The organism is Stieleria mannarensis (assembly GCF_014154935.1).
GTDB lineage: Bacteria > Planctomycetota > Planctomycetia > Pirellulales > Pirellulaceae > Stieleria > Stieleria mannarensis.
The window spans coordinates 115,343-155,998 of record NZ_JACEHH010000023.1 but is presented as its reverse complement, the minus strand read 5'-3'; the positions used below and the strand labels follow the sequence as shown (position 1 = coordinate 155,998).

The window sequence follows — 40,656 nt, the reverse complement described above, 5'->3', positions numbered from 1 at the left end:
GGCGGTGACTGAGATTACACCCGAGTCACTGGCGGCCTATCGACGTTGGCTCTATCACTATCGCAATGAACGCACCGGCAAGCCACTCAAGTTCTGCACGCAAGCATCGTATCTTTCTGCGGTCGCGCACTGGCTCGGTTGGCTCGCCGAACAAGGCTGGATTGACGCCGATCCATCAACGGACCTCGAACGCCCCAAAGGGTGTCGAAAGGGGACGGGGGTTGATTCCCGCAGATGCAGCGGCGGACGGCCGGACGGACGACAGGACCTTGCCACCTTGCGCCGCAATCCGATGACCACGCGGTAAACGAGCTGGACAGCGCCACTTTGGCGTCGCTTCGCTCGATGCGAGCGCGGAAAACCCCGGGGATCCGTATTCTGGCGAAGGTAGCTACGTTCGACCGGCAATTCACGGTGTTTCTTGAGCAAAGTGGCGTTGTCCAGCTAAGCGACCAAGCCGGGAGCGGGACGCTCGGTAATCCACCAACCGACAGTTTGTCTGCTCGGGCTAGGCCCGGCGTGAATCGACGGCGGTTCTCCGGCAGGCAGTCACAGGGATGGCGTCCAAACCGTTGGTACGCAGCCTTCAGGGACCTTCCAGCTTAGGACAGAGGCGAAACGCGACAGAGGCGAAACGCGACCAATCCAAATGTTCTGGCCGATTGGGTAAGAGGTGGTCGGTGGAGGGGTGTACGACGTCCTTTCGAGGTCCTCACGCTGAGCCCCACGAGCGACGGCCCCACGAACGACGGCCCGGTAGGACCATCGTCCTGAGCGGTGTGTTTACCCGACGACTTCCAGCTTGGCGAATGCGAGTCGGAAATTGTGCTCTCCGTCGGCGAATCGGACCCTTGCCATGCGTTTGGGGCCGAGGCCGCTGACGGCCAGGATCGTGCCTTCGCCGTAGTCGAAGTGCCGCACCGTCGTGCCTTCGCGAAACGCGGACAGCGGGGGCCGATTGCCGGACATCATGTCGGCCGCCGTTTTTAATTTCCCGATGTCCGGGATCGAGCCGGAAGTGGACTTCACGGCCGCGGGTTCATCGGCGACGGCATGAAATGTGGCCGTCGATTCCTTGGTTTGCCGTGACGGTCCATCGGCCGCTTCAAAACCATCGTCTTGGTTGATGTCTTGATTGATGTCTTGATTGACATCTTGGTTAGCACCGAAATCGAACGACACGTCGGCATGGGCGTCGTCACCGATTTGAATCGCGGGCAAATCCCAATCGCCGCTGCCGCTTTGATCGATGTGGGAATCGAAAAAGTTTCGTTCCACGGCCGACTCGATACGTTTCATCTCCTCCAACGGCAACTCGTTCAAGAACGGGCTGGGGATCACCGGCCGGGTGTCGCCGCGAATCATCCGCCGCTTACAACAACTCAGTTGCAACCATTCTTTGGCGCGCGTGATGCCGACGAACAACAACCGCCGTTCCTCTTCGAACTGCGCGTCGTCTTCCTTGGATCGTTTGTGTGGCAGCAGATCGTCTTCGACACCGACGATGAACACCCGCGGAAACTCCAACCCCTTGGACGCGTGCAGCGTCATCAACGTGACCCGTTGGTCGTTTTCTTCAAAGGCGTCGGTGTCGCTGACCAAGGCAACTTGTTCCAAGAACGCTTCCAGCGAACCGTCGTCGGGGTGCCGGCGGTCAAAGTCGACGGCGGCACTGATCAATTCGTCGACGTTTCCCAGCGGGCTGGAATCGTCGGATTCGTCGGCTGTTTTTTCCAGGTACTTGTCGTACTGCGACTCCTGAACCACAAACCGCATCAACTCCTCCAGCGGCGCGGTCGCGCGGGCGGCGATTCGATCATAGATCGCGACAAACTTCTTGACCATCGTCACGCTGCGTTTGGCCAGCGACTCGATTTCATCGGCACGGCGAGCGGCTTCCAACATCGGGAGGTTGTGCCGGTCGGCAAATTCTTGCAGCCGCTGGACCGTCTTGGCGCCGATCCCGCGCGTCGGCGTGTTGATCACGCGCGCAAGCGCGACGTCGTGTCCGGGGTTGTTGACCAGATGCAGATAGGCCAAGACGTCCTTGATCTCCTTGCGTTGATAAAACTCGACCCCGTTGACGATTTGGTAGGGAACGCCGCGTCCGCGGAGGGCGTGTTCAAGCGAGCGGGTGAGCGAATTCATCCGGCAGAAGATTGCGAAATCGTTCGGCCGTGCGACGTCCGACGCGATCGCGGCGACGATTTCGTCGGCGATCGAATCGGCTTCCTCATACCCGTTTTCGTACCACCGCAAGATCACCGGTTCACCTTCGTCGTTGTCGGTGAAAAGGTCCTTTTGTTTGCGGCGGCGGTTGTGACGGATCAATTGGTCGGCGACGCGTAACACGTTGGGTGTGCTGCGATAGTTTTGTTCCAGCCGGACCGTTTTGACCGCGGGGTAGTCCTTTTCGAAATCCAGGATGTTGTTCAGGTCCGCGCCCCGCCAACCGTAGATCGATTGGTCCGGATCGCCGGTGACGGACAAATTGGGATGATCGATCGAAAGCGCCCGCACGATCGCGTATTGCGCCAGGTTGGTGTCCTGGTATTCGTCGACCAGGATGTAGCGGAACCGCTGGTCCAGCTCCCCACGCAGTTCGGGATTGTGCCGCAGCAGGTTCGCCACGTGCAGCAACAGGTCATCAAAGTCGACCGCGTTGGCGGTCAGCAGTTGACGCTGGTAGACCGGATAGACTTTCGCGGCGACGGTCTCTTTCGGCGAGAGCATCTGCCCCTGCATGACCTCCGGTGTGACCAATTTGTTCTTGGCCTTGCTGATCAAGCCGGCGATTTGATCCGGCGATGCATGCGTCGTCGAAACGCCGGCTGCTTCGATCGCACGCTTCATCGCCTGCTTGGAATCCGAGGTGTCGTAGATCGAATAATTCTCTTGCAGCCCCACCATCGACGCGTAACGGCGCAGCAATTGTGCACAGAAGCGGTGGAAGGTGCCCATCCAGACGTTTTGCCCGGGCGCGAGCTTTTCCAGCCGCAACCGCATTTCATCGGCCGCCTTGTTGGTGAACGTCAGCGCGGCGATCTGCCAATCCGGGATGTCCTGGGACAACAGGTACGCGATGCGGTGGGTGACGACCCGCGTTTTTCCACTGCCCGGGCCCGCCAGAATCAACATCGGGCCATCGACATGCTGGACGGCATCGCATTGCGGGGCTGTTAAATCGCGGAGCAAGGCGTCACGGTTGCCAGCAGCGCTGTCGGGATCATCCATGGCGGGGTCAATGTCGTGAACAGAAATCGGGAAAAACGCAATCATCATAGCGAAGTACGACGCCCAGGCCATGACGCTGAAATCGCCCGCCACCGACCACGGGACGGCCGACGAAGCGTTACAATCAGGGGCATCCGCGATGCACGACCCTCTGCCCCGACTCTCCTTGAACCCTCTCCCCCCCAATGGCAAAAAACGTTCTCGGAACCGACTTGGAAACCTGCAGCACGGATCCCTTGACCGGGTTTTACCGTGACGGGTGCTGCAACACCGGCGCCTCGGACGCCGGGCTGCACGTGATCTGTGCCGTGATGACCGCCGAGTTCCTGGAGTTCAGCAAATCGCGTGGCAATGACCTGAGCACGCCCAACCCGTTGTACCGGTTCGATGGGCTGCAACCGGGCGACCGCTGGTGTTTGTGTGCGGCACGCTGGAAAGAAGCCTACGACGCCGGCCAGGCGCCCCAGGTCGTGCTCCGCGCCACCCATGTCTCGGCGCTGGAATTCGCCTCGCTGGAAGAGCTGCAGGAGCACGCCGCGGACGAATCGGAGCGGTAGCTTCGGCGAGCTGGGGGACTTGCGGCAGCCTGGGCCTTCTATTGACGATAACTTTTTGTCGCTCCTATACTCCGCGATTGACACTTGTGCGACATTGTTGCTGGCCCAGCCAATTCGCTTTCCACTCGTTTTCTCCAACGCTATCGGCTCGTCTCGCTTAGACAACGCGGACAAGACCACTCATGAAAGATCGCCAGGCCCAACTGGAACAGAATATCGTCGCCGAGAATTTGGCCGGCTTTTACAAGAAGATCGAGCCGTATTCCAAACTGATCCTGACCGTGTTGGTGGTCATCGTGGTGGGGCTGATCGGTGCCGGGCTGTACTCCAGCGGCGAAGTCGCGAAACGCAGCGACGCGACGTTGCAATTGCTGATGGAAAACCCCGAAGTCGCGTCGCAGTACCCCGACACCGTCGCGGCGGCATGGTCGCTGTTGTTCCAGGGCAACGACAGCTTGGCCCAGGGCATCAATTCGCTGTACCAAGACCGCGACGAAGCCGAAACGCTGCTGTCCCAGGCGAAAGATCAATTCAGCGACGCCCGCGCGGCATCGGACGACAAATTGTTGCTCTCGCGAGCCAACTTCGGTTTGGGCATGGCCGCCGAATCGCTGGGCGAAATCGATGCGGCGATCGAGGCCTACAAGCGGGCCGTGGATGCCAACGAATCGGAGCAAATGGTCGCCGTCGCTCAAGAACGCATTGATCGATTGTCCAACCCGGACACGGTCGAGTTCTTGGCCTGGTTCTCCGATCAAGACTTCTCACCGGCCGACCCCTCGCTGCCGCCGGAGCTGCCCGGTGCGTCGACTCTGCCCGATCTGCCCGACTTGGATCTGCCCGATCTGAACCTGGGCGACGACATGAAGGCGAGCGAAGAACCCGCCGCCCCGATCGAAGGCGGCCTGGAACTGCCCGAGACATCGGAACCGGAAACCACCGAACCGGAAACCACCGAACCGGAAACCACCGAACCGGAAACCACCGAACCGGAGACTGCGGCAGCGGAAACGCCGGAATCCGCGGAGCCGGAAACGGCCAGCGAAGAGACGGCTGAGGAAGCAAGCGAAGACGCTGCCGAGTAGTCCAGCCCCGGTCGCGGCGTCACGCGCTCACGCTTTTCACCCTCACGGCGGCGTTTGAAGGCTTCGCCTTGGAACGCACTGCAAGTGTGACACCCGCCACACGTACCAGGCACAACCAGCGGCGAAGCATGAGCTGCGCAAAATCGTGGGGCGTGCCATCACAATATCTTTGCCGAATCGTTTCTTAGCCGCCTGCAGAAGTCGGGTAAGAAGATTTTTGGGGTAAGAAAGTGGTGAGCTGCACCATCCATTCGATTGAGCCAATTTTCTTACCTCCAAAATCTTCCTACCCCTCTACTTGCTACGTCGAAAAACTCGTACGAATTGAAAGGTTTTGTGCGGCCCGGCGGAGCGTCTACGCCCCCGTTCCCAGACTGTGCCCCTTAACGAGGCGTGAAATCCTACGCTCACTGCTGAGTGCCTAACGAAGCTGTCCAGTCACCAACCGTGAACACCGTGTCCCCTTCCGACATGTCCCCTTCCGACAACGACGTTGCCATCTCTGACTCCACGCCGCAAGACGACGCAGCCGAACCGGTGTACCGCGACTTCGTTGTCTCGGACGCCGCGGCTGGCCAGCGCATTGATCTGTTTCTCACCAGCGCCTGCGACGGTTACAGCCGCAGCCAGATTCGCCAAGCGGTCCAGGAAGACGGTGCGGAGGTCGATGGACGAACGGTGCGTCCGAGTTTTCGGATCAAGGCCGGCCAATCGATTCGATTCCGTCTGCCCGAAGCGTTTTCCGATGAAGTCATCCCGGAGAACATTCCGCTGGACCTGCTGTATGAAGACGACGGCTTTGTCGTCGTCAACAAGCCGCCGGGGATGGTGGTTCACCCCGCCCGCGGCAACTGGCAAGGAACGCTGACGAGCGCGCTGGCACACCGTTTTCAAAGTCTGTCGGATGTCGGCGGCCCGACGCGACCGGGCATCGTCCACCGACTCGATCGCGACACCAGCGGCGTGATCGTCGTTGCGAAAACCAATGCGGTTCATATGGCACTGGCCCAGCAATGGCACGATCGTGAAGTCGAAAAGGAGTACTTTGCGATCACCGTCGGCCGACTCGATCGCGACCGAGACGTCGTTGATGCTCCGATCGGTCGCCACCCGTACCAGCGCGACAAGATGGCGATTCGCGAGAACCATCCGACCACGAAACCGGCCAGCACGTTTTACGAGGTGATCGAGCGGATCGGGCGTTACAGTCTGGTCCGTGTTCGCCCCAAGACGGGACGGACCCACCAGATCCGGGTTCACTTGGCCCATCTGGGCTGCCCCATCTTGTGCGACCGACTGTACGCCGGACACGCCGTGGCCACCGAATCATGGTTGCGGGGCCAGGGCTCGATCGATGGCAGCCGGCAAGTGTTGGACCGCCAGGCGCTTCATGCGCGACGGTTGACGCTGTGCCATCCCCAAAGCGGCGAATCGATGACCTTTGAAGCCCCCCTGCCGGATGACATCGAGCGAACGATCCAGGTGATCCGCCAACGAGACCACCGATGACTCCGGGGGTGACGACCGGTTACAATAAACGCCGTTCACTTCATCCCACGCTCTCGCCCAAGCCAGCCCATGTCGTCCGCCGCAAGCGATTCGAAAACCGAAGTCGGCAGCTATTTTATTTCGAACTACCCGCCGTACAGCCAATGGAACAAAGATGCCTTGGACGCGGTGGTTTCGGCACTGCATAGCCCGCCCAAAGAGACCACGCCGCTGGGGCTGTACCTGCACATCCCGTTTTGCCGAAAACGCTGCAAATTCTGTTACTTCAAGGTCTTTACCGATGTCACCGCGCCGGAAGTCCAGCGGTATGTCGACGCCCTGTGCAACGAGATCTCGATGGTCAGCGAAACGGCGATCATGAAGGATCGGCCGTTCCGTTTCGTCTACTTCGGCGGCGGAACCCCCAGCTTTTTGTCCCCCAAACAGCTGACCAAACTGGCCGAACGTCTGCGCAAACACATCACCTGGGACGGTGCCGAAGAGGTCACGTTTGAATGCGAACCGGGGACGCTGAGCGAAACCAAGGTCAAAACGCTGCGTGAAGAACTGGGCGTGACGCGGTTGAGCTTGGGGGTGGAGAATTTTTCGGACACGCTGCTGGAAGAAAACGGCCGCGCCCACCTGTCCAAACAAGTCTTTCGGGCTTGGGAATGGATCGCCGAAGCGGACTTCCCCAACGTCAACATCGACCTGATCTCGGGGATGGTCGGCGAAACCTGGGACAACTGGAAAGACAACATTCGCCAGGCGATCGACATGTCACCCGAAAGCGTGACGATCTATCAAATGGAGTTGCCGTTCAACACGGTGATCAGCAAGGGGATCCTGGAAAACCACACCGAAAGCCCCGTCGCCGATTGGGCCACCAAGCGGGCCTGGGTGGATTACGCCTTTAACGAATTCCTTGACGCCGGCTACAGCATCAGCAGCGCCTACACGGTGGTCAAAGATCCCTCGAAAGTGAACTTCTCCTATCGCGACAACCTGTTCAAAGGCGCTGATCTGCTGGCCACCGGAATCGCCAGTTTCGGACATGCCAGCGGCGTGCATTACCAGAACGTCGCCGAGCTGGAAAAATACCTGTCGACGATCGAATCGGGATCACTGCCGCTGGGACGTGGCTACGTGCCGACCGACCATCAACGGCTGATCCGTGAAATGGTGTTGATGCTGAAGCTGGGCTATTTGGAACTCGATTACTTCAAGAACAAGTTCGACGTGAATATCCTGGAACGCTGGCAATCGGAGTGGGACAAGTATGTCGAAGACGGCTGGGCGACGGTCAACGGAGACCGAATCGAATTGACCCGCTACGGATTGCTGCGGGTCGATGCCATGTTGCCAGTCTTCTTTGAACCGGAACACCAGAATGTCCGATACACGTAGCACCGATTCCTTCACCTTTGCGATGGGGGAATTTGACGCCACGTTTCCGCTGGACCGCCGCTACGCCAAAAACCACATGTGGGCCAAATGTGTCTCGGCCGCCGAACCCGCGGCGCCGGCGACTTGGCGCTTCGGGCTGACCGCCTACGCCGTCCGTTTGCTGCAAGACGTCTACTTCCTGGACTGGGAAATCGACGTGCCCGAGTCGGTCCAGCAGCGACAGATGATCGGTGCGATCGAGAGCAAGAAGGCGGAAAGTGATCTGTATGCGCCGGTCACGGGAACGCTTTCAGCGATTAACGAACACGTCCTGGCGGACCCGTCGTTGATCAACGCGGATCCCTATGGTGCCGGCTGGATGATCGAACTGGCCGTGGCGGACGACGACACCTCGCTGTTGTCGCCCGACCAATACGCCGAGCACCTGACCGAAGCCTGGGAGATCGCCCAGCGCACGATCAAGGGGCAGGCAAATTTCTAGGGTTCTTTCCGGAAGAATCCGAAATTCAAATTTGCCGAGACTCGTCACTCAAATCATTTCGCAATTTGCACTGTTCATTTTGCAATTTGCAATCGTTGCCAGCCCACCCGTTTCAGACGCCAGGTACTTTTCATCAGACCAAATGGTTGATCCTACGACGAACACCAGGCACAGAGCGTCGGATCAGAAACCGCCGGGCGCCGTGAATTCGGCGTAGTCGCTGAATTCATCGTGGTGTTCGGGGGCGCGGTTGCTGAACCGGGTGAAGTCGGATTCCCAGGTCAATTGCACGTCGCCGACCGGACCGTTCCGCTGTTTGGCGATGATGATTTCGGCTTGGCCGGCGTATTGGGCGCGTTCTTCACCGCGGTGGTAATACTCTTCGCGGTGGACAAACATCACGACGTCAGCATCCTGCTCGATGGCCCCGGATTCACGGAGGTGGCTCAGCTTGGGGCGGTGATCCTTGCTGTCTTCGGCCTGGCGATTCAACTGGGACAAACACAACATCGGCGTTTCGAGTTCACGCGCCATCCCTTTCAACCGCCGCGCGATCTTGGCGACCTGCTCCTGTCGCGGGTCGCGCGAGTTGTCCGGTTCGATCAGCTGCAGGTAGTCGATCACGATCAACCCTAGGTTGCCGTGGCGTCGCTTGATGCGTCGGGCCGCCGCGGCGATTTCGCTGACCGTCCGGCTGGGTGAATCATCGACGAAGAACGGCGCGGTGCTGATCTCATTGGCCTTGTTGATCAAACGGGTTTGATCGTCGGCGCTGATCGTTCCGTTTCGCAGTCGGTGTCCGTTGACGCGGGCCAGCGAACACAGCATCCGGTCGGCCAATTCGATGCCCGACATTTCCAAGCTGATGAACAGCACGGGTTGCTGCATTTCGATCGCCGCGTGTTCGGCGATGTTCATCGCCAGCGCGGTTTTGCCCATCGAAGGCCGGGCGGCCAGGATGATCAATTCGCCGTTGTGCAGCCCGCCGGTCATGGTGTCGTAGTCGGCAAGCCCCGTCTCTACCGTCCCGTCGGTGACTTCGCCGCGCAAGCGGGCTTCCATCCGGTCCATCGCCGCATGCAAGACATCGTTCATCGAGTGCAACGAGTTGGACGATCGACCGTCCATGATCGAGAACACTTTCTGTTCCGCCTGGGCACACAACTCCCGCGCGTCACTGGACTGGTCGTAGGCGTCGCGCAGAATCTCGGTGCTGGCGTTGATCAAGTTGCGATAGACCGCTTTCTCGGAAACGATGCCCGCGTAATAGACTGCGTGGGCGGCGTTGGGAACCGCGTTGGAAAGCTTGGCCAGGTAGGCTGCGCCGCCGATCTTTTCGAATTCGTCGGAGGTTTTAAGCCGCGAGACGAGCAACATGACGTCGATCTTTTCGCCGTTGTCGTACATCTCGCGCAAGTGCGTGTACAGGATCCGATTGGCGTCGTCGTAGAAGTCATCGGCCTTCAGCGACGCGGTGTCGTCACAGACTTCGGGCAACAACAGAATGCTGCCCAGCACCCCCATCTCCGCTTCCAAATCGTACGGGGGCTGGCGCTGCAGGATTTCGGCGGCGGACAGCGGTTTCTTCTTTTTTTTGTCCCACGGACGTTCGTTTTGGTCAGCCATGAAGATTCCGATCCCTGGAAGGTTTTGAAGAAGCGTCCGTTAGCATACGCCGAGTGATCGTCACGACAAGGGTCCGGCGAAACGACAGAAACTGTGTTTCAAGTTGGGAGTTGGGAGTTGGGAGTTGGGAGTGGGGAGTGGGGAGTGGGGAGTGGGGAGTGGGGAGTGGGGAGTAGGGAGTGGGGAGTGGGGAGTAGGGAGTAGGGAGTAGGGGAGTTGTCCAACGAAAGATGGAGGAACCTTGGGAATGAGAAAATTCCGGGCCGGCGTGTGCAAACCCCAAACCCGAAACCCGAAACCCGAAACCCAAAACCTGAATCCTAACCCGACTTCAGCATCGATTCGATGCGTCGGATCGCTTCGTCGGCCGACAGGGCGGCATGGCCTCTGCCGACGCTGCGTCCGGCGTCGAGCCATTGGCGGACGCGTTGACTGGCCAGGATCGCGGTGCTGTGACTGCGTCCCCCGAAGTGCCCGCCGATCTCCGAAAACGCGCTGCTGGTCATCTCGCGGGCCAAGTACATCGCCAGCATTCGCGGCTCGGTGATCGACTTGGTTTGTGAACCGGACTGCAGCGATTTGGTGTCCAGCTGGAACACCTTTTCGACGGCGCGTTCGATGGAGGAGAGCGTGATCGGGACACCGGAGGAACGGAGCAGATGGGCACCGTGCTGGCGGATCTGGTCCATCGTCGGCATCTGGCCGTACATCCGTTGCAGCAGGGCGACCAGATTGACGATCCCGCTGAGCAGTCGCCCGTCGCCGCCGGCGACCGAGGCGATCTCCTGTAGGGTCTGCTGCGGCCAGGGGATCAGACAGCGGTCTTCGGCATAGCGGGCCAGCAGTTGCTGCCGTGTCTGGGCGTCCAACGCTTCGACTTGGCAGACCAATCCGGAAGCCAAACGTCCGGACAGCTCGCCGCCCAATCCGTTGATCTCGTTGGGGGCTTTGGTCCCGGCGAACACCAGCGGCTTGCCGACTTCGGCCAGCATTTCGATCGTGTGATGCAGCTCGCGGATCGTCGCCTTTTTCTCCACGAAGAACTGGATGTCGTCGATCAGCAGGGCGTCGGCGTCGCGAAAGCGTGATCGGAACGCGGGCAAGCAATTTCCGTTGAGTGCTTTGATGAAATCGTTCGTGAAATCTTCGGCCGACAGGGAAACGACCCGTCGCATCCGATGCAGGCTGCGGAGCTTTCCCGCCACGGCGTTTAACAAGTGCGTTTTGCCGGATCCCGGCGGCCCCCACAGCACCAAGGGTGACGCGGTGCCGGGGTTCTCGATCGCCATCTTGCACGCCGTACGTGCCAGCTCGTTGCACTGGCCGCCGACGAAGTTTTCCCAGTTGCATTCGCTTCGCTGGGGCGGGCCATTGCCGGCCGAATCGGGCGTCGAAGGCTTGCCCGCGCGGTGTTCCGCCGCGGGCTGGCGGGCGGGTTGGTTGTGGGCGACGTCGATCGCCAGCGCCGATGTGCTCTGAGACGATGTGCTCTGAGACGATGTGCTCTGAGACGATGTGCCCTGGGACGAGGTGGCGGAACCGGGTTTCGGTCGGGCGGGTTTTCGCGAGTCGGTTCCGTCACGCAGAATCGACTGCAACGACTGGGCCCCGCGGTGATCGCGACGACCGGATCGCTTGGCCGCCGAAGGACGGGGACGCTCAGCAGCCCGCGGGGCAATTCGCCGGGCAGGTTCGCCGGAGCCCGTTTGATTGACGGCGGGGCTCGGGCCGACGCCGACCGCGGTGTCTTCGGTGGCAGTGCCTTCCTCGGTGAAGGGCAACTCGGCCTGACGCGTCGGACGGTCCTCCACATGGATTCGGATGGCGGTCGACGTGCCACAGGCTGACGCGGCGGCGCCACGCATCGCGGACAGGTAATGGTTGCTCAAACGGTCGGCCGCGAACTGGCCGGCGGCGATCGCCACGATCGAACGCGGCACCGTCGGCGATTCCGGGGAACCGGCAGCCGATTCGGCCGCTTCGAGTGCGAAGCGGACGCCCGAGAACCAAATCTGGAAACGCTCCTGTCCCACACGTTGCTTCAAAGCCTCCTTGAATGTCGCGATGACGTCCGAGTCATCGGTGCAGCCGTGCGGTGTGGACATACCGGGAGCGCAGTCCTCCATCATGGATGTTCGCGGGATCGGTCGGGATCCGATCAGATGACACTGACATGCGGCCACGCATCAAAGTGCGGTGTCGGTCTGATCGGTGGGGATTGTCGGGTGCCGATCGATCCGGAAAAGCAGCCAAAGCGTTGGCAAGAAAAGCAGCCAACCTAGCTCCGCTGGGTGGCATTTCAGCCTCCCGGATCGACAGGGTCTCGATGTTCGCGGGTGAAGCGTTCGGTCCCCCCGGTGGTGCGGCCTACGGTTCGTACCGAGGTCGCGGTGCTCTGGGGCGCGATTTCTTCACGTCGCGTTCATCAAGTGGGCGAGATTCTATGTTTGCTAGCACGCAAGTCAAACCGATTGCTAGCAACTTGCGAAGGCTTTTTTTTTCGACGCGGAGGATCATTCAGCTGGGGCAATAATTCCCGGTCGCATGCCCCTGGCGGTGAACGCCGGCCGTCAAACCTGGCCACCTTGTCAGGGTTTTCCGGTGCGTGGAAAAAGTGTCGAACGCTTCCGGGGCGGCTGTTTTCGACGTCCTGGCAACCGACGCAACCCCTTTCCTGAACGTTGTTTACGAAACCCTCGTGACAATCGGAGGCGAAAATGGGCCATCTGTCGGGGAGCGTTTACAATTGGCAGTGGGCCAGGAAATTCCTGCGCCGGTGTGATCCGAGCGTCGGGCAATCCGAGACGCTGACGATTAGCATTACAGTATTGGACAGATGTGCTCCTAATCATTTAGGCAGTCGTCCGATTTTCCTTTCAAGTTTCCGTCCAGATCCACTGGGGCAGCATCGAGCGGCGAGTGCGGTTCGATAGACTCGATCGGGTGGACCGGATATACTCACCATGTCGTCACGCCGACGGCATCACACCGTAAATTGAGAAGACTAATGGGGACCAAGCAACTCACCGACCGCCAACGGCGGGTATACGAGTTGATTCGAGAGTTAATTCTCAACCGGGGCTACGGACCGACCGTTCGCGAGATTGGCGAGGCATTTGGCATCAAGAGCCCCAACGGGGTGATGTGCCACTTGCGTGCGTTGGAGCGCAAGGGTCTGATTCACCGCAGTCCCAACAAGTCACGTGCGATCGAGCTGACTGAAAAGATCGACCGTCAGCAGCACAGTTTGCCGATGGCCGGGATGGTCGCGGCGGGGACGACGGCATTGGCGTTCGAGCAGAGCGACACGATGGATTTCAGCGGCATGTTCTGCCAGAACGACCGCTTCATCCTGCAAGTGTCCGGGGACTCGATGATCGAAGCCCACATCCAGGACGGGGACTTTGTCGTCATCCAAAAACAGGAAACGGCCGAACCCGGCCAGATGGTGGTCGCAGAACTCCCCAGCGGTGACTCGACGCTGAAGTTCTGGTTCCCCGAGAACGGCCGCATTCGGCTGCAACCGGCCAACGCCGAAATGTCTCCGCTGTATGTCGAGGACGCCAAAGTCGTCGGTGTCGCCGTCGGCGTCGTCCGAAACGGGCTGTAACGCCGGCGCGGATCGACGATGTCACGCCGCAGGCTTCAGAACCACGAAACCCCTCCCGAGCGAGGGGCACACGCATCAAGTTAAGAAGAAACCCTCCCTGGAAGGGAGGGTCGAGCGTAGCGAGGGGAGGGTCGATTGGTGGTGGCTGAGTGCTTCCGAGCCGCAACGAACCCTCCCCGCGTCGTCGCGTACTCCTCCGCGACCCTCCCAGAGGGAGGGTGACTTCACTTGTTCGCTGACTTGAAGTCTTACCGCGATGTCCAAGACCTCCCTTCAGCGACTCTTTCCTATTCGTCGGCGGCCCGCATGAACGGGGTCAGAACCGGCTCGTAGCGGCAGAATTCGCTGTCATCGAAGTAGATCTTCAATTCTCGCTTGGCCGCTTCGGCACCGTCGCTGGCGTGAACCAGGTTCATCTGGCGGCTGCTGCTGAAATCGCCGCGAATGGTCCCGGCGGCGGCATTCAGGCCGCTGGTGGCGCCCAGCATGTCACGGACGACTTTGATCACGTCCAACCCGTCGATCGCCATCGCGACGATCGGGGCCGACGTGATGAACGACTCCAGGCTGGGATAGAAGGGCTTGTCGACGTGTTCGGCGTAGTGCTTTTTCGCCATTTCCGGGGTCACGTTCAGCATCTTCATTGCAACGATGTTCAAGCCTTTCGCTTCGAACCGCGCGATCAGTTGTCCCATCAAACGCCGTTGGACCGCGTCGGGTTTCAGTAGAACCAGGGTGCGCTGCATCAGATCACTCATCAAAAATTAACTCCACTCGTGCCTGTCAAATGATAGCGGCACCGGCGTAGGACTTCCTGCGGAGCCGTTTCGAAACGATTTCAGGACGAATTATCAGCTTCTGTCGCGGTTGCGCGAAGCGGGTATTAAGCGAAGGCTGGGGACGTGCTAGATTCAGCCCCGCAACGGGATCGCAGAAGTGTTTGCCGGCGTGTCGCGCGCCCCAAGGCGGCGCTGTTGGTGCCCGGGGCCCGTATGGGCTGTTGATGCAATCCCGCATGCGTGATCCCTGGATCAGGCTTTCGGGGCTGGCACGATCGGAATGAGTTTGAAACAGCGGTTTAATTGACAGGCCGAAGAGGCCCGGACCTGTGGGTTGAATCGACACAGCAACGAGAATTGAACAAAGGCGACACGATGACCGAAGAAGAGCAGCATGACGACGACGCATCCCAAGGTGACCCGTCGCACTCCCACGCCCACGCGCATTCCCACGGGTCAAGCGGCAAGAAACGCATCTTGCTGGTGCCGTATCCCAAGTTCATTTTCATGTACCCGACGTTGATCGTCGCGATCATCGCGACGTTGGTGTTGTGGCTGGGCGGACATTCGATCGCCGATCCGAACAACACGACACCGGTGGTGATGACGGGGCTGTTCCTGTGCGTGATGATGGCCAACCTGTTTGTGATCGTGTTTGACTTTCCCCGCGCCACGTCGTTGACGCTGGTGTTCGTCGTGACGACGGTCGCGATGGGATTGTGGCTGTTGTTCCTTTCGCGGCCCGATCTGTTGCCCGCCGTCGGTCACTGGATCAAGGGGATCCGGCCGGTCGCCAACACGACCTTTTTTATGTGCACGACGATCGGGATGGTGTTGATGTACGCCGCGGTGTTTGTCAGCACCAAGTTCAATTACTGGGAACTGTCCAACAACGAATTGTTGCACCACCACGGACTGCTCAGCGATTTGAAACGCTACCCCGCCCCGAATCTGCGGGTCGACAAGGAGATCAACGACGTCTTTGAATACATGTTGCTCGGCGCCGGGCGATTGATCCTGCACCCGACCACCGAAAAGCGCGCGATCGTGCTCGACAACATCCTGTTCGTGAGCAAGAAGGAAAAGCAGATGACGAAGATGCTGGGGTCGATCAAGGTCAAGATCGGCGACGACAGCGGTAGCAACTAGTATTCCGCGACCGTTTGGTTTTCGGGTAGCGGAACTCGCCAAGAGTTTCGCGCTGGCGTCGCGACGTCGCACAGGGTAGCCCGAAAGCCTTGGCGGCTTCCGCTACGGCTCGCACCCGAAAACTGAGCTGCGACGAAGCGCTAGCGGACGGATCGGTTGTCGCTTGCGTCATCCTCATCACGCATGCCTGCCGTCTCCGGCCGCTTGCGAAGCGGGGCGAGCATGCGGTCGAGGGCTTTGAGCGCGACCGGCATCGCCGCTCCGGCGTCTTTCCATTGGTCCCACCAGTTGGCGACGACCGCGCCGACCGATTCGTCGCCGAGCCGCCAGAGGGCCACGGCGGTTTCGATGGGCAGCGGATCGGCGCGAAACAGTTCCAAATTCGCGCCGGCGGTCAACACGACCGGGACGCATCCGAGATCCCACGGCAGGGAGGTTCGCCGGTGCGTCCCGGAGCCGAAATCTTCGGGATGGCTGGTCGCTTCGACGTGCCCGAGCGTGGCGGCCAGGTGACGTCCGACGGCGACTTGCGTGACCCAGAACGCCAGCCGAAAGATTTCGCCGACGGACGGATCGGCGTCGGTCAACATGGCTTCGATCCAGACCCGGCATTGACCGGAATCGAATCCGCCGTCGCCGCCACGCACCGGTTGGACCAACAAGCAATCGACATCGTCGGGCCACCACTTTTCCGGTGGCGTCGATCCCCAGATCAGCCGCGCCGTTTCGATCAACAACCCGGGTCCGTAGGTTTGCCAACGGTCTTTCAACGGTCCGGCGCGGAGACCGAGCTGTTCTTTCAGTTTGGGAAACCGCTGCTGATACACGATGCGGCATTGATCCAGTTGGCTGCCCAGTGCGGCGGCGGTCTGGTCGATTTGCAGTTCACTGCAACCGGCCGACGCGAGGGCGGCGGGGCACGCCTGGCGGGCACTGCGTCCGGCGGCCACTGACGCAAACAGCGCCGACCAGAACGCCCGGACATCGGTCAGTGCCGAAACCAGCCGCGTGTTGATTTCGCTGGTCGGCCCCAGCAATGCAGACTCGGTCCGCTGGTCGCTGCAGACCCCGCCGGTTGCGACGACAAACGACGCGTGAATCACGCTCAAGTCGACCGCGGGCTGAAATCGGAGGTTTGATTTCTTGGCCAAGGCTCTCAGACTCGTGGGACAATCAGGGGGCGGAAGACAGCTGGGACTGAATCCATTGTTCCAGCTCGTCAAAATCAACGGGCGGAAGCTCTGACAAATCCGGTCGCAATTTCACCGCGTCGTGCAAATAAAAGTGCTGGATTTCCTTCTGTGATTTCTCCGTATTCCAGTGCAACAAGACACGGATGCAGCGGGGCAACGATTTTTCGACGGTGATTTCGTAGCCGCACAACAGCGGGACCTCCAGCCAGCCGAGCTGTCGCGCGGCCAGTGCCGGAAATTCGGCCGTCAAATCCTTGGTCACCGTGAAGTAGGCGCTGGCCAGGTCCGCCGTGTCGATCCCGTTCTGGCGGATCATCAGCGCCAACAACTGTCGCGTTGCCAGCAGGATTTCGTCACGATCATCCGACGGCACCGTTGTCGCACCGCGGACACCTCGACAAGCCAACATACTTTTTGATTCCTTTGGGCATTGGACCATTCACTGGGCGGGCGACGCCTGTCGCTCGCCAGCCCCCCCGGTTGACCGCCCGCCCGATTGGGACGGTGAACCGATTGGACGGGTTTTTCGACGCCGATTTAGCCGTAGAAAGCTTCCTCGGAGACGCCTACTATAGGGGCCAATTGGCCGCGCCGATAACCGTCTTACCGCACCGACGACAATCGACCACACATTTCTGAGACCGGAAACCGAATATGAGTGCTCACCGTTCGCCCTATCAAGAACGAATTATCAAGAATTACTACCAAAACCGGGATTCGATCGGGATTCAAAAAGCCCAAGAAGCGGTCACCGAACTGTACCTGAGCCAAGGCAAGAAGCGCGAAACCGTCTGGAAACGCCTGTGCAGTCACCTCGAAAAGGCCGGGCTGTCGGCCGAGCAGATCGAGCATCTGCGGGAAAAAGATGATCCCGCACTGGTCGCCGAAGCCATCGGGAAACTCGCCTAGGGGCGACAGCGCGTCCGCTTCGGCCGGACGGCATGCGATGAAGCGGTTGATTCATTGCTGCAGCGAATCAACCCTCCCGCTGGCAGGGTGCCGAAGATTGAGCGACGACGCGGGGAGAGTTCGCTGTGGCTCGAGTGTACTCAAACACCACGGTTCGCCCCTCCCCTCGCTACGCTCGACCCTCCCTGTCAGGCAGAGTTAATTTGAAATACCGCACGACCTCGCTAGGGAGGGTTTTGGGCGGCGAAGCTGGCCGACTGCGGAACTCGCCAAGGGTTTCGGGCGGGGCAGCAGGGGCGCGAAACGCTGGGCGAATTCCGCAGACGCGATTTTACACCGGCAGTGGGCGTCCACCGGCTAGTTGCGGTCGCTTTTCTCTTGAGCGCGAGCGGCTTTCAGTGCGGCGGCTTCACGAGACAGTTTGAACTCGGGACCACTGGGGAAGTACTGCACGTCGTCTTGCAGATACCAGGGGCTCGGCAACGTCTGCCCGTTGATGCCCACCTGGCAACCGGTCGTACCGGCCAGGCAGGTGCCTGCGAGCAGAGCGATCGCGGTAACTCGTGTGATGTGTCCAGATGTCGATTTGCGGCTCATGGCTTCCATGCCTTGTGTGAATCGTCACGTACCAGGGCGATCGAGTCAACTCGATTCCCGTCACAACCGGTATCGGATGAATAACCGGCAGAGATTAACCGGGCATCGAAAGATTGTCGAAAAGAGTGCCGCTGCGGCGCGATTCCGCCATCGAGATCTGAGGGAATCCCATCGGGCTACTCGGCCGTTGACGTCGTCCTCAGCAGGGTTTGAGACGCATCGGGCCATTGCACAAACGCGTGCAGATCCAATTTAACGCTCTCGTGGACTCGGATCGCCAACTCACCGAGCATGCTCATGCGGTCCAGCATTGCATCCAGGCGGTCAAGGTCGGCATCGATCCGCTCTCCCCGCCCCCGCATCATCTTGCGTTCCATGGCGCTGGCCGAGTCGTAGCTTTGCTTGAACAGATCCCGTTGCAGCAGCAGGCTGCTGCGATTGCGGCTCAACCGCGTCTTCTCTATCACAAACCTCGTTTGGCTGAGGGGTGACCAGGGCAGCGCGGAGTCCAATCGAGCGCCGTACTGCAGGCGGCAGGTGAGTTTTCGCGAGCAATCCACGTCCACCTTGACAGCAAATGCAACCGTTTCCCCATCGGTGGGCGTCAGGATCGCGATCGCGGTCCCGTGACGAGCCCGATCAAGATCCAGCGGCGTGTGCCAAGCCAAGTCGATCGAGTCGGGAACTTGCAGGTCGATTTCCAGCCGCGCGACGTCGGGTAACAGCGGGCCGCCGAGTTTCCAGCTGGGCCGCAACTGGCGGGGGTCCATCGAGATTGGATAGGCGTCGGTTTCGATTGAGGGTCGCAGATAGACGACTTCACCGCCGGCAAGGACCAGGCGACCGTGCAATAATTTTTGGGCCAAGCGGTCCTTGGACGCCGACTCGGACCACCGAAGCACGGTTGTTGGACCGGACCGGGTCAGGTGTGCGATCCGATTTCCGCTCTCCTGATTGATCAACTCGACCGTCCCGTCATCGCCGGGGGTGGACAACACGATCGGGATCGGGCGGGGAAATTCCAGTCGTTCGATCGCGGCTCCCGTCTGATCGATCACGGTTTCCGCGGCGGTGTCGTTGGCCGATGACAATTCGACAAATCGGTCCTGCGACGGACGCGTTTGCTGGGGGGATTCGGCAACGTCTTGATCCGACGCCTCTCCACTGAGTACGGCTTCCAGCGATTGATCATCATTCGCATCCCCTGCGGTCAAGCCATTCCCAGCGGCCAAGCCGGGCGGACTTGAGCGTGGAGTGGGGGCTGCCGGGGAACTGCCGGAAGATCGCAGCGGGCTGGCGATCTGCATCGTTTTCGCAAGATCGATTTCATCGGGCGACGCAGTCGCCGGCTGGGTGGATTCCGACGGCGAATTGTTCGCCAGCAGTGCGTCCAGATCGTCCATGACGTCAAATCCACCGCGCCGGGTGCGGTCGTCGACGATCCCATCGGCGGCAGACTCGAGCGAGGGCGCGTCGTCGCGATCGCCGCCGGCAAGTTGTCGTTCGCGAAGTTGGGGTGTCGTGTCTGGCTCACCGCGATCCGCTTCGTCTGGGGCAACGTCTGGCGGCGGCGAAAAGCCATCGGACTGCATTTCGGTCACGGGCCTTGGGGCCGTGTTTAGAGTTCGAGCGGATGCATTGGCGCTTGACGAACTCCCCGCACCAGCGATCGATTTCGTTTCGCCGATGGAGGCTTCACGGCGTCCCAGTTCCGCCTGGTGTTTCCGCGACTTCGCGATTTGAATTCCGCCCACAATCATTGCCACGGCGGTGACGGCGGTTGCCAGCCCCAGCGTCAGGTTCCAATTGAACCTCCGATCCCGCGTGATCGGCTGCGGTTTGCTGGGACGGATCTTTTGTTCGGGCGGATCGGCAGGCAGGATCGCGTCTTTGCCGAAACGGCGCACCAGCGACTCGGTGAATTGTTCGATCAGTTTTTCGCGCCGGTCCCGTTGGTCACCGGAGAGCGTCGGCGTGTATTGATCATCGTCAGCGTGCCGCCGGAAACGCAGTGCGAATCGAGCCTCTGCCTGGTCGACGCGGAGCTGGCGGCTGTGGTGGGTGATCGCTGGACGCGGGACGCCGAGCCGATGCTGGAATTGGACGGCCAGTTCGTCGACGCTGACGATTCCTTGACCGTCCGGCAGAATTTCTCCCAAGTACACAAGATCGCCCTGTCGATCGATCGCCCAGGATTCCAGATCGATTGCGGCGATCGAGCCACCGTCGGCCAGCAATCGGCGGCATGTTGCGTTGAAACGTTCGCCCAGTCGCGAGGCGAGATCGGGCGGGGGCGTGCCGAGTCGTCGCACCAGTGATGCGACCGTTTCGATGGCGGTCGAATCCGATGGCCGGGCGAGATCGGTTTGTGGCCTGTCGGTTTGTGGCCTGTCGGTTTGTGGCCTGTCGGGGACATTGCTTGGTTGGCCGCTCGCCGGTCCGTCCGTCTGGTCACCGCGGCGTTTGGCCTTTCGATTTCGCTTTCGCCGCGACGACGACGAACCGCCAGCGGGTCCGTTGCGTTTCGGTGCGTCGGGCGAAGGTGGTGACATGACCGTGCTTGGGATCCGAGCGATGGCGGGCGTGGAGGGGCGCTGGCTTGCGTCGCAGTTTCCTGCGTGGTGCTCGCATGGAACGGTTGGGGCAAACCGTCAGGGGGACAAACACCGCGCCATTGTCAACCGAAGCGGGCCGGCGATCAAACCCCGAAGCGCCGTGTACCCCCGACGGAAGTCAAAAAAAGCGTGACTTTGCGATTATCCGTCTTGACTGCTACAGATTTCCTTAGTGGTTCTACCGGAATTAACCAAACCATCGGGGTGGTTTGTGCCGATAAGTCCGCCTGAAGCGATTTTTTGGAGGCATCCGCTGTGCCGATCGCTGTCGGAAACCTGCCGACAGAACGCACCATGGCGAGCCGACGATGATTCGTTTCGACATTGAATTACCAGGGGGGAAACTGGTTGATCGCCGCAAACCGATGCGGCAACGCGTCAATGCGATGCATGAGCGCGCGGTCATTTCCTCTCTCCATATTGCGGCTCGGGATCCCAGCGTGACACAGGTGTGCACGCATGGCTCGGGCGAACGAGCCCCAACAGCGAGGCGGCTGCGACCGCGGAGACGTTTGCGATGCACCGAATGATTCGAAACATGGTCAACCGTTTGACAAACACGAACAGCGAAGCGGGAGATTCCCGTCTGCCCGCTGCCAAACCTCTCCTCGGTCTTCGCCGTGCCGGTTCGGCGCTGGTGGGGACCAGCTTGGCGGTTGCCGCGGCGATCTTCGCCGGCGGCCTGCTCTCGGGCGAGGCTTCAGCACAGGGCTATCCCTCGGCGGGCGTCTCGCTTGCCAACTATGACTTGGCCGCCAGCGGCTTTGTCACGCCGGCCGGCATGCCGCCGATCGGCGCGCCCGGCATGATGGGCATGAGTGGCTCTCCGGTGATGCCGGTCGGCTACAACGGGTATGGATGCGACACGGGCAGTTGCGACACGATGCCGATGCAAGCCTGCATGGACCGGATGGTCTGTGGGACCTGTGGCGGCGGAGGCGGTTGTTCGTGCAACAGCTTCTTGGGCGGCGGCGGCGTTCTGGGCAAGCTCCGCAACGGCGGTTCGGCGTGCCTGTTCTGTCGCGGTGCCGGTTGCACGGCGTGCAAAGAGTTGCCGTTCGGCTATGCGGGCTCGGTGCTCGCCGCTGCGGTTGATTTCTTGCGGCCTTATGAAGAGGCGAGCATCTGCAATCAACGCTGGTACGACCTGAGCGTCGAAGCCTTGATCTTGGACCGCAACATTGGCGGTTCGGTGCCCGGCGTGATCACCACCTTGGGCGTCGACGGAACGCCAGTGTTGACGCTCGATGATGTCGGTGCCGACGATCTGGAAGCGGGTGTCCGGGTTTCAGCCGCGATGATTTTCGGTGTCGGCGGCAACTTGGAACTGAGCTACCTGGGCGGCAACGAATGGAGCGGAACGGGATCGGCGACCTCATCCACGCCGAACCTGTACTCCTTCATCAGCGACTTCGGCACCAACCCGCCGGACGACAACGCGACGCCGGGAATCAACGAAGCCGGCTTCGACGACACCGACCGCTCGCTGTCGCAAAGCCTGGTCGCACGTAGCGAGTTCCACTCGGCCGAATTCAATTACCGCCGACGAACGATGTTCCCCTACTGCCGCTTCCAAAGCTCGTGGTTGGTCGGACTTCGCTACATCCGCTACGACGACTCGTTGCAATATTCCACCCTGGGCGACAACACCAACACCGGCAGCAACAACGGCCTGCGGTTCTATGATTCGACCTCCAGCGTCAAGAACAACCTGTTCGGTCCCCAAGCCGGTTTCGACTTCTGGTGGAACACCTGCCCGGGACTGTCGATCGGCTTCGCCTCCAAGGCGGCTTGGTTGCAAAACGACATCGACCGCAAGACCGCCATCACGGCCAACTCGCTCGGCTTCGGAGCAACTCCCGGTGGAGCGACGCTGGATGACGGCGACCAGGACTCGACGTACATGTTGGATTTCGAACTGCAAGCCGTCTACCGATTCAGCCACTCGCTGTCCCTGCGAGCATCCTATTACGTGATGACCGTCGACGACATCATCTTCGGAGGCCTGGATGCGGAAACCTCTCGCAACATTCTCAACACCAGCACACTGGATCGACCGTTCATCTACGACGGACTGGACCTGCAAGGTTTCACCGTCGGTGCCGAGTACATGTGGTAGGCACAGCAAACGATCGACAATCATCCCACCCCGCTCGGATCCCCGAGCGGGGTTTTTTCGTGCATCGGGGGTATGGTGTTCGGCCGGGTTGTCTGTCATGCGTCTGGCACCGTCCTTTGCAGTCGCGACGGCGCAATGGGACCAATAACGTCTGGGTCCCATCTGTCCTCTTGGTCCTATCGAGTACCGGCTCCCGCGTGAAACCTGATCCCCTTCCATTGCTGGCCCGCCGGTGATTGCGCGTGCAATTCTCCGGTCATCCGATATAATCGACCGTCCCACCTCACCGCCGTGCCCCACCACAGTGCCGGCCCCCGCCTTTGATTAGTCCGCCCCCATTGGCGGATCGTGACGTGCCATGACTTGTATTCTGCTGCGATTCCACTCGGCCGCATGGCTCTCCATTCTCCTGCTGGCCACGCTGACACTCTCGGGTCAGGCAGCAGATTCGCTCGAAACCGCCACCGAGGCCCCCCGGTCGTTCCAACAAGCCCGCGCGATCGGGCTGCAGCGTTCGAAGCTGCTCGGCCGACACCCCACACCGGTGGCCACCGACGCCAAGCCGAATCTGGACGAATTCGCCCGAACCATCGGGCCGATCCTGGCCCAAGCGTGTGCCGATTGTCACGGCGCCGACACCCAAGAAGGGAATGTTCGGATCGACACGCTCAACCCTGACCTGATCAACGGCAACGACATGGACTGGTGGTTGGAAGTCCAGGCGGTGGTCAGTAACAACGAGATGCCGCCGCCTGGGGAAGGCGAATTGTCCGACGCCGATCGAGCCAAGGTTGTCCAGTGGCTGTCCAACGAGATTCAAGTCGCATCGATCGTGCGTCGGGCCTCGGGAGAACACCATTCCTTTCGGCGGATGACCCGTTACGAATTCAATCACGCGCTGCAAGACCTGCTTGGTCTGCCCTATGACTTTGCCAAGGACCTGCCGCCGGAAGCGCACTCCGAAGAAGGGTTTCAAAACAGTTCCGAGCTGCTGCACATGTCGGTCTCTCAGTTTGAATCGTACCGACGGTTGGCGCGTCAGGCATTGCTGCGAGCGACCGTTCGTGGCGAGCGGCCCCCAATGCTGCATTGGGGCGTGACCATGAACGAAGCCGGACGAATCGATTGGGCGAAACAGCAGCAACAGATTGACAAGGCCAAGGCGGAGAACGCGGACGATCCGGAAGCTCAACAACAACAGTTGCAAAAGCTGGAACAGGGATTCCGCCAGCGGCACAACGTTCCGTACTTCAAAGACCTCTCCAACGGCCGGACTGTTCGCGTCAGCTGGCAGTACCGCAAGGCGACCTACGCGCACAAGCCGGCTGCGTCACCCCCACCGATCCCCGAGTCGGCGGATCAGATCGCCATCCTGCCGCGTGGGCGAAACAACCGCTTCCGGATCGAACTTGGAAACCGGGTGCCGGACGAAGGCACGTTGCGTGTCCGCGTCCGGGCGGCTTGCGAAAATGCAGACGAGGCCAGCCCGCCGAGCTTGAAATTGCTGTTCGGCTGGCAGGCGAGCAACGAAGGCCGCGCGCTGCTGCCGGTCGGTCGGGCGGACACCCCGATCACGGCGCCGCCCGACGCGCCAAAATTCTATCAGTGGGACGTGCCGCTGGGTGAGATCTATCCGCGCAACTCGGTGCGAAAGACTTCCCCGTTGGGGGCGATGCCCAATCCGTCAGAATACATCGCCTTTGTCAACAGTTCGGTTTCACAAGGCCCCATCCGGATCGACTATGTCGAAGTGACGGCTCCCGTTTACCCGCAATGGCCTCCGAAATCGCACACGCGGATCTTCTTTGACAGCCCCCATCGCGATGATGAAACCGTCTATGCCCGCGAGGTGCTGACCGGGTTCATCGAACGCGTCTGGGGGCCGGCGATCGCGCAAAACGAGATCGATCGCAAGCTCGAATTGTTCGCGACGATGCGGCCACAGTGCGACAGTTTCGAAGAGGCCATGGTCGAAGTGCTGGCAACGGTTTTGGCGTCCCCGCGTTTCCTGTACATCGTCCAAGACGGCGACGATGACGTCGAAGGACGCGCCCCGCTAACCGGCCCGGAACTGGCGACACGATTGTCGATGTTCCTGTGGTGCAGCATTCCCGACGAACGGCTGCATCGGCTCGCCGCCGACGACACGCTGCTGGAATCGGAGGTACTGCAACACGAGATCACGAGGATGCTGGCCGACGACCGCGCGAAGCGACTGTCCCAGCACTTTGTGCACGGGTGGCTGGACATGCAGTTGCTCGATTTCCTGAACGTCCCGCGTGCGGTGGAACCCTTGAAGGAATCGATGCAGCGGGAACCGATCGAGTTGTTCCATGAAATGGTTCGGAACGACGCCAGCGTGATTGACTTTCTGCACGCCGACTACACGATGGCCGATGAGCGACTGGCGGTTCACTACGGGCTGAGCGATGTCAAAGGAAACCACTTCCGCCGCGTTGATTTGAATCCCGCCGGTCGGCGTGGTGGTCTGTTGACGCAAGCGGGATTGCTGGCGATGAATTCCGCAGGTGAAGATTCGCATCCGCTCAAACGAGGCGTTTGGTTGCTGGAATGTTTGCTGAACGATCCGCCGCCGCCACCTCCGCCCGCCGTTCCGGAGATCGATCTGGCCGATCCGGAGATCGCCAAGATGACGCTGAAGGAACAAATCGAAGACCATCGCAATCACGCCGCATGCATGTCCTGCCACGCAAAGATCGATCCGTGGGGCATCGCGTTTGAGAACTACGACGCCCTGGGCCGGTGGCGCGACAGCATCGGCGGCAAACCGGTCGATGCAACGAGCACGTTGTTCAATGAGCAGGAGCTTGACGGCATGGACGGTTTAAAGCGATTCCTTTTGGAGCAGCGTCAGGATCAATTCGTGCGATCACTGGTTCATAAGCTGACCACCTACGGTCTCGGCCGGTCGCTGACGTTCGCCGATCGAGCTGGTGTGGATGAAATCACCGCCCAGGTGCGTCGCCAAGGAGACGGGTTGGCGACGATGATTCGGTTGATCGCCACCAGTGAATTGTTTCGAACCAAATAGCCCCCCACCCAATCATTGCCCACGCGGCACGTCGTCTGCCGCGCCCACTCAGGAGAGAACCGCCATGTCGCTGAATCTAAACTCGCTTGACCGTCGTCGATTCCTGCGCGGCGCGGGCTTGGCGCTGGCATTGCCCCTGTTTGAAACCTTTCGATCCTCGGCGGCGGGCGGAGCGGAGATTGCCACGCCCCCGAAACGACTCGGTTGTTTTTACTTTCCCGACGGCGTTCCGATGCCGCTGCCCGAGGACCCTGCCTATAGCGATTGGTCCTGGTTTCCCCACGGAGCCGGCTCCGAGTTTCAATTCACCAAGTGCATGACGCCGCTGGAACCGTTGCGCCAGGACCTGACCGTCCTGTCCGGGTTTTCGCACCCCGCCGGCCGCGTCGTCCACGGGCACAACAATGCCGATCAATTCCTGACCGGTGCCCCGACCGGCGGCGGCGACATGGACTATCACAACACCATCTCGTTGGATCAACAGTACGCCAACCACGTCGGGCACGAAACACGGTTCGCTTCGTTGGTCATGTCGACCGATGGTGGGACCGGAACCGCGCGGGGCACGCACACGATGTCCTTTGACCATAACGGCAAACCGATCCCCGCCGAGCATCGTCCCAAACGCGTCTTCGACATGCTGTTCGTCAAAAGCAACGAAGACGCCGCCAAACGATTGGCGCTCAGCCAAAGCGCGCTCGACGATTTGCTTGCCGATGCCAGACGATTGAGAAAGTCGCTCTCCAAACTCGATCAAAAGAGTTTGGACGAGTACCTGGAATCGGTTCGCGAAGCCGAACGCCGAGTGGAGAAAGCCAAGAAGTGGTTGAAGGCCCCGTTGCCCCAGGTCGACGCCGACCATTTGAACCTGGAACTGACGACGGAGGAACCGCGTCAGTATCTGCAGACGATGTTCGAGTTGATTTATCTGGCATTCAAAACGGATTCGACACGCGTGGCAACCTACCAGATCGGGCGCGAGAACGGCGTCGGCCGCAGCGATCATCTGGCCCGGGCGATCGGATTCAATCTTTCGCACCAACTGTCGCACGAAACCAAAAAGCCCGACGGCTGGAAAAACTTTGGGCTGTACTGTCAGTTCCTCAACGAAGAGTACGCCCGATTCCTGACCAAGTTGAAGCAAACGCCCGAACCGGCCGGCAAAGGCACGATGCTGGACAACACACTGTTGCTGTTCGGTTCGGCCTCCAGCGCGTTTCACCTGTCACGCAATTACCCGTTGATCTTGGCCGGCGGGGCGAACTTGGGACTGCAGCACGGCCGCTACATCAACAAAGCCGGGGCGAATCCCCAGGGCGGTGCCTGGGACGGCGGCACCGAACCCTGGCAGAAGAAAGCCACCAACAACGATCTTCCGCTATCGAACCTGTTCGTGTCGATGCTGCACCACTTAGGAGTTCAAACGGAATCGTTCAGCGACAGCACGGGCAGCATCGACTTGAGTTGACCGCTGCCGCACGGAAAAGCATCGCGCAACGGCTCGGAAGGGCGATCGCACTGCCTACCTCGTTCCAAGGCTCGGGACGTGAAAATTATTGCGGGTGAATCTCACGTTGCGTTGCGTAAAGCAATTCCAACGCAACCGCGTCGCGGTTGCACGCCAGCGGCGTGTCACAACAAAGCTTGGGGTCGCGATAGCGCCCCCCCCAAGATCAGACTACATCACTTTACTGAAAAACAAGTCGCTCAGTAAGAAGTTTCACGGTCCCCGCCTTGGAACGCACTGCCGGTGTGGCTCCCGCCACACTAGCGACTCAGATCGACCGCGACGATTTCTTTGTCGTTGCGGACGAAGGCGGTCTTGCCGGCATAGGCGGGATGGGTCCACACCACGGGCCGGCCGAACGCTTCGTTGGTCGGCTCGACGACGTGCATTCGACCTTTTTCCTCGTATCCCTTGGCGGTCAACTCGGCGATGATCAAGTCGCCCGTTTCGCTCATCACCAGGTACCGATCGGTTTCTCCCAATCGGGTCAGAAACGCGGTCCCGTGTTTGGCGAATCGTTTTTCGCCGGGGACGGTCGGTTGGAAGGTTTCCCAAAGCCGGTCGCCGTTACTGGCATCGACCGCGATCAAGTTGCCTTTGACACAGTCGGTTCCATAGACCACGCCGTCGACGAACATCGGCGGCGCGTTGCTGCTGTGGACCGCGTTCTTCGGTCCGCCACGCCAGAATTCTTTGCCGCTCGGCGAGTCGGTTCCCAGCCGAATCATGACGGCTTCGGCATGGATCCCGCTGGCGTACATCAAATCGCCGTCGACCATCGGCACCGCGATCGACATGTCGTAGGAGGGCGTGATCGGCACATTCCAGAACGGTTTGCCACTGGCCGGATCCAGACCTTGGACCGCTTCGGGGTGGAACACGATCAACTGGCGCACTCCGCCGGCTTCGATGATCCGCGGGGCACAGTAGCCTGCTCTGGCGTCGAGCGACTTCCAACGTACCTCTCCGGTCGCTTTGTCAAACGCGACCACGCCTTGACCATCGCCGCCGACCATCGTGTACAGCAGATCGCCGTCGACCAAGGGATGCCCCGAAAAGCCCCAGATCGGCACTTCGGCGCCAAAATCTTGGGGCAGATTCCGCGTCCAGACGAGCGAGCCATCGTCCACCGACAGGCACGTCAAATCGCCTTCGGCCCCGAGCAGGTAGACCTTGTCTTGATCGACCGTCGGGGTCGCCCGCGGACCGGCGGGGTAGCTGATTTCATAGGGACGATCATAAGAATATTCCCAAATCTTCACACCGGTGTTGGCATCCAGGGCCAACAGTCGCTCTTTACCGGTCAACTTGGCGCGGCTGCCGGGATCATTCACCACGTCGCCGCCGCTGCGTTGGTAATCAAACACAAACACCTTGCCGTCGGCGACCGCGGGGCCGGCGTACCCACCGGCAATCGGCGTCCGCCATTTGATCGGCAAACCCGAGGCGGGGATCTCATCAACGACGCCGGTTTCGCGGTACACGCCGTCTCGGTTTACACCGAGCCAACCCGACCAGTCGTCCGCAAACACACCGCCCGGACCGGTCAAGATCGATCCGGAAACGGCAAGGCTGGCTAAGAAAAGAACGTGTTTTGCCATGAATTTGATACCTGAGTGTGGAAGTCACGGGACGTTTCCGCCCGTCCATGAACCATTTATCGCGATATACCCCGCGACCGTGGAATTCTTACGCTAGCAGTTTTTTCCACCAGTGACACAGGGACACTCCGCGGGTGTTTCGCAGAGCAATGTTGATTTGGCAGACAAACGTTGTGATTGGCCGTTGAAACGTAGCTACCTTCGCCAGAAGGTGGTCCCCAACGTTTTCCACGCTCTGGCGAGCGTAGCTACGTCGAAACTGGATGCGGTCAGCGTTTTTGATCGGCCAGATACTCCGCCAACGTGGTCAAGTGCTCCACGGCGACGCTCATCTGCACCGTTGGACCGGGAAGCTTGTTGAACCGCAGCCTCTCGTCGCTCAACCAAGCACCGCGTTCGTCTTGTCGGTCGATGATCGTCTTCACCACACGCGGGCTGGGGCGACGCTGCTTTTCGGATTCGGCAAGTTGCCGCGGCGTCAATCGTTCATGGCGCTGGTACTGCTTGCGCAACTGCGGCACCTTGCTTTGCAGCTGAAATCCGTAATGTGTCGGCATGTCGCCGTCGTCGTAGGTCAATTGATAGTCGCGTGTGAAGTACAGCGGCCGATTCGTTTTCAGTTCGTAGAACCGGGCGACGCGGCCATCGGGCAATTGGCAGCGTTCCAGGTAATCGAGTGCTTTGGGGATCGGATCGAGGTACTTCGGATCACCGATGTGTCGATACACCATCATCAGTGTTTCGATCACGCTAAACGATTCACTGGACGTGATCGCGGGCGGTTCGAACTTGCGCGCCCAAATTGGTTGCATCTTCGCGTTGTATTGTTGGGCCCAGGCGGGCTGTGGATCGGGCATCTGGGCGGCCAGCAACGAGTCGGCCAATTTCACCGCCGCATCGCAATAACGTGCGTCGCCGTAAACCTCGTCGGCCAGGAACAGCACCTTCATGACGTCGCGGGCCAGGTGATCGTTCAACGTGTAGCGATGCCAGTACTCGTTGTGCCCGGGATAGGTTCGCGGCCACGACTCGGGGTAGCTCGCGTTGTCGTCCGGTGTGTCGGCCGCTGGGCCACGTCGGTCGGTCCAGACCTGGGGGAATCCGCCGCCGGAAAACTGACCGCGCTGGATCAGTCCGTCCAATGCATAGAGCGTCATCTCATGAATCGAATCGTCCTTGAAATCCAATACACGGTCCAGCTGGATCAGGAACCGCAGCGCCGATTGCGTCTTGTCGTCGTCCAGGCTGGATTGGTCTTTCGCCTTCGATCGGGCGGGATCAACTCGGTACGCCCAGCGGCGACGCCGTTCCGGTTCAAACTCCACCATCGCCTGCCAGCCGCCGGAACGCATTTGACCGCGACGCAGTGATTCCGCGGCCGCCCTGGCGGCGTCAAGGAATTGCTCGTCGCCGGTCGCTTCATAAAGTTTGACGAACGCTTCACCGACCGACGGCGTTCCGGGCGGCTGGACCCAGATGGTTTTTGTCTTGACGACCCCCTCGCCTTCCCGCGCCTGCAAGTCCGCCGAATAACTCCACAAATAGCCGCCTTCGGTGCTGACCTGATCGACCAAAAATGAAGTTGCCTTCTTTGCGGCCGCGAGTGCATCGTCGGCCAAATCGGCGCGGGCGGGTATTTCGGTCGCAGTGAAAACGGCGACGCAAACGCTCCAAAGGAGCAGGCGGTGCATCCAAGAGTTTTGACGCATCAGTCCGGCGGGTTTAGAGAGGGGAAAATCGGGATCCCTCAAATTCTAACTCGCCGGCGGCCAGGGTGTGGGATAGGCTTCCAGCCTGTCATTCCCGGGATTCGACAGGCGGGAAGCCTATCCCACCGACACTCACTACACGCCGACCGGGGCGCCGGAGGTCCACTTGGTGAAGTCGTGGGGCTCGCGGTGGACGTGGTTGTAGACCGTGTCACGTTCGACCGGATCGCGCCCGGCTTCGCTGATCAGTTGCTTGATGTGATCGACGCTCAAACACTCCGGCGTGGTCGCCCCGGCGTCGTGATAGATCAATTCGTGGCGAACCGTGCCGTCGATGTCATCGGCACCGTAGGCCAGTGCGGTCTGGGCCGTTTCGATGCCCAGCATGATCCAGTAGGCCTTGATGTGCCTGACGTTGTCGAGCATCAGCCGGCTGATCGCCATCGTCCGAAGGTCCATCAGTGCCGAGGGCTTTTTGATGTTGTCCAGCTTGGTGTTTTCGGGGTGAAACGCCAGCGGAATGAAAACTTGGAACCCGCCGGTGCGATCTTGCAGCTCGCGCAATCGGATCAGGTGGTCGATGCGGTGATAGGCTTGTTCGACGTGCCCGTACAGCATCGTGCAATTCGTCCGCAGCCCGATCTCGTGGGCCGTTTGGTGAATCTGCAACCATTCGTGCGTGTTGGCTTTGTGCTCGCACAATTGGTCGCGGACCTCCGGGTGAAAAATCTCCGCCCCGCCGCCGGGCATGCTGCCCAATCCGGCGTCGCGCATGTCCTGGAGCACCCATTGTTTCGATTTCTTGGTCTGGAATTCGAACCAATTGATTTCGACGGCGGTCCAGGCTTTGAGGTGAATTTGCGGATACGTTTCCTTCAACAATTCGATGATGCCGCGGTACCACTGGTAGGGCATCTTGTGATGCAACCCGCCGACGATGTGCATTTCGGTGCAACCGTTTTCGGTCGCTTCACGGCCCCGTTGAACGATCTGATCGTCGCTCATCGCGTAGCCCTTGGGATCGCGCAGGTCGCTTCGAAACGCACAGAACCGGCAGCGATAGACGCAGACGTTGGTCGGATTCAGGTGGGTGTTGATGTTGTAGTAGCCGACGTTGCCGTTTTTTCGTTCGCGGACCAAATTGGCCAGCTCGCCGATCTCTTGCAGCGGCACCGCGGGATCGTACAAAAAGATCCCGTCATCCAGGGAAAGCCGCTGCTCGGATTCAACTTTGTCTCGAATTTCGCGGAATCGTGCGGCGACGTCGTTAGCAGGCATGGTGTCGGGCTGGGAATCGAGTGGGTGGTTTTGAAACGTGGATGGAACCGCAAGTTCCGGAAAACGTTAACGGGATGGGTTCCACGCTCTGGCGAGCGTAGCTACGCCCGCGCCAGTTGCTCCAATTTGGCCTTTGCCGCCCCGCTGTCAATCACCTCGGCGGCTTGAGAGACGCCCTCGGCCAGCGAGGCAACCTTGTCGGTCAGCAGCAGCGCGGCCGCGACGCCGGCCACAACCGTGTCGCGGGCCGGTCCGCTCGCCCCGTCCAAGATGCGGCGAATGATCGCGGCGCTTTCGGCGGGTCCGCTGGCGGCCAGGGCGGTGACATCGGTCGGCGGCAATCCGAAATCTTCGGGCGTCCAACGGAATCGCCCGGTGACCTGATTGCCCGCCACTTCGACCGCGTCGGTGTAACGATCCAAGGAAACCTCGTCCTGGCCATCGGCGGCGTGAATGACGAACGACCGCTGGGTGCCCAGTTGGGCGATCGCGGCGGCAATTTTCCCCTGGGCATCGACGTTGCTGGTGCCCAGCAATTGGTGCGTCGCGCCGGCCGGGTTGCAGAGCGGGCCGAGCAGATTGAACAGGGTTTTGACCCCCAGTTTTCGTCGGATTCCGACGACATGTCGCATCGCGGGGTGCAATTTGACAGCAAAACAGAAGCACAGACCGATTTCGTCCAACCGTCGAGCGACCTGATCGGCGTCCGACTCGATTCCGACCCCCAATTCTTCCAGCACATCGGCCGATCCGGTCACGCTGGTCGCCTTGCGGTTACCGTGTTTGGCCACGGGCACCCCGCAGGCGGCGGTCACGATCGCGACGGCGGTGCTGATGTTGAACGATCCGCTGCGGCTGCCGCCGGTGCCACAGGTGTCCAGCAAGCAATCGTGGCGGTGGGCAATGCGGGTCATGTGGCGGCGCATGGCGGTCGCCGCCCCGACGATTTCCGAAACCGCTTCGCCTTTGTCGCGGAGCGCCAGCAACAATTGGCCGATCTGCTCCTGGTCGGCTTCTCCGCTGAGCATCTGGTCGATCAGGACTGCCGTTTGATCGGCGGGAAGATCCTGGTTGCGATGGGCCTGGCGGATCGCGTCTTCGAAGGTCGTCATCGGTAATTCAGGGTGTCTGGTGAGCCGAGTTGGGCGTCATCCGCGTCGGTTTAGGGGAACGCCCAGCACTTTAGCGGATCGGGCTCGTTTCGAAACGCCCGTCAACCTACACTTTTCCCATGACACGAAAAATCATCATCGACACCGACCCCGGAATCGACGATGCCGTCGCCCTGACGGCATCGCTGTTTGACCCCCGTTTGAACGTTTTGGCCGTCACGGCGACCGCCGGAACAGTTACCGCCGAACAGGCGACGTCCAACGCCTGCGCGATCGTCTCCATGCTGGATCCCCCGCGTTACCCGCGGATCGGCAAGGCCGTCTCCCCAGAAACCGCCTCCGCGATCGACGATCTGTTCCTCAACGGCCCCTGCGGCCTGGGGGAACTGAACATCGGCCAAACCCAACGCCAACACCTGCCGACCAGCGAAAAAGTGATCGCCGAATTGGCGCGGCAGCATCCCGGCGAAATCACGCTGGTGTGCTTGGGACCGCTGACCAACCTGGCTCGCCTGTACCGGCGCGATCCGGCGGCGGTCAACCTGCTGGACAAGGTCGTGATCAGTGGCGGCGCGGTGAACGTTGCCGGCAACGCCAGCAGCGTGGCCGAGTTCAATCTGTTTTTCGACCCCGCCGCGGCCAGCGAAGTCTTTGCCTCGCCGACCACCAAGAGTCTGCTGCCGCTGGATGTGACCGGCGCGGTGGAATTCGGCGTCGACCTGCTTGAACAACTGCCGTCCAAACAGACGCGGGCCGGCCAGTTGCTGCACCAGATCCTGCCGTTTGCCTTCCGCACCGCCCACCAGCGGCTTGGACGCGAGCTGGTGCCGCTGATCGACGCGGCGACAATCGCCGCCGTCGTCGAACCGGAACTGTTCGATTGGACCGAGATGGCCGGAAAAGTCGAAACGCAAGGGTTGCTCACCCGTGGCATGTCGGTGTTCGACCAACGCTTGCGACCGGAATGGCAAACCAACATGGAAGTCGCTTTGACGGCAGACCTGGACGAGGTCAAAGGGCTCGTCCGCCGAAGTTTGCGCTATGCCGGGCAGAAGTCGTAGCCAGTTCCCCCTGGTAGCTACCTTCGCCAGAAGGTGGGTCCGTTGCGGTTGTCACGTCCGAAATAACGTTACACCCGAACGGCGTGCGGCCCCACTCCGTTAGCATTGTTCGGGTCACGAGCCCCCTCATCCCCGGCCCTTCTCCCCCGCAAAGCCGGGGGGAGAAGGGAGCCCTGGTAACTTGTGTAGACACCATTGCCTTCTGGGAACAAGGCGGGGAGGGTTCGCCGTCGCTCGAGTGCACTCAAACACCACGAGAAAACCCTCCCCTCGCTACGCTCGCCCCTCCCTTCCAGGGAGGGTGAATTTCAAACACCGCTCACCCTACCAGTTGTAGTCGAACCCGATGTAGGCGCCGTGCAGGATCAGGCTGTCGTCGGCACGCACCGCCCCGGCCGAAGTGGCGGAGGTGTATTCGGTCGGCATTTGGCCCACGGCCGTCGCCACGCCGCAAGCCGCCAACACGCGATAGCCACCGTTGACGCTCCAGCAGCTGCTGATTCGGTAGCCCAAACCGAGGTCCAATTCCCCCAGTCCGGCCAGCGAGACGTCGGATTGCCGCGTGTAAAGGTCTCCGGCTCCGGCACCCTGCGAGTTGGTGTAGGCGGTGGCCATCGTGGTCGTGATGCTGTGAAAGAATTCGGCGTCGTTTCCGTAGATGCCGATCTTACCACCCAAATTCAGCATCGCGCGGCTGCCCATGCAATAGCTCAATCGGGATCCGAACTGGTACCCGAACAAGTTGTTCTCGACGATCGACTTGTAGTACAAATCGTTCGCCCCGTAACCGGTCATGCCGTCGACATCGCCGCCGATTTCCAGCTCGTCTTCCAGCTGGAACCAACGAAACCCGTGGGAGTTTAGAATTCGCAGACGTCCGCCGGCGGCTCGTGCGAGCGGCCCGATCGCACCGCCACACGCTTTGCCGTTGCAGCCGAACAGACCGCAACTTCCCCAAGGCGCCGCAGGACTGCAGGAGCCTAATCGTCGCGCGCCCATCAGTCCGAAACCGACCAGGTTGACTTCCAGACTTTGGATCCTCAAGTCGCGGATCACCTGGATACTCGCGGCGTTCATGTCGTAGTCGTCGTAGACGGTCGTCGCACCGGCACCGCGATTGATCGACGCCGTCTGCAGCGCAGGATTGATCAGCCGCAACCCAGCACCGCTGTCGGGCACTTGTCGGCACAGACATTCCGGATCCCACAGCATATATCCGACATCGACGGCGTACTGACCGCAGCCAAAGTAACGGCCCGCGTGCACGTCAAAGCTGGTGTCGTCATCCGGTTCCAAGTCACGATTTCGCATCAAGACCATGCTGCTGTCGTCGGTCACCAGCGGCGTGTCATCGCTGCCGGCGATATTCCAGAACATCAGGCTGGAGCCGCCGAACCAGGGAGAGATCGGACGTGGACCTTGAGCGGGTGCTGTGGCACAGGTTCCACAGGAGCCACCTTGCCAGGGCGCCGCCGCAGCAGCAGCGTAGGGACTGGTGCACGACGGTGCGTCACAAGACGGACCATGCGATGCGACCGGCCCATGGGCGTGCACCGGGGCGACCGTCGGCGCCGCGTGTTGGTACGGTTGATAGTGAGCTTGCGGAGCCACACCGGGTGCCGGCGGCACCGCGGGCTGTTGCGGCATCACGGGCTGTTGTGGCATGGTCGGTGCCGGCGGCATGGTCGGAACCGGCGGATAAACTCGGTTGCCTTCGGGGACCGGCAACGCCTCGATCGTGTTTTGTGCCGCGGCCGATTGCACCGTCGCGCCGAAGGGCATCGCCGCTTGGGCTGGCGGTGCGGGTTGAATCAGCGCTGCGGGATGCCGAAAGTTGTTCCATCGAGCAGGCGGTTGATAGGTGCCGTTGGCGGCATAGCCCGAATCGAATGCGGCGCAGTCGATGGCAGCAATGCCGCCAAGACTGAACCCGAGTATGAGTGCGAAGTGTCGCATCAAATGAGTTTTCACTGTCCTAACTCCTTTATCCTTTTTCGTCGCGTCCTGCTCAGATCTCTTTCAGTCGGGAAAACGCGGGCGGCTTGGTCGCAATCGGCTCGGCACACCTCGCTGTCGCTCCATCATCGACCGAGCCGATGCGATTTCGCCGCGTCGGTCAATCGATTTTGCGGCGGGATGCCGTGGCGCGGACTCGCAATCGCGTTTGCCCTGACGCATCGAGAGAACCGTCTGTGTTTGGCTAAACGCAAGCGATTGGGTAGCCGTCAATCAGACCGTGGACGCGACGATGCTCACAATCCGAACAATCGCTCGGGGTCGACCACCGTGTCTTGCTTGGGCAAACGAGACCAGTCGAAGTGGTCGATCAGGTCCGCGGCTTTTTGAGGTTCCGCCGTGTCGGATAGCCCCAACGAATGGGCCGCCCAACCGACGATCGCTTCGGCAGCCACCCCACGCTCGCGATAGTGACTCAACCGAGTATCCCCGTGACGCTTGGCCAGTCGTCGCCCGTCAGCGCCCCGGACCAATGGCACATGGGCATAGTGCGGCGGCGGACAACCCAGATGGCGGTAAAGTTCCAGTTGGCGAAACGTGCTGGCGACCAAGTCGTTGCCACGAATGACCCAGTCCACGTTCTGAGACACGTCGTCCACCACGACGGCCAATTGATACGAGACCTGATCGTCTTTGGTCGTGATCGGGAAATCCCCCAGCTCTCTGGCAGGATTACAACGCTGCCGGCCGAGGACCGCATCGTCAAACGCCAACGTTTCGTCGCTGACACGCAGCCGCCAACAATGCACCTGCGGCGGGATCGGGTCCCCGTCTTGATAGCCCGCACAGGTTCCCGGATAGACCGGCCCCTCGCCACGAAAACGATTCTCATGCGGAGCCGACAACGCCTCGGCAATGTCCTTCCGCGAACAGACACAGGGATAGGCGAGGTTTCGCCCGCCGGTGATCGTCGTGAGCGTTTCCCGATAGCGGGGCCGGTGCTCGGTTTGCAGCGTCGGCGGGCCGTCCCAATCGATCCCCAACCAGCGAATGTCCTCGATCGCCTGCTCGATCGCCCAGGTCTTGACCCGGGGCGAATCAAGGTCGTCAATTCGAAAGACCAACTCTCCGCCGCTTTGACGCGCCGCCCAGTAGGCGATCAAGTGGGTGCGTGCATTGCCCAGATGCTGCGCCCCGGTCGGTGACGGAGCAAGTCGGGTGCGCATCACGGCTGGGCGGCGATCATATTGGCCATACTCTGTCGCGCGATCGCTTCGGCCCCCAACGAGTAATCAAAGACCTCGACGCTGGTCCAACCGTCGTATCCGACTTCGTTGACGGCTTCAAAGATCGGTCGAAAGTCGACGTCTCCCATGCCCGGTCCCAGCAGGTTGGGATCGTTGGCATGAAAGTGCATCATCACGTCGGCGTTGTCGCGAATGATCTGGGGGACCGGAGTCGGTTCGTCGCTCATCGCTTTGACGTCCAGGTGCAGCCCCACCTGTGGGCTGTCGATCCGATTCATCAGATCGCGACCGGCCGCGGCGGTGTTGAGAAAGTTGCCTTCGCCTCGCCCCAACGGCTCGATCGCAATTCGGACGCCGCATTCGTTCAGCGTCGATACGACGCCGCGCAAACAATCCGCCGCGGCCTCCATCGCCTGTTCTTCGGTCTGAGAGGGCGGGAAATTCCGTTGCTGGGGTGACCCCAAGACCATCACATCGCCCCCCAGATCGCGGCACAGTCGGGCCAGTTCGCAGAAATAGTCGCTCGTTTTCCGGCGGACCGTTTCGTCCAACGTCGTCAGATGAAAGCCTTCCGTTTTGGCCAACAACCAATGCAACCCGATGATTTCCAGCCCCGCGGCGGCCACGGCGTCGCGATAGCGGGCGCGCTGGTCGGCGGTGAATTGCGTCACGTCGTCGGTGAGCATGAACGGGGCCACTTCCCAGCCGGTGTATCCCGCCTGGTGAGCGATTTGAAGCGCTTGATCAAGTGGCATGTCGCCGAAGGTCTCGTTACAAATGGCGTACTTCACGGGCACAGTTTCTGCTGAGGTTGCGGAGGGGTTTGACGAATCGCCAGAATAACAGCCGGCGGATTGGTTCGCACGGGCCCAACGGCCCCCGAGACGCGTTTCGGCCATCGCCCCCTTTCGTTCTCTTCCCTCGAAAATTGCCACACAATCGATCGCGTGGAAACCTTGCAACCGCGAACGCAGCCCGATCGCACCACGACGGGGAGACGCGCCGGATTGCTGCGGATCGCTGCCGCGATCGCCGCAGTCGGGGTGGTCGGATTGCTGACGACCGCCTGGTCGCTGCAGCCCGATTCGGCCGGATTGGGCACGCATCATCAACTCGGGCTGCCCCCGTGCAGCATTCGCGTGCTGTTCGGAATCCGCTGTCCCAGTTGTGGGATGACAACGTCGTGGGCACACGCGGTCAAGGGAGAGTTTCGCGCCGCGGCGGCCGCCAATGCGGGCGGTTTGTTGTTGGCGATCTACGCGATGTGCAGTCTGGGCACGCTGCTGCAAATCGTACGGAGGGGACAAATGCCGGCCGACCGAACGATCCGGCGCTACACCATCGCCTTGATCGCGATCGCCGCGGTCACGCTGGCCGATTGGGGCCTGCGGGTGTGGGGGTAGCAGCGGTATTGGCGGAGTCGCATCATTATTCGTAGCTACGCTCGCCAGAGCGTGGAGAACGGCGGGGATCACCTTCTGGCGAAGGTAGCTACAACCCCGTGCCATTGGAACCACCTGGCGATTCCCGCTCTTCAAGGCATAAGCCGGCAACAATCCCTACTGTTGGTCGTACAGCGGCAGGTGGCGGTAATAAACTTCCAGGCAATAGATCGACAAGCAGGTCGTGTAGAGCCGGCCGCCGATACTCCAGCGATCTCCCTGGGGCGCCCAACTGCCGCGTTCGCTGCCGTCCTTGATTTGCAGTGCCGGCAATTTGACTTTCATCTGATCATTCCACTCAGTCCACAGCGGACCGCCGACGTGGTGAAAGACCTGGGTGGCGTAGTACCAGTAATAAACGTTTTGCCGGTTGATATCGAAGGGGGCATCGGCACGCAACAATTTCAATCCGTCTTGGAGCGGGCCGTGGTTGCGTTCCCAACCGAGATACTGGCGGCACAACAAACCCTCGGCGGTCATCGTCGGCGTGGCGTCGGAGCGACCGGGTTGATAGGCATAGCCGGAACCGTAGTAGACGCTGGCCGCATCAAGGTAGTTGCTGATTCGATTCATCTGTCCCTGATCGACCTCCAGTCCGGCACCGCGGGCACTTTGCAGCGCCATCACGTACCAACCGGTCACGGAGGTATCACCGGGCTCGTTGGGCCGGTAGCGCCAGCCGCCATCGGACGCCTGGGCTTTGAGCGCATAATCGACGGCGCGCTGGGCGTAGGCTCGCAACCAAGAATCCTTCGTCATGCCGTACAATTCGCACAAGGCGATCGTCGCTTGGGCTTGGGCATAGGTTCGTTCATTCCCACGCGCCGAACCGGCCATGAACCCGCCGCGGTCCTGCTGCGAGACCAGGTACTTGACCCCCTTTTCGACCTCGACGCGGTAGGGGCCTTCCAGGTGGGTGTTCCCGTCACCGGCAAACGCCAGCAAGGCCATCGCGGTCGCGGCCGTCCGGTTTTCTGACACGGCGCCGTTGCTGTACGGCCGCACCATGCTCCAGTACCCGCTGCGATTTTGTTGACGTTTCAGCCATGCGAGCCCCAGTTTGACGGCGTTGGCCGTTTCCTCGGTCCCGCCGTACATCGCCATCAAGGCTTTCCGCATCGCCCCGGTCCGGCCACTGAACATCGGTTTCGAGATCTCGATCGGCTCGGCACCCAGCAGTACGGGCTCGATGGCTTCCATTTCGGCCGGCTGGACCATTTCGAAGATCTCCGGGATCTCCGACTCCACCAGCGTGTCGTCGAGCGCGTCCTCGGGGGCTTCGATCAGGTCCTCGGTCAGCGGCGTGGAAAGGTCTAAATCCAACGCGTCCTCGACGGCGTCGTTGCTGATTCCGAAATCGAGCACCAGATGGGTGAACCCGTTGCCCGGTGGGGAAGTGATCAGGGCCAGCACCAGCAGCACGATCAAATGAATCACCAAGCTGAGCAGCCACGAGGGCGCCGACCGGGTGACTTCGGCGGTCGGATCCTCCTGGTCGGCCGCCGCGATCGATGAATTGGAATCGTCGGCATCAGCGGCGACGGGCGTGATTTCGGGCAGACTTCCGCGCCAGCGTGTGACGGCCGATCCGATCCCGCTTCGCGGCACGGACACTTCGGCGATCGGTCGCGTGGGCGGCAAGGTTGCACGCGGCGGCGGTGGCGGCGGCGGAATCGACTTGGCCGGGCGGTCCGAAATACGGTTATCCCGTCCCCCCGGTTTGGCGTGGCTGGCCGGTGGGCCGGCCGTAGCGGACCGGGCGCCGGTGGGCTCGGCTGCGGCCTGATCGCCTCCCAGCGTTTCTTGGTCCGAATCGATCAACAGCTCCGACGGCGGCTCGGG

The 40,656-nt window shown here is 60.8% G+C and carries 30 protein-coding genes (1 of these 30 running past the window's edge); 14 read left to right on the top strand and 16 right to left on the bottom strand.

The features are described from left to right. The coding region (locus tag H1B37_RS16960; protein ID WP_220498239.1) for a hypothetical protein at window positions 1–307 on the top strand (307 nt) is incomplete at its 5' end. 476 nt (window positions 308–783) lie between these two features. Here H1B37_RS16960 and H1B37_RS16955 read toward each other — a convergent pair. After that, window positions 784–3,234, bottom strand: coding sequence for an ATP-dependent helicase (locus H1B37_RS16955; protein ID WP_182867835.1), 2,451 nt, complete (start codon window positions 3,232–3,234; stop codon window positions 784–786). Window positions 3,235–3,419: 185 nt separating this feature from the next. On the opposite strand from H1B37_RS16955, the gene H1B37_RS16950 reads away from it, so the two are divergent. The 5 genes from H1B37_RS16950 (at window position 3,420) to H1B37_RS16930 (ending at window position 8,252) form a co-directional block, all read left to right on the top strand. After that, window positions 3,420–3,791 carry a DUF2237 family protein gene (locus tag H1B37_RS16950; RefSeq protein WP_147869221.1) on the top strand — a complete coding sequence of 124 codons (372 nt, stop codon included), beginning with the start codon at window positions 3,420–3,422 and terminating at the stop codon, window positions 3,789–3,791. 182 nt (window positions 3,792–3,973) lie between these two features. Next, complete coding sequence (locus tag H1B37_RS16945) at window positions 3,974–4,876, top strand: tetratricopeptide repeat protein (RefSeq protein ID WP_182867834.1); 903 nt, start codon at window positions 3,974–3,976, stop codon at window positions 4,874–4,876. Between the two features lie 471 nt (window positions 4,877–5,347). Further along, window positions 5,348–6,385 carry an RluA family pseudouridine synthase gene (locus tag H1B37_RS16940; protein WP_182867833.1) on the top strand — a complete coding sequence of 346 codons (1,038 nt, stop codon included), beginning with the start codon at window positions 5,348–5,350 and terminating at the stop codon, window positions 6,383–6,385. A 69-nt stretch (window positions 6,386–6,454) separates the two neighbouring features. Next, the gene (locus H1B37_RS16935; RefSeq protein WP_182867832.1) at window positions 6,455–7,771 is read left to right on the top strand and encodes a coproporphyrinogen-III oxidase family protein; all 1,317 of its coding nucleotides are present in this window, start codon (window positions 6,455–6,457) and stop codon (window positions 7,769–7,771) included. Further along, entirely contained in the window at window positions 7,755–8,252 is a 498-nt protein-coding gene (locus H1B37_RS16930; RefSeq protein ID WP_182867831.1) for a glycine cleavage system protein H, read from the top strand. Before H1B37_RS16935 ends, H1B37_RS16930 begins: the two co-directional genes overlap by 17 nt. A 183-nt stretch (window positions 8,253–8,435) precedes the next feature. On the opposite strand, the gene dnaB is transcribed toward H1B37_RS16930, so the two are convergent. Both dnaB and H1B37_RS16920 read right to left on the bottom strand, forming a co-directional pair. Beyond that, window positions 8,436–9,878: a replicative DNA helicase gene (gene dnaB / locus H1B37_RS16925; protein ID WP_147869225.1), complete on the bottom strand. Its 1,443-nt coding sequence runs from the start codon at window positions 9,876–9,878 to the stop codon at window positions 8,436–8,438. A gap of 320 nt (window positions 9,879–10,198) precedes the next feature. After that, window positions 10,199–11,983, bottom strand: coding sequence for a DnaA/Hda family protein (locus tag H1B37_RS16920; protein ID WP_182867830.1), 1,785 nt, complete (start codon window positions 11,981–11,983; stop codon window positions 10,199–10,201). Between the two features lie 902 nt (window positions 11,984–12,885). Here H1B37_RS16920 and lexA point away from each other — a divergent pair. Further along, window positions 12,886–13,488, top strand: coding sequence for a transcriptional repressor LexA (gene lexA / locus H1B37_RS16915; protein WP_182867829.1), 603 nt, complete (start codon window positions 12,886–12,888; stop codon window positions 13,486–13,488). Window positions 13,489–13,775: 287 nt separating this feature from the next. On the opposite strand, the gene ndk is transcribed toward lexA, so the two are convergent. Beyond that, a complete protein-coding gene (gene ndk, locus H1B37_RS16910) occupies window positions 13,776–14,234 on the bottom strand; it encodes a nucleoside-diphosphate kinase (RefSeq protein ID WP_182867846.1) in 459 nt (152 codons plus the stop codon). A gap of 336 nt (window positions 14,235–14,570) precedes the next feature. On the opposite strand from ndk, the gene H1B37_RS16905 reads away from it, so the two are divergent. Next, window positions 14,571–15,416: a hypothetical protein gene (locus H1B37_RS16905; protein ID WP_220498238.1), complete on the top strand. Its 846-nt coding sequence runs from the start codon at window positions 14,571–14,573 to the stop codon at window positions 15,414–15,416. Between the two features lie 140 nt (window positions 15,417–15,556). Here the strand turns inward: H1B37_RS16905 and H1B37_RS16900 are convergent, their stop codons facing one another. Together H1B37_RS16900 and aroH are read right to left on the bottom strand one after the other, a co-directional pair. Continuing rightward, the gene (locus H1B37_RS16900; RefSeq protein ID WP_182867828.1) at window positions 15,557–16,567 is read right to left on the bottom strand and encodes a hypothetical protein; all 1,011 of its coding nucleotides are present in this window, start codon (window positions 16,565–16,567) and stop codon (window positions 15,557–15,559) included. 22 nt (window positions 16,568–16,589) lie between these two features. Next, on the bottom strand, window positions 16,590–17,018 hold the full coding sequence (gene aroH, locus H1B37_RS16895; RefSeq protein ID WP_182867827.1) for a chorismate mutase: 429 nt from the start codon (window positions 17,016–17,018) through the stop codon (window positions 16,590–16,592). Between the two features lie 245 nt (window positions 17,019–17,263). Here aroH and H1B37_RS16890 point away from each other — a divergent pair, with 245 nt between their 5' ends. Continuing rightward, window positions 17,264–17,518 carry a hypothetical protein gene (locus H1B37_RS16890; protein ID WP_182867826.1) on the top strand — a complete coding sequence of 85 codons (255 nt, stop codon included), beginning with the start codon at window positions 17,264–17,266 and terminating at the stop codon, window positions 17,516–17,518. A gap of 357 nt (window positions 17,519–17,875) precedes the next feature. Here the strand turns inward: H1B37_RS16890 and H1B37_RS16885 are convergent, their stop codons facing one another. Together H1B37_RS16885 and H1B37_RS16880 are read right to left on the bottom strand one after the other, a co-directional pair. After that, a complete protein-coding gene (locus H1B37_RS16885) occupies window positions 17,876–18,115 on the bottom strand; it encodes a hypothetical protein (RefSeq protein ID WP_182867825.1) in 240 nt (79 codons plus the stop codon). Between the two features lie 176 nt (window positions 18,116–18,291). Next, window positions 18,292–20,667 carry a hypothetical protein gene (locus H1B37_RS16880; protein ID WP_182867824.1) on the bottom strand — a complete coding sequence of 792 codons (2,376 nt, stop codon included), beginning with the start codon at window positions 20,665–20,667 and terminating at the stop codon, window positions 18,292–18,294. 589 nt (window positions 20,668–21,256) lie between these two features. Between H1B37_RS16880 and H1B37_RS16875 the strand changes: the two genes are divergently transcribed. The 3 genes from H1B37_RS16875 (at window position 21,257) to H1B37_RS16865 (ending at window position 27,369) form a co-directional block, all read left to right on the top strand. Beyond that, window positions 21,257–22,849: a BBP7 family outer membrane beta-barrel protein gene (locus H1B37_RS16875; protein ID WP_182867823.1), complete on the top strand. Its 1,593-nt coding sequence runs from the start codon at window positions 21,257–21,259 to the stop codon at window positions 22,847–22,849. A gap of 358 nt (window positions 22,850–23,207) precedes the next feature. Next, on the top strand, window positions 23,208–25,901 hold the full coding sequence (locus H1B37_RS16870) for a DUF1592 domain-containing protein (protein ID WP_182867822.1): 2,694 nt from the start codon (window positions 23,208–23,210) through the stop codon (window positions 25,899–25,901). 64 nt (window positions 25,902–25,965) lie between these two features. After that, window positions 25,966–27,369 carry a DUF1552 domain-containing protein gene (locus H1B37_RS16865; protein ID WP_182867821.1) on the top strand — a complete coding sequence of 468 codons (1,404 nt, stop codon included), beginning with the start codon at window positions 25,966–25,968 and terminating at the stop codon, window positions 27,367–27,369. A gap of 299 nt (window positions 27,370–27,668) precedes the next feature. Here the strand turns inward: H1B37_RS16865 and H1B37_RS16860 are convergent, their stop codons facing one another. The 4 genes from H1B37_RS16860 to trpD all read right to left on the bottom strand — a co-directional run bounded on the left by H1B37_RS16860 (window position 27,669) and on the right by trpD (window position 33,108). Further along, window positions 27,669–29,009, bottom strand: coding sequence for an outer membrane protein assembly factor BamB family protein (locus tag H1B37_RS16860; RefSeq protein ID WP_182867820.1), 1,341 nt, complete (start codon window positions 29,007–29,009; stop codon window positions 27,669–27,671). Between the two features lie 269 nt (window positions 29,010–29,278). Further along, window positions 29,279–30,700: a pectate lyase gene (locus H1B37_RS16855; RefSeq protein ID WP_182867819.1), complete on the bottom strand. Its 1,422-nt coding sequence runs from the start codon at window positions 30,698–30,700 to the stop codon at window positions 29,279–29,281. 153 nt (window positions 30,701–30,853) lie between these two features. Continuing rightward, a complete protein-coding gene (mqnE, locus tag H1B37_RS16850; RefSeq protein ID WP_182867818.1) occupies window positions 30,854–31,996 on the bottom strand; it encodes an aminofutalosine synthase MqnE in 1,143 nt (380 codons plus the stop codon). A gap of 101 nt (window positions 31,997–32,097) precedes the next feature. Then, on the bottom strand, window positions 32,098–33,108 hold the full coding sequence (gene trpD, locus H1B37_RS16845) for an anthranilate phosphoribosyltransferase (protein ID WP_182867817.1): 1,011 nt from the start codon (window positions 33,106–33,108) through the stop codon (window positions 32,098–32,100). 119 nt (window positions 33,109–33,227) lie between these two features. Between trpD and H1B37_RS16840 the strand changes: the two genes are divergently transcribed. Then, on the top strand, window positions 33,228–34,169 hold the full coding sequence (locus tag H1B37_RS16840; protein ID WP_182867816.1) for a nucleoside hydrolase: 942 nt from the start codon (window positions 33,228–33,230) through the stop codon (window positions 34,167–34,169). A 324-nt stretch (window positions 34,170–34,493) separates the two neighbouring features. Here H1B37_RS16840 and H1B37_RS34445 read toward each other — a convergent pair whose 3' ends face one another. From H1B37_RS34445 to H1B37_RS16825, 3 genes are all read right to left on the bottom strand, one after another. After that, the gene (locus H1B37_RS34445) at window positions 34,494–36,140 is read right to left on the bottom strand and encodes a BBP7 family outer membrane beta-barrel protein (protein WP_182867815.1); all 1,647 of its coding nucleotides are present in this window, start codon (window positions 36,138–36,140) and stop codon (window positions 34,494–34,496) included. Between the two features lie 281 nt (window positions 36,141–36,421). Next, entirely contained in the window at window positions 36,422–37,351 is a 930-nt protein-coding gene (gene gluQRS, locus H1B37_RS16830; RefSeq protein ID WP_182867814.1) for a tRNA glutamyl-Q(34) synthetase GluQRS, read from the bottom strand. Continuing rightward, complete coding sequence (locus H1B37_RS16825) at window positions 37,351–38,169, bottom strand: sugar phosphate isomerase/epimerase family protein (protein ID WP_182867813.1); 819 nt, start codon at window positions 38,167–38,169, stop codon at window positions 37,351–37,353. The genes gluQRS and H1B37_RS16825 overlap by 1 nt, the downstream gene beginning before the upstream one ends. Before the next feature lie 150 nt (window positions 38,170–38,319). On the opposite strand from H1B37_RS16825, the gene H1B37_RS16820 reads away from it, so the two are divergent. Further along, window positions 38,320–38,775, top strand: coding sequence for a DUF2752 domain-containing protein (locus H1B37_RS16820; RefSeq protein ID WP_353620855.1), 456 nt, complete (start codon window positions 38,320–38,322; stop codon window positions 38,773–38,775). 156 nt (window positions 38,776–38,931) lie between these two features. On the opposite strand, the gene H1B37_RS16815 is transcribed toward H1B37_RS16820, so the two are convergent. Further along, window positions 38,932–40,656: the 3' portion of a prenyltransferase/squalene oxidase repeat-containing protein gene (locus H1B37_RS16815; RefSeq protein WP_286177835.1), read on the bottom strand. 123 nt of this gene lie beyond the right edge of the window; 1,725 of the gene's 1,848 nt are visible here — the last part of the coding sequence; the start codon falls outside the window, past its right edge — the gene reads right to left on this strand; its stop codon occupies window positions 38,932–38,934.

Excerpts from the sequence above, each read along its gene's own strand:
- dnaB (WP_147869225.1), bottom strand. The coding sequence starts at position 9,878 with ATGGCTGACCAAAACGAACGTCCGTGGGACAAAAAAAAGAAGAAACCG.
- gluQRS (WP_182867814.1), bottom strand. The coding sequence starts at position 37,351 with ATGCGCACCCGACTTGCTCCGTCACCGACCGGGGCGCAGCATCTGGGC.
- H1B37_RS16890 (WP_182867826.1), top strand. The coding sequence starts at position 17,264 with ATGAGTGCTCACCGTTCGCCCTATCAAGAACGAATTATCAAGAATTAC.
- H1B37_RS16880 (WP_182867824.1), bottom strand. The coding sequence starts at position 20,667 with ATGTCACCACCTTCGCCCGACGCACCGAAACGCAACGGACCCGCTGGC.
- H1B37_RS16860 (WP_182867820.1), bottom strand. The coding sequence starts at position 29,009 with ATGGCAAAACACGTTCTTTTCTTAGCCAGCCTTGCCGTTTCCGGATCG.
- H1B37_RS16930 (WP_182867831.1), top strand. The coding sequence starts at position 7,755 with ATGTCCGATACACGTAGCACCGATTCCTTCACCTTTGCGATGGGGGAA.
- mqnE (WP_182867818.1), bottom strand. The coding sequence starts at position 31,996 with ATGCCTGCTAACGACGTCGCCGCACGATTCCGCGAAATTCGAGACAAA.
- H1B37_RS16945 (WP_182867834.1), top strand. The coding sequence starts at position 3,974 with ATGAAAGATCGCCAGGCCCAACTGGAACAGAATATCGTCGCCGAGAAT.
- H1B37_RS16875 (WP_182867823.1), top strand. The coding sequence starts at position 21,257 with ATGATTCGAAACATGGTCAACCGTTTGACAAACACGAACAGCGAAGCG.
- H1B37_RS16870 (WP_182867822.1), top strand. The coding sequence starts at position 23,208 with ATGACTTGTATTCTGCTGCGATTCCACTCGGCCGCATGGCTCTCCATT.
- H1B37_RS16940 (WP_182867833.1), top strand. The coding sequence starts at position 5,348 with ATGTCCCCTTCCGACAACGACGTTGCCATCTCTGACTCCACGCCGCAA.
- H1B37_RS16950 (WP_147869221.1), top strand. The coding sequence starts at position 3,420 with ATGGCAAAAAACGTTCTCGGAACCGACTTGGAAACCTGCAGCACGGAT.
- H1B37_RS16955 (WP_182867835.1), bottom strand. The coding sequence starts at position 3,234 with ATGGATGATCCCGACAGCGCTGCTGGCAACCGTGACGCCTTGCTCCGC.
- H1B37_RS16840 (WP_182867816.1), top strand. The coding sequence starts at position 33,228 with ATGACACGAAAAATCATCATCGACACCGACCCCGGAATCGACGATGCC.
- H1B37_RS16935 (WP_182867832.1), top strand. The coding sequence starts at position 6,455 with ATGTCGTCCGCCGCAAGCGATTCGAAAACCGAAGTCGGCAGCTATTTT.
- H1B37_RS16920 (WP_182867830.1), bottom strand. The coding sequence starts at position 11,983 with ATGTCCACACCGCACGGCTGCACCGATGACTCGGACGTCATCGCGACA.
- aroH (WP_182867827.1), bottom strand. The coding sequence starts at position 17,018 with ATGTTGGCTTGTCGAGGTGTCCGCGGTGCGACAACGGTGCCGTCGGAT.
- H1B37_RS16855 (WP_182867819.1), bottom strand. The coding sequence starts at position 30,700 with ATGCACCGCCTGCTCCTTTGGAGCGTTTGCGTCGCCGTTTTCACTGCG.
- H1B37_RS16865 (WP_182867821.1), top strand. The coding sequence starts at position 25,966 with ATGTCGCTGAATCTAAACTCGCTTGACCGTCGTCGATTCCTGCGCGGC.
- lexA (WP_182867829.1), top strand. The coding sequence starts at position 12,886 with ATGGGGACCAAGCAACTCACCGACCGCCAACGGCGGGTATACGAGTTG.
- ndk (WP_182867846.1), bottom strand. The coding sequence starts at position 14,234 with ATGCAGCGCACCCTGGTTCTACTGAAACCCGACGCGGTCCAACGGCGT.
- H1B37_RS16885 (WP_182867825.1), bottom strand. The coding sequence starts at position 18,115 with ATGAGCCGCAAATCGACATCTGGACACATCACACGAGTTACCGCGATC.
- trpD (WP_182867817.1), bottom strand. The coding sequence starts at position 33,108 with ATGACGACCTTCGAAGACGCGATCCGCCAGGCCCATCGCAACCAGGAT.